Origin of the sequence: Paraburkholderia sp. BR10872 (assembly GCF_040965835.1) — a bacterium.
Taxonomy (GTDB): Bacteria; Pseudomonadota; Gammaproteobacteria; order Burkholderiales; family Burkholderiaceae; genus Paraburkholderia; species Paraburkholderia nodosa_A.
This window is the reverse complement of record NZ_JBFRCN010000034.1, coordinates 1-57,359: the sequence shown is the minus strand read 5'-3', so window position 1 is coordinate 57,359 and position 57,359 is coordinate 1. Positions and strand designations below refer to the sequence as shown.

Genomic DNA, 57,359 nt, shown 5'->3' with positions numbered 1-57,359 from the left:
ACCTGTCGGCGGCGGATAGCGCCAGCGAACTTAAGCATGCTACCGGCGCACTCACCGACCCCAAAAAAGGAAACGAAGGCCGTCGTGGGGGCCTTCGCCTGTTCGCATCGAGGAGCAAGAAACCGCGGTATCACGGGACGATCAGGAGATGCGGGTCGATCGGGTTCTCCGGTTCGCCGTGGTCATTAACGAAGGTGAGGATTTTCTCCAGGACCACCGAAAGACACTGCACGGGACGGTAGAAGCCGGGCATGGTTTGGGTTGTGCGCTTGAACAGGCCGGTTTCGACGAGGGCGTCGACCACGGCCGTAGTCGCCTGCATCGTGTCACGATAGGGCGAGCCCTCCGGAAGGCAGCAACGCCGCAACATGGCGTCAAGGCCGTTGATCGGGCCTACCGTTTTGTTGTTGTCGTCACGCTTGGCCTCGAAGTCGGTCAGCTTCTGCGTTTTTTTCGCGATCGGCACGACCGGGAGCACCGTATCCGTCGTGCCGCGACGGCAGAACGCGTGAGCGAACGCGTGAACGTCGATCTTCGCGTCCGGGCCGCCGTGGGGCAGCTTGATGAACAGCTTGTCCGCGCTCAGCAGCGACTCGGGCACGAAATCGGACACGGGCGCCGCGTTAGTCGTGCCGACGCGCACGTAGTCGCGCTCGAATTCATCGACGGGAATAATGACGTGCGTGCGGGTACCATCGCTGGCATTGGCATATTGAATTGGGGGCATCATTGCTCCGTTTCAGCTTTAATTACCCTCAAGATACCCTAAAAATACCCCGAAACACCAGTGCGATTGGCTTATCGGCATCACAATCCCGATAGCCAATGCCTCGACGCAGCCCGATCGGCCAGACATGGCCGCCAAGCGGCGGCGCAAACATCACGCGGGTGCGCGATAACGAGGCATCAGGGATAGCGGTCAACGCCGTCGCGCTTGACGGATTAATGTTCATCCCCTCCACGATGCCGGACAGCGGAATTATGGCGCGGCTCGTTACAAACTTTGGAATGGGATGGTTATCGGGTAGCGTGCAGCGAAGCTGAAGAACGCACCAGCGATCAGCAACGATGTGTAGGCCACTCTTTGAGATTCCGCGAGCCCGACAGATAGTTGTGCGAAATCGGTTCGGGATGAACTATCAGGCCCTATTGCATGCCTATGGCGCGGATGATAATCTTTGCCTACTAGGAATTTATGGCTTGTCTTCGTGCAAGCCCATGTAAAGCCCGCGCTCGGGCGCGGTGGCGTTGCACGCCACTGTTTGAACTCAAAGTTGGGCCCAAAGCCCAAGTTGCGCCTTGAATTTTTGAAGGCATGAGCGCTCTACGACCAGGTAGAGCGACCGTCGCCGTGTTCTACGGTTGACTGGAATTCTGAATTCGTAACGAGTTGCGTCCAGGCAATCCCCGTTGTCGTGCTTGTTGTATTTGCACTGCGGGTGGCCCAGCGGGACATAACTCCCTGAAACGCTGAAGCAAACGCTTCGGCCCGTTCAATCCGTTTTAGTCACGAAAGCGACGGAAAAAACAGCTCCTGCATTCGGCTGGGCGAGCTGCCGGCCGCTTTTTCCCATCCACTCATACCCGAGGATCTCGGCCATGAGCAGGCTTCTCTGTATCTGCGTGCTGGTCTTGCTGCTGATCTTGTTCAGCCAGCCGGCGTTATAAAAGTAGTGGGCGGCGCGCACCCCTTCATAGAAAAGGGGGCGCGCCGCCCACTACCACCGCAGCGAAACAGAAGCCGCACTTTCGATAGCGATACAACAGTGACTTTGAGCCCCGATGCGTGCGAATCGCCAGGCCGGCGTGCACGAGGCTGCCATTGCGACGACAGATCACTTCCGACGCAAACCCCAAAGGTTCGCACTAAAGAAGTCGCCGGTGCGCAGCACGATCGATATCAGCTATTCAATCCTCGACGCAAACTCATTCGATGCCGGCACGAAATACGTGACTATCGGGCAATCGCAGTAACCTCTCGGCAGCTTATGCTGCGTCGTTCCAATCGGGGCGGCGGCGTTTTCCTCGGCGCGGAGGCTGGTCCTTCCCGCCTGCTGCGCCTTTTTACATCTGGCGATAGCTGCCCTTCGCAGCCTATACGCCGATCTCGACGAAGCATATTCCGTTCATGAACATGAAATCCATGACCGATGTTCATGCTGTAGGGGGCCGACTCGATAGGCTCGAGCCAGTGGTTGCTGTCCATCAGAATGGAGACATGGAGCTGGCATAAATCCGTCTGCGGCCGGCGGTTAGGCTGGCCGCAAGTCGATTGCTCCAACCGGCTCAAGATGAAGCGAGTACAACATCCCGCAGCGCACTCAGCAAGGGTAAGAAAAAGTACCCGCCTCCGCTGGGTGACACGAACTGCTTGTGAGCCTGCACCTCTCCTGATTGGAGTTGAGCCCCGAAGAGATGGCAGCGTCTGATGCTGTCCAGCGTCGCGGCATTTTGGCCAACGATCATATCGTTGCCGCCAGGACCGCGTGGACGCGATAGACAAGAAAGCTGCCGTTTCTCATCCATGGTTCGCAGGACAGGGTTGGTCCTGGTATTAGCGGGTCGACGCCGGAGACAGGATAGCCGAGGACGAATTCGCCCGGCCAGACGAGGTCTTGACCCGGATAGCCGTAGAGCCAGAAATCAGGAAGATCGCCGGGATCGATCAATGCCTGAGCGTCGCTCGGCAAGTCTCCTAGCAAGGAGACTACACGTCATTGCGTTCGACATGACCTAGAGTCGATGCCCTGCGCTTGCACGTTGCATAGCGTCGCGAACGACTGATGGTTCCTTGATGCCTGCCTCCTCCTTCGCTCTCATCTCTGCCATCCACTTGACGTATGTGTTACGTGATCGCAGGACGCCTTGCTCTGACAGCGTCTTGATGATGTCTGTTTCTTTGATGCCCTCCGCCAGCTTGCTCAGAATACGAGGATAGGCCTTCTCGAAGGCGCGCTTTTGTGCGTCCTGCCGGCTGGGCTGCAAGGCATCAAGGGCATTGAACAGCGCCTGTTCGTCAATGACACGCCTGGTTTCTGTCTTCGCCTCCATCAATGTTGCTCCAATTTTTTTGCCTAAAAACACATATCCAAAATGGTTCCCGGCTGGCGAACCATTTCGGATGCGGCACCTCCTACGCGGCCTTGGCCTCAACGTCATCATCGTCATCTGGGAAAACGTCATCTGGTAGTTCGGGCAACCCCTTTGTACGCGGCCGACCTGTGCGCCCCACGAGCGGTTCTGGCAAATGCCCCGTCATGAAGGTCTTGCTCTTCGGAGAAGCCTTCACACGCACGAACTGATCTTTTTTTGCCAGGTACATTAGCGTACGCATCAGGTTATCGCGCTTCTCGACATCGTGATGGTCGATCAGGCCAGTGCCTGGGTACTTGTAGGTGCCGCGATTGCAGTTATGGTAGTAACCGCGCCCGCCCGTCACATCCACCCAGTATTGCCCGATCAGGTCGCCCAGCCACTCGTGCTGCTTGACATGGGAACCGTCGAAGATCAGCGCCACGTGTAGGTGATGTCCGCCCGTGCTGGAGAACTCGATTGAACAAACATAACCCACCATGTGGCGGAACAACGATTTCTTGCCCCGCATGTTGTCCTTGAAATGGCGCCAATCCTCTGTCACGGTGAAGATATCTACCCGCGGCAGATCGTGACGACAATCACAATCGTCAATGAGGTCACCGTTGACCAGGGCCATGCGTTCTATGAAATTGCGTTCCTGAAGCCGCTCGTCCCATTGCATCGCCTGAGCAAGGTCGAGGCATGCAGCCTGGCGATACATCAGGTCAAGGCGCACCACCATCAGGCGCGCATAGCGCTCATGCAAGGCGTTGATATACACCGTCAAGCGCTTTGCGTTCTCGTCAGCGTTGCGCTTCCAGTTCTTGATCATCCGTACGACACCGATACGCACGCCTTCGGCACGCAGCGTCATCACGAAGTCATTGCAGATTTCCGCGTAATGTTCATCCGCAATGGCACCGAATACGGCATGACATTGACGGATACCGTGCGCGGGGTATACGCGATGGAATAAGGCCAGGTCAGGGGACAAGGCCAGCCCATCGAAGATCAACCGATCGAATGAGGGCAGCAGCTCCATAAACCCCGCCATCCTCAAAGCGACAACGCTTACTGTGTCGTCATCGTTGCGCTTGATGGTGTAAGGCAGTTGGTCCGTCTCGATCACTTGTCGCATGAATTCGATCTGGGCACTGAGCCCCTTCACGCTGATGCCTATCCGATAGGCTTTCCCATCAAGGCCATAGGCCATGCCCATGTTGCGTTCAAGATTCTCGACTATCCCCAGCACGTCGAACCGTTCATCACGGATGACGTCAGCCTGGGTATCGATACCGTCACTGCTTTGCAGTGCTGCATCATCAGGTGACTGATCTTCGTCAGGAGCATTGGTCATGCTCCAGTCGTCAACATGGTCTGTGTCAATGAAGTCTTTCATTTCTAATTTTCCTGTTGATACGTTATATTGATTAATAATCCTAATAAAAACCAGAAGTCCATCTCTACCGCTCTCATGGCAAAGACCGGAAGGTTTTCGACGGAACGAATGTAACGAATGAGGATTGATGCGCTGTGCCGGTATGCGCAAACGTCCGCAAATCCACGGCATAACGCTTCAGAGCACTACATGCCGACGTAGCCCAGGACGTTATCCAGCCTATCGGCTGGTGGTAGTACCTCGATATAGTGCTTCCCCTTCAGCGTCACGATGCGTGCGCGGCCCTGGTTAAATAGCTCCCCAACCGCGCTACGCAAGCGAGTAGTCGTCATGCCGATAACCATGGCAACCTTGCTAGCGTGGTGGTACGCAAACTGACGCATTCCCTGGTCATTCAACCACTGAGCCAGTGTTGCCGCATCACGCACCCGTTGCGGCTCGTGGTCCAGCGGGTCGTGCATCCACTGGTAGGCTTCGAAGTGGTACCAGCAGACCTGTTCCGCCATCTCGACCAGATCCCTCGACACATCCCCTTCTCGCCCCAAAAACACGTGGTTCTTGGCGGCCATGCGGGCAATGTGGCCGGCCAGTTTGGCCAGAAAATCGCGACAGTGCGCAAAGCCAGGCTGCGCCATCAGGTCAAGGTTCCTCTCTTGCAAATCGCGCAGCAGCGCCTTGGCTTGCCTGCCAAAGGCCACGGATGGGAGGTCCTTCCTGCCGGAACGGATGCGGGCATGGAGTTCGTCCAGCATCACGGTCATTCGCTCGCCATGCTGCTCGTGGGCGCGGCCAACAATGGCGTGGCCGGCATCTTCCGAGCCGATCCACTCATCCAGCACGGCGTGATAAAGAAAGCGGGCAGCAAGGCCGCTCGCCTTCAACTCCTCGCCGCGCTTCTTGCAAAACGTCTTGAAGAGCCCGGGCTGGACCATGAACAGCGTCGTCAGGAAACCCCTGATTTCCTTTCGCGGCTCACCCACGCGGCTGTGCTGGATCACCTTGCCGCCGGAGAGATTGGCCAGGGTGGGAAAGTCCTTGGCTCGCAGCATATTGAGCGCCACCGCGCCCTCGTCAACGATCCAGCCCGAAACGAACCAATGCTCCAGGGACCGCAGCACAGCCTGCATGGATGCATCATCTTGCAGCAGCGTCTGGTTGGCGACGGGAAGTGGCTCCTGCGACAGAACATTTGCCAGCAACGCCTCGATGGCTTCCATGTCCTCGCCGTTCGCCACGCATTCCTGGATGACCTTCTCGATATGCGATACCTGCTTTTTCCACACCCGATGCGCGGCCTGTTGCTGATACTGATTCATCGTCGTTTGCGTAGCATGCTTCGCGCACCACCGCGTGATAGCCTCGGTAAGCGGCGCATAGTGGAAGCTCTTGCCGGCGCCCGATGACGCCAGCAAGACTCCAAACGACGAAAGCGGTGCGGTTCCGCCCCCGGGCTTTTCGTACACCGCAAGCCCCGATGCAACGAGAGAACTGACTGCTTCCAACACGGAAGCACCGATGGCGTCGTCCTTGGGAGTCTTTGAGCGCTCTTGCAGCACATCACCCAACAGGCTGGGCAACGCGTCGTAGGGATAGTGTGGAATTTTCATTGCACGCCCCCTCGTTTAACTGCATCACGCATACGCGGGCGCGACTCGATCCAACAAAGCACATCACCCACGAGGGCCACACCTTTCGGGGTATTGCGGCACCGGCGACGCACCTGACCAGGCACGTTGGACATCTCTCCATCCGGATAGATAGGCGTGCCGTTCATGCAACACCGCCCTCGCAGTCGATAGCGGCCTCATTCGCGGCGACGGCGCCATCACGCATGGTCACGATCACGTCGGGCCACAACAAGCGACCATTGGCAAGCTTGGTGGGTACGATCCCTAGGTACGCCCCATTGATGCTGTAGCCTTTGCGAACCGTTTGTGGCTTGACAAGGTTGTTGCTAGCGAAAATTTTCGTATCAACGCAGTGCGCCAACGGCGATTTGTCTTGAACTAAAAAAACCATGATGAACTCCGATCGAACTGACCAATGCGTGGTCGCTACGCGTCACCTACGCAGAACCGCGTGGCTCTGCGTGGATGACGAATCGGATCATGGGGGTGGGGACTAGTGGGGATGCAACAACGAAATGTCGGGGATTTTTCCCCTACTTCCTGTTGGCGTAGGTGTCACGGTGCTTACTGATGATGCGGTCTTGGAGGCTTGCCTTTTTCCAAGCCTCCATGAATTTGGAGTCACCGCGCTCGGAGTTAGACTCGAATAGTTCGTGATGGTGTTCAAGACACCAGTACAGGAGCGTCTTCTTTTCCTCCCGTTTAATTGCCTTGCGATTCAAATTCAGCGAATCGGCACCGGCTTCTATGGCGCGAATCTGCCGCTCCAGTATCGTCAGACCTGAATTGTTATCGGATGAGTTTGCGATCCCGTCGATTTTTTGTGATGGCTGGCCCTGATCATCATGCGCAGCGTCGGGGAGCGCTTCAGCAGCGGCGAATTTCGCGAGCTGCTCTTTCAATCTCGGTAGATCGCCGCCGTCCATTCGCAGCATCTCGAGCCTGATAGCGCCCACATCTGTTGCGGGGGGATGCGCTAGAACCCATGCAACACCCTTGGCACGACGCCTCATCCGATCTGCCACCATCTCAGATTGCTGCTGTTCCGGTTGCCACTCGGCAATGTGATGCAACACCAGTTCCGGGCAGATGTAGCCACTGGGTTTGACTGACTGCTCGGTTTTGATCTTCTCGATGTCAGTAGAGGGCAGAACCGCATACTCGCCGTATCGCAGCCTTGTCTGGAACACGGGCGCGACCCCGTCGGTACTACCCACTAGGTTCGCATGTGGGATGCCGCGGTCGGTCACCGGCCATAAATACAGCCCTTCGTGCAAAACAGGCGTGTAGAGGTCAAGCTTTCCGGCTATCCCTTCGTCCAGCAGATAGTCCGGCTCACAGCTCAGCCGCGCGGCGGCATTAGCCAGTGCCAAGTATTCACGCTTGGGCTGGTCGTCTTTTAGCAGGGTTTCAAGCCAGAACCCGCTCGGTCCCATCAATTCTGTTTTCATCACCGCTGCCTAGGCCCCGTTCATGGCGTATGTCAGCGGCTTAGCTTACCGTGGAACGATGATGGAGATGGATCAGGGCGGATTGAATCCGGTTACACAGCGGTTACACGGCCCGCAGAAACACAAAAGGGTTACAGGAAAATCACCTGTAACCCTTTGATTTTATTGGTGGAGCGGATGAGGATCGAACTCACGACCTTCGCATTGCGAACGCGACGCTCTCCCAGCTGAGCTACCGCCCCAACGAATCACCGATTCTACACACACAAAATCCGTTTTGCCAAGCGTCAAATTTGACCCCAAGCAAACTACTTTGAAGGCGCTCCGGCGAGCACCCAGGCCACAACAGAATGGATATCGCCGGCGCTCATCCCGGGGTGAGAAGGCATAGGAATAGCTCCCCAAACCCCTGCCCCACCGTCCCGAACCTTCTTCTCCAGCTTGGCCTGAGCCCCAGCATCGCCCTTGTACTTCGCGGCGACGTCTAGAAAAGAAGGCCCAACAAGCTTGCGATCCACCGCATGGCACCCCATGCAAGCATTCGCCTGAGCGACCTTCAACCCATCCGGCACAGCAGCAAAAGCGGGCGAAGCGAGACCAAGACCAACCGCAGCAACCACAACCCCACCAACAAACCGCCGCATCACAAAGCCCCCGTATTTCCCGCCTTCGTAGCGGACGAATTCGTCACGGGCGCGGGCGCCTGGTGCTCAATAGGCTGCGAGGTCACGCCCGAATCAGGCACCGCCCCCACCGTCGGCGCATCGGCAGCAGGCGCCGCCGCCGGCGCACTGGGCGCAGCCGCCGTCGCCACCGTCGCCTGTTGCGGGTCGATGTACTGGTAGCACTTCACCACCTGCGTCACGCCCATCACCCCGGCCGTCGCGTTGGCGGCGATATTGCCTTCCTGCGGCGTAACCAGCCCCATGAGATAGATCGTGCCGCGCTCGCTCACCACCTTGAAGTTGTTCGCGGAGATGTCCTTATAGGCAATCAGCTCCCCCTTCACGCGTCCTTCGAGGTACGAGTCGTTCGCGCGCGAAGAGAACGAGCTGGCCGGCTGTACCGCCAGCTCGTTGACGATCGATGCAACGTTCGTCACGGCTCGCACAATGCTCTCGGCCTTCTGCTTCGAGGCGTCGTCGGGCACTTCACCCGTGATCAGCACGCGCTGGTTGAACACCGCCACGTTCACGTGCGCCGTATCGGGCAGTTGCTTGCCGAGATCGGCCAGCGCCTTCACCTGGATCTCGCGGTCTTCCGTTTGCGATCCCACCGTGCGGCGGTCGGTTGCCACCAGTGCTGTGCCGCCCGCCGCGCCCGCCAGCGCCAGGAAGCAGCCCTGCAGGCTTGCGCAGAGCGAGGCTGCGAAGCCGATCGTCAGCGTGGTCCGTGCCAGCGCGCGCGTCATGCCGTATCTGCTCATCAACTTCCCCTCTCTTCGTCTTACGGTGTCAGTCTTCGCCCAGCAGCATCGCGTCGATGCCGTCGCACAGGCAGTGAATAGTTAACAGATGCACTTCCTGAACACGCGCCGTTCGGTCGCTCGGCACGCACAGCTGAATGTCGGTATCGGCGAGCACGCTGTTCACGTCGCCGCCGCCCTTGCCGGTCAGCGCGATCACGACCATTTCGCGTTCGTGCGCTTCCTGAATGGCGGCCAGCACGTTCACGGAGTTGCCCGAGGTCGTGATGGCAAGCAGCACGTCGCCGGGCTGGCCGAGCGCGCGCACCTGCTTCGCAAATACCTGCTCGTACGCGTAATCGTTGGCAACGGCGGTGAGCACCGAGGCGTCGGTGGTCAGCGCGAGCGCAGGCAGGCCCGGGCGTTCGCGCTCGAACCGGCCGATCAGTTCGGCGGCGAGTTGCTGGGCGGTGGCGGCGGATCCGCCATTGCCACACGCGAGAATCTTGTTGCTGTTCGCGAGCGCGGCGAACATCGTATCGACCGCGGCGGCTATCGGGACCGCCAGGGTTTCCATGGCCGCGAGCGTAGTGGCTGCGCTATCGCGGAAGTGCTGTTGAATGCGTTCGACGGACATCGACTCTCTAATCTGTACTGCGGGTATCGCAAAATTTCCGCGCGGTGCGGCGTGCCGCAAGTTTAGCGCACTCGAGGGCGTTCATTTTCACCCTTCTTTCTATTGCGTAAGTTTTAGCTCTCGTGCGCTTCCGGTTGAAACGCGTCGCGCAGCCACACGAGCCGGCCGCTCTCGAACGCGATCACGTCGAAGCGGCACGCGGGCGGCGTTCGCGCTTGCGTGTGCGCTTTCCCATTCGCGTCGGCGGCGCGCCACGTCGCGAGAAAGTAGCGCGCCGCGCGCAGCACGCGCTGCTGTTTGCGCCACCCCACGCTCGCCGCCGCCCCGCCGAATTCCGGCCGCGCGCGGGCGCGCACTTCCACGAAAACCAGCGTGCCGTCGCGCTCACGCATCACAAGATCGAGTTCGCCGCCGCGGCAATTCACGTTGCGCGCGACCAGCTCCAGGCGCTCGCGACGCAAAAACGCCAGTGCGTGCGCCTCGAAACGCGCGCCTGTCGCGCGGCGTTGGGCATTCGACTGCGCCCGCGCGCAAAAGTTGTCGACGCGTGCACTTTCGTTCGCGCCGCTTCCCTCGGGTGTACTCGCGCCCGCGTGGCACAATGTCGGCCTCTTTTCCTGCTTTCGCGCGTTGCGTGTCATGACGTCCCTCTCGTCCCCCTTCGAACTCGCACAGGCCCAGCAATATCCGGCCGCCACGCTGTACGTCGTGGCCACGCCCATCGGCAATGTCGCCGACATCACGCTGCGCGCCCTGCACGTGCTCGGCCTCGTCGATCGCATCGCCGCCGAAGACACGCGCAACACCGGCCAGCTCCTCGCGCGCTACGGTATTTCGAAGCCGCTCGTCGCCGTGCACGAACACAACGAGCGCGAGGCCGCGCAGCGCGTGATCGAATTTCTGCGCGCGGGCGAGCGCGTGGCCTGCGTTTCGGACGCGGGCACGCCCGGCATTTCCGATCCGGGCGCGAAACTCGTGGACGCCGTGCGCGCCGCCGGCCTGAACGTCATGCCGCTACCTGGCGCGAGCGCACTCGCAACGGCGCTTTCCTCTGCCGGCGACTGGGTCTCGACCTTCACGTTCCTCGGTTTTCTGCCGCCCAAGCCCAAGCAGCGCGCAGCCGCATTGCAGCCGTTCGCCTCGCATACGCACGCGATGGTGTTCTACGAAGCCCCGCATCGCATCGTCGAAACCGTGCAGTCGCTCGCCGATGCGTTCGGTCCCGCGCGCCGCATCCTCATCGCCCGCGAATTGACGAAGCTACACGAGTCGCTCTGGAGCGGCACCCTGGCCGAAGCGCCAACGTGGCTCGCAGCGGATGCGAACCGTCAGCGCGGCGAGTTCGTGCTGGTGGTGGAAGGTGCGAGCGAGCAGGCGGAAGGCGAAGCCGATCACGACGCGCTCTTGCGCGTGTTGCTTCAGGAAGTACCGGTAAAGGGCGCGGCGAAGATCGCGGCGGCGCTCACGGGCGCGTCGCGCAATGCGCTCTACGCGCGGGCGCTGGAATTGAAGGGAGAAGGCGAGGAAGAAGCGGACGACTGAACCGCGAGCCGACAACAATCAAAAGCACGAGCCAGAAAAACCGAAAGGCCGCCTGAGTCAATCAGGCGGCCCTTCGCGTATACATCCAACTCTGCCAGGCGGTTCAGTCTCAGGCGCGTCGCGGCGCACTCAGCGCCACGCCCAAACGAGATCGCTTAGTGATCGATGTTCGAGTTCGCGGCAAGCATATCCGCTTGCGCGGCCTTCGCTTCCTGGCGCGTGAGGCCTTCGATGTCCACCTTCGCCGTACCCGCGTGCTGCACGCCAAGGAGCTTGGCGGCGGCATACGAGAGGTCAAGCACACGGCCACGTGCGTACGGGCCACGGTCGTTGATCTTCACCACTACCCACTTCGACGTGCCGGGCACGCTCACGCGCACATACGAGCCGAGCGGCAGCGTGCGGTGCGCAGCAGTGAGCGCCTTCATGTTGAAGCGCTCGCCGCTTGCGGTGCGGCGGCCGTGGAACGCGCGGCCGTACCACGAGGCGCGGCCGGTCTGGTGGAACGAGTGGACGTCCGGGCCGTTCTCGTCGATCGCCTCGGCGTTCGCGAGCGAGTTGTCCTTCGCGGTGCCCGATGCGGGCAGCGCAGCGAGCGCGGAGCCGTAGCCCTGCGGCGCAGTGAAAGCGGCGTCCTTCGTGCGAAGGGCGTCGCTGGATGCCTGGTCCTGCTGGGCAGGCGGCACGGCGCAACCGGCCAGAATGGACACGGCTGCGAGACTCCCGAGTCGTCGTCGAGTCAGTCTAAGGTTCATAACATTGCCATCACGTTCTCGAAGCCTGTCCCGCGCCATGTGTGCGCGTTGTCGGAAGGGCTTCGGCGGTCGCGGGCAAAGCTTCGCCATCGCTCGCCTGGAATGAAAAAGGCGAACGCGTGCCAATGCCCGGATGCAGCCCTAATAAGCCGCTAACCGCTAGTTATCTTTCACGTCTGGCGCAACCTGTCCCCGGCAGCCTGACCAGACCCCACATGCCGCCATCGAACGATGAAGCTCGTTCAGGCGCGCCGGAAACTCTCGGCGCACAGGAACGGCGGCGTAGGCCCCACCCAGCGTCACGGCATGTAGGCCGTTGCAGGCGCGTGGCACCTGGCTGGGCAAGACGTGCGGCGTCGAACGGATCGACACCTGATTTGCTATCTTGTAAGGCAGCCTGTTTCGGCCCGCCTAGAACGACAGCACTGCTTGACGGCGATGTATGCGACCTCTTTTTTTACGAAGGTCACACCGCCCTTTGAAAGCACGAATTCCGTGCGTGATGGGTCGCATTATACCCAAAAGTTATTCCTGTCACGCCGGTGCCTCACAAATCTCCATGATTTTTCACTATTGATGTAACAAAGCCGTTCGCCTTGCGCCGCCGCATCCCTTGTCAGACAAGAGATTGAGGCTGTCGCGAGCGGCGTCGGCGGCGCTTCCTGCACCCCGGTACAATCGATCTTTTGGCTGGGGCCGTCGGCACGCGACGTCGATTTCGACGCGTCGCTGTACCCGCCCCGCGAGACCTGAACCCCACGATCCCCGCATGAAAGTCACGCTGATTCCCGTCACGCCGTTCCAGCAAAACTGCTCGCTGCTCGTCGACGAAACGACGAACCGCGCCGCCGTCGTCGATCCGGGCGGCGACCTCGAACGCATCGAGGGCGAGATCGAACGTCAGGGCGTGCAGCTGGAAAAGGTGCTGCTCACCCATGGCCACCTCGACCACTGCGCCGGCGCGAAGGCGCTCGCCACGAAGTTCGGCGTGCCGATCGAAGGCCCGCAGGAAGACGAGCGCTTCTGGATCGACCAGTTGCCGCAGCAGAGCGTGCGCTTCGGCTTCGGTCACGCCGAGGCGTTCGAGCCCACGCGCTGGCTTCAAGACGGCGACACGGTGCGCTTCGGCGGCGAGGAACTCGAGGTGTATCACTGCCCCGGGCACACGCCGGGTCACGTGATCTTCTTCAGCCGCAAGCACCGGGTCGCCACGGTCGGCGACGTGCTGTTCGCGGGTTCGATCGGCCGCACGGATTTCCCGCGCGGCAATCATGCGGACCTGATCCGTTCGATCCGCGAAAAGCTCTGGCCGCTGGGCGACGACGTCACGTTCGTGCCAGGCCATGGCCCCGTTTCGACATTCGGCGAGGAGCGCCGCTCCAACCCCTACGTCGCAGATGGCGTACCTGGATGAGAGTGAAAAGTAAGATGAACCAAGCCGCAATTGAGGAGATTTACGTCAGCACTGACGTCGAGGCCGATGGTCCCATTCCCGGCCCGCATTCGATGCTGAGTTTCGCTTCGGCGGCGTACACCGCCGACAAGCGTTTGATCGCCACGTTCTCGGCCAATCTCGAGATGCTCGGAGGCGCGGCGCCGCATCCGGTGCAGGCCGCCTGGTGGGAGACGCAGCCCGAGGCCTGGGCCGCATGCCGCAAGGATCTGCAAGACCCGGCGGCGGCGCTCGTGGCCTACGTCGAATGGGTGGAGGCGCTGCCCGGCAAGCCCGTGTTCGTGGCGATGCCGGCGGGCTTCGATTTCACCTTCATGTTTTGGTACATGATGCGTTTTGCCGGGCGTTGCCCGTTCTCGTGGTCGGCGCTCGACATCAAGACGCTCGCCTTCGCGATGACGGGCCTGCCGTACCGCAAGTGCATCAAGCCGCGCTTTCCGAAGCACTGGTTCGACGATCACCCTCATACGCACGTCGCGCTCGACGACGCGATCGAGCAAGGCGCCCTCTTCTGCAACATGCTGGCCGACTTGCGCGCACAGCAAGCCGCGCTCGCCGCTGATGGGGACGACTCAGGACAAAACGCCGCGAGCACTCCGGCAAATTAGGTAATCTCCCTCATCATCTGCGCTTTGCATTGCGTTCTGTTCTCCTGGCCTCTAACATTCAGGAATACAGCGACGCAATGGAGGCGCAGTTGACACTCGATACGTTCTCTCAGAAGATCCTGCGCCTGCTGCAGCTCGACGCGCGCCGCTCGGTCCAGGAAATCTCCGACCAGGTGGGGCTCTCCAGCACCCCTTGCTGGCGCCGTATCAAGGACATGGAACAGTCGGGCGTGATCCAGCGCTACACAGCGCTGCTCGATCGCGAAAAGCTTGGCCTGCACGTCTGCGCGCTCGCGCATATCCATCTCACGCGCCACACCGAAGGCGGCGTCGAAGCCTTCGAACGCGAGATCGCCACCTGCCCCGAAGTCACCGAGTGTTACAGCACCACGGGCGAGTCGGACTACATCCTCAAGATCGTCGCGCCCGACATCAAGGCCTACGACGCCTTCCTGCACGAACGCATCTTCCGCATTCCCGCGGTGGCGCAGGTGCGCACGAGCGTCGTGCTGCGGGAAATCAAGTTCGATACGCAGTTGCCGCTGTGAAGCCACATAGCGCGGCGGCTTCTCTGCCGCGCAATGTGTGCCTGCTGCGTGGCGCGATTCAATGTGCCTCGCGCGGTTTGTCATGCACGGCCAGCGCGCCATGCGCATCGAGCGGCTGCATGACGACGAGCTTGCTCGCGCCGAGGCGCGCGCGCAGCGCTTCCAGATCCATGGCGGCCACGCGGCGCGCGTCGTCCGCCGCGGCCAGCACCACCTGAATCTCCAGCCCCGTGCTCAAGTAGTGCAGCGTGATGCCTTCGAGATGCACGTCATGCTCCGCCAGCTCGCTTCGCAGGCGCCTGGCCACGTCGTCGCGCGCAGGCAGGTTGGCCACGGAGCGCACGTGCATGTCGTCTTCGGGATCGACGTGAATCAGTGCATCTAGTACGCGTGCATCGGTGAGCAGGCGAGCGCGCGCCGTCTCCGCGATGTAGTGCCCTTCCGAAACCGAAATCAGCGGATCGACGAGGATGTGCGCATCCACTAGCGCGAGGTCGCCGGTCTTGCGTGTGCGCATCTCGTGCACGTCGAGCACGCCCGGCGTGCCCATCAGCAGCGCGCGCAGGTCCGCGGCGGCGGCTTCGTCGAGCGCGCGGTCGGAGAGGTCCTGCAGCGCATCCCAGCCGAACACCCAGCCCATGCGCGCGACCATGAAGCCGACGATGGCCGCCGCGATCGGATCGAGCAGCCGCACGCCGGCGAGGCTGCCCACAATGCCGATCGCCACGACCAGCGACGAAGCCGCGTCGGAGCGCGCATGCCAGGCATTGGCGATCAGCATGGCCGAGCGCACGCGCTGCGCCTCGCGCAGCATGTAGCGAAAGAGCCCTTCCTTGGAAACCAGCACGAGGAGCGCCACGACCAGCGCGCTCACGCGCAGCGCCGGAATATCGCCGAGATTCATGATGCGCGTGCCGGCGCGCACCAGCATGCCGACGCCCACCGCAATCAATAATGCGCCAAGGAATAACGACGCGACCGTCTCGTAACGGCTGTGGCCGTAGTTATGATCGGCGTCCGGCTTGGCGCCGCTATGCCGGTTGGCCAGCAGCACGACGAAGTCGGAAACGATATCGGCGAGTGAATGCACGCCATCGGCAATCAGCGCCTGCGAATGCGCAAACACACCGATGACGATTTGCAGCACCACCAGAACAGAATTGACGCCAACGCTGACCCACGTCGTACGGCGTGCGACCTCGTGTTTATCTGAGAACGGGGGGGCGGCGGAAGAAGTCATGCGCGGCGAGAGAGCAAATTAGGGGAATAACCGCGATTGTAGCGACTGCATGCGACGATTTTATGGATAGCCCTAAAAATCTCTTTTAAATCAGATGCCTACAAGACCAGGAAGCATTCTCATTCAAGCCGTGGATACGGTTCGAACCAAACCGCACATGGTGCAGAAAATCAAAAAGCCGCGCGTCCCCGGACTGCGCGGCTTCTTGTTTTCGAGAATCAGGAGATACCTCGCCCGACTCCGCTCCTGCTTTCACTCATGCGCAGCGCGTTCAAACGCGCCGCTGACAAGTTGATTTACTTCTGGATCAGAAAACGATCGCGGTCTTGACCGGCGATCCAGCGCGGCGGCTTGCCACGGCCCGACCACGTGCTGCCGCTGTCGGGATCGCGGTATTTCGGCGCAACGCTCGCACGCGAACGGCTGGCCGCCTTCGCGGCTTTGGCGCTGGCGCGGCCGCCACCGAGTTCTGCCAGGGTAATGCCGTAGTCGGCCATTTTCTGCTTGATTTCATCGAGGACCTCGGCATATTCGCGAGCCTTCGCCTCTTCAATCTGCTTTTCCAGCTTCTCTCGCTGAGCGAGAAGTTCCTTGTAGGAAGACATAGGTGCCCTTGTGGTTTGATCTTAATGGCTACTGATCTCGCGTCAGTATGCCGATTGATAGATGCGTGCCTCGGAAATCGGTGGCGAGATTAACACAGATTTGAATGGCGGGTTGCGTGTAAGCAATAAAAATAATTAAAGCCAGATTTCCAATCCCGCGCCTTCCAGCAAGCCTCTAACTCATTGTCATTTCGTGCAAATCGGTATTTTTACTAAATCCCGCTTTTGCCAGATAAATCCACATCTCATAATTAGCAGCGGATGAACATTAAATGCGTTGAAATACGTCAAACATTTCATCGCATGACAACTTTGAGCCAATCAACGGGGATAGAAACCGGTTGCTGCTAAGCAGCATGAGGCGACGCGCTATATAGGACGGCGGACAACGCCCGCATGGGCGGAATAAACCGTCATTGCGTATGGCGCTCAATGCAGTCGGCTAGCACCGCATGCAAGGATTGCAAATCAAACTGTGGCGCATCGAAAACAAAGCGCGTGCGGGCGCCGTCGATCACGAGATCGGCGCCGTAGCGATCCACGCCTGCGAGATGCAGTCCGGCTCGGCGGGCGGGGTGCGTTTCGAAAAAGCGGATCAGCGTGGTTTCGTCGGCGGGAGCGAGCGGGGGGAGCGCGTCGAGGTCGGCGCCGTCCATCCAGCCCATTGCGCCAAACCCGCCGATATAACGCAGCCGCTCGACGTGCATGACCCAGAAGGTGAAGTCGCCGAGTGCGAGATAGCGCTCGGCGTCCGGGTGATAGCGCACGTAGCGCCGCGCCAAGGCCTCGCTCGCTTCGTGGGCGGCTGAATCGACCGGCGCGACCGGTTCGAAGCGGCCGAGCAGCGTGGCGCGCGGGGCGTTCAGCACGTCGGCGTCGGGTGCGTGCGCGACGAGAAAGCCCGCGCGCGGGTCGTCGAGCAAATTGCGCGTGTGCTCGGCCAGACGGCTCACCAGGATCACCGGACGGTGCTGCGCGTCGGGCGCGAACGGCAGCAGCGTCGGATACGGAAAACCGCGCGGCTCGCGCGAGTGCGTGGCGAGCGTGCCGACAGGCGCCTGGTGCAGCAGATGCAGCGGGGCGTGAGCGGGAATCTTCAAGGGCGCGTCCTCGAGTCGAACGATGGATGCTCCTGATATTAGAGCAGCCGGCCCGGCCAACGCGCTGCGACAGGCCAGTCGCACCTTCGTTAGAATCATCGTTTGCTTTCAGGCGCCTTCCTGGTCCCTTCCCTTCCTTCTGCCCGGAATCCCCGTGTCCGACCGACCGACCGACCCCGCCCTCGCCGTTGCGAGCCCAGCCGCCCACCATCGGGCGCTGCCCGCCGCCACGCGTCATCGCGCGCGCATCGCGACCATGGCGCTCTTTTTCGTCGCCGGCATGATGTACGCGTCGTGGGGCGTGCACGTGCCGACCGTGCGCGACAAGTTTCATCTGAGCCCGGCACTTCTCTCTTACGCGCTCTTCGCGGTCGCGGGCGGCTCTATTGCCGCGATGACGACGATCGGCGGCTGGATCGCGCGCGTGGGCTCGCGCCGCGCCTGTCTCACCGGCGGCCTGACGATGTCCGTGTGCGGCGCGCTGATCCTGGTGGTCCCGTATTACTGGATGCTGATCGTGGTGCTCGCCTTTTTTGGCGTGGGCATGGCCACGCTCGACGTCGCCATGAACGCCGAAGCGAGCGCCGTGGAAGAAGCCGTCGCCAAGCCGATCATGTCGGGGCTGCACGGCATGTTCAGCCTGGGCGGCATGGCGGGCGCGGCGATTGGCGGCGCTCTGCTCGCGCGCGGCATGGCGCCGGCGCTGCATCTCTTTCTCGCTTCGGCGCTGGCGGCGCTCGTGCTGTTCGTCTCGTGCCCGGCTGTCCTGCCGCACGTGCCGCACGCTACGCACGGCGAGCACGCGAAAACCGGCAACCGCTGGCGCACGCCCGCGCTCTGGGCGCTAGGCGCCATCGCGCTCATCGCCCTGATCGCCGAAGGCGCGATGTACGACTGGGCCACGGTCTACATGCGCGACGTGGTGCTCTCCACGCCTGCGCTAGCCAGCGCGGCCTACGCGGCGTTTTCGGGCGGCATGGCCGCGGCGCGCTTCGCCGGCGACGCCGTGCGCGCGCGCTTTGGCGCGCCGCAGCTCGTGATGGCGAGCGCCTCGCTCGCGTGCGCGGGCATGATCGGCGCGCTGTTGCTGCCGTTCTCGTTCACCGCGCTCACGGGCTTCACGCTGATGGGGCTCGGCCTCGCCAACATGATGCCGGTGCTGTTCGCGGCCGCTGCGCGCGTGAAAGGTATCCACGCGGCCGAAGGGCTCGCGCACGTCGCGGGCATCGCCTATTTCGGCTTGCTGTTCGGGCCGGTGGTGATCGGCGGCATCGCGCAGGTGACCAACCTCACGGTCGGGCTCGCCGTGGTGGCGTTGTGCGCGGCGCTCGTGGCGTTTGCGGGGCCGAAGGTGCTGCGGCGGCTGGGGATCTGAAAGCGCATCGATAACTGCGTCACGCGCAGCCCCAAACGAAAAAAAGCCCGCAGGCCGAAACCTGCGGGCTTTTCCAATCGCGTGAGCGAAATGGGTAAGTACGCGCTAAGCGCGAATTACATCTTCACGACGTCGAGCAGCGACTTCTTGCCCGACTTGTAGTTGTACAGCGAGATCACACCGTGCTTGAGGTCGCCCTTCGAATCGAAGGTCGTCTCGCCAATCACGCCCTTGTAGTCCGTCGTCGGCATTTCGGCGAGGATCTTTGCCGGATCCGTCGAGTTCGCACGCTTCATGGCGTCGACGATGATGTACACAGCGTCATACGTGAACGGTGCGTAGATCTGGATCGGCTGGCCGAAGCGCTTCTCGAACTTGGCTTCGAATTCCTTGCCGCCCGGCATCTTTTCGAGCGCCATGCCGGCTTCCGAACACACGATGTTGTCGGTCGCGTCGCCGGCGAGGTCGGCCAGCTTGTCGGTACAGACGCCGTCACCCGCGAGCACCTTCGCGCGCAGGCCAAGCTGCTTGGCTTGCTTGGCGAACGGGCCGCCGGTGGCATCCATGCCGCCGTACATGATCGCGTCGGGGTTTTCGCCCTTGATCTTCGTCAGAATGGCGCGGAAGTCCACGGCCTTGTCGTTCGTCGCGTCATGCGACAGCACGTTCATGCCGAGCGACTTGGCGGTCTTCTCGAACTCGTTCGCGAGACCCTGGCCATAAGCCGTCGAGTCGTCGACCACGGCAACGGTCTTGACCTTCAGGTTCTTCGCCGCGTAGTTCGCGAGCGCCGGGCCCTGCTGGGCGTCGGTCGCCACGACACGGTAGGTCGTCTTGAAGCCTTGTTGCGTGTAGGCCGGGTTCGTGGCCGACGGCGAGATCTGAACGATGCCTGCATCGCTGTAGATCTTCGATGCCGGGATCGACGTGCCCGAGTTCAGGTGGCCGACGATGGCAACGACTTTATCGTCGACGAGCTTCTGCGCGACCTGGGTGGCCGTGCGCGGGTCAGCTGCGTCGTCTTGTGCGTCGAGCACGAGCGTGACCTTCTGGCCGCCGACCATGAGGCCCTTCGCGTTGATCTCTTCGACTGCGAGACGTGCGCCGTTTTCGTTGTCTTTACCGAGGTGCGCAATCCCACCCGTAAGCGGCGCGACGTGGCCAATCTTGACCGTAACGTCTGCGCTCGCTGCCGTTGCGAACGACGCGAACATAATGGCCGCAGCGCTGATCGGCAACAGCTTGTGAAGCTTGATAGTCATGTAAGTCTCCAGTTTCGAACCCAAAAGCTACGTAATCGCCCAGTGCTCCCGCGCCCCGAACGTGTCGCTCCCCGTGCGGACGACCACGCAGGATGCATCCTTGATGCACCTGGCCAGCATGGCGAATGGTCCGTTCATGGCGGGCCGCCCATCCATACTTGCGCGCAAGTGTAGGTGATCAAATTAATTTGGGGGACTTTTTTCAGATATTGGTGCGAGTACCAATATGCGTACTGCAAGAACAGTTCGAAACCCTGATCAATCGACCGCAAGCCTTATGTAATAAGGCATCCGGACTTTGGATCCAATTATTGGGAGATTCCCTGAGGGGTCCCGCGCGAATCGTTTTTTGGATTATTTGACGGGAGTTATTGGTGTGTTAGTGCACGCGTTCCGGGAATACACCAGGGTGCCGTGCGACCATATGAAAACCCCTCCCATTCGCGATAACGTTTGCGAGTCGCACGGACGCCCGGAACGCACTTTTTTGCGCGTGCCGGTTCAAGTAAGCATTCGATTAATTTTGCACGCCGATGCGTTGCGGACTCGCCTCTCATGCGGCTACCTGCCTCACGCGTCGTGACTCAGTTTGCCGGGTAGTTTGCCTGACACAGCACGCCATTCGGCATCGAGCGCAGCGACGATTTGCGCGGCGCCGAGACCGGCCTCGCGCGTGCGAGAAAGCGGTGCGCCCTGCCCCGACCACAGCGACAGATAATCGCCGTCGTTCTCGCGCGCCGCGCGTTGCCGCAACGGCTGCGTGAGCGCGTTTTGCACGGGGTACGGCGCGACCGTCTCGGGCCGAGCCTCGAGCTGCTGCATGAGCGGATTGCGAATGCCGCGCGCGTGGCGTCCGGTGATCGCGCGCGTGACCGAGGTCGCGGTATCCGTCGACGCACGCAGCCGCGCCTTCCAGTCGGCGGGAATCGCACTTTCCGCGCAGCCGAGAAACGCGGTGCCCATCTGCACGCCTTGCGCGCCCAGCGCGAGCGCCGCGACGATGCCGCGCCCGTCCATGATGCCGCCCGCCGCCAGGACCGGGAGGCCGACCGCACCTGGTGCATCGACCGCATCGACGAGTTGCGGCACCAGTGCCATCGTGCCGATGAGCGCGTGCGGCGCCTCGCCGATGAACGTGCCGCGGTGCCCGCCCGCTTCGGCGCCTTGCGCGACGATCGCATCCGCACCCGCGTCGCGCCACGCGAGGGCTTCGGCCACATGGGTGGCCGTGCCCATCACGTAGCTGCCAGCCGCATGCAGGCGGGCGACGTCGGACTTGGGCAACAGGCCGAACGTGAAGCTCACCACCGGCACGCGCAGCTCGATCACCATGTCCAGTTGCGCGCGAAAGTCGGGCGCGTAACGTGCGAGCGCCTCACCGGGCGGCAAACCGTGCCGGGCCGCCACCGGATCGATCGCCTCGAGTGCGCGGCGCACGGTGGCTTCGTCGGGATTCGCAGGGTCGAGCACGAACAGGTTCACGCCGAAGGGCTTGTCGGTAAGCGCGCGAATCGCGGCGACTTCACTGGCGATCTTTTCGGGTACGAGCGCCGCCCCGGCGAGAAAACCGAGCCCGCCCGCGTTCGACACCGCCGCGACGAGCGCGGGCGTGGTCGGGCCGCCCGCCATCGGCCCCTGCACGAGCGGCAGGCGCAAACCGAAGCGGCGGCTGAACGGCGTGGAAAAGTCGGGCGACGTGCGCAACGCGGGAGTAGAACTCATGAGGCGATCCTTGTATGGCTGAATGAGCGATGACGATGCAATCGCTACCGACTCTAGCCAAAGCCCTCCTGCCCGAAAAATGAATAATCGAGATCATTACGATCCGCTTGCGAGAACGCGTTTACCGTGGCGTGCGCTGCAGAGGTTCAAGGGCCTATGGCAAACTGGCTCCCCGATTTCGCGACGCGCCGCGGGCAGTGTGCGAGCCGCCTGCCTGAGCGCTGCGGCGCGTCGCATGTCTCATTATGAAGACGGAGAAACAACATGAGCGTTTCGACCAAATGGATCGACATTCCCGCCGGCAATGACAGCTTCGGCGCGTACCTCGCGCTGCCCAGGGGCGGCAAGGGTCCGGGCATCGTCATCCTGCAGGAGATCTTCGGCGTGAACGGGCACATCCGCGACGTCGTCGAGCAATATGCGCTCGACGGCTACGTGGCGATCGCCCCCGACGTGTTCTGGCGCGCGGCCCCTCGCGTCGAGCTCGACTACGTGGGCGCGGACCGCGATCGCGGCATCGCGCTGATGCAGAAGACGGACGTCAACCTCGTGGTCGAGGACATCGCCGCGACGGCGGCTGCGCTGCGCGCGCTGCCCGAGTGCACGGGCAAGGTCGCGGCGATCGGCTACTGCTTCGGCGGCCGTCTTGCCTACCTCGCGGCCGCCAGCGGTTCGGTGGATGCGGCGGTGTCCTACTACGGCGGCGGCATCCAGAATCAGCTCGATCTCGCCGACAAGGTCACCAAGCCGATCCTCTTCCACTACGCCGAACTCGATCACGGCATTCCGCTTTCGGCGGTGGGCCAGGTGAAGGAGCGCTTCGCGGGCCGCCCGAACGCCGAGTTCCACCTGTACCCGAACGCCGATCACGGCTTCAACTGCTCGGTGCGCGCCTCGTACAACCAGCACGCTGCGGCGCTCGCGCACGGCCGCACGTTGAGCTTCCTGGCCGAGCATCTGTAATACCCTTCGGGCGGCAACGACGGTTGTCGCCCGGCCGTCGTTGCGCACGCGTCGCTGCATCGATGCGCGCGCAACGACAAACCCCGCAGGCGCGCCGCCCGCTTACACTCCTTGCGTAGCCGTATCGCTCAAGCCCGGCCCCAACCCGACGACGAGGAGTGCGCGCCTTGCAATCCGACTATCTGGAATACGACGCCATCGGCCTCGCCGATCTCGTGCGCCGCCGCGAGGTGAGCGCGCGCGAGCTGCTCGACACCGCCATCGCCCGTGCGGAAGCCGCCAATCCCGCGATCAACGCCATCGTCCTCAAGGACTATGAAGCGGCGCGCGAGCGCGCGCGGCGCATCGAGGCGTCCGGCAACGGCGTGAGCGCGCTGAGCGAAGGACCGCTCGCCGGCGTGCCGTTTCTCGTCAAGGACCTCGGCGCGGCCGTGGCCGGGCTGCGGATGACGCTTGGCAGCCGTCATTACCGCCACTACATTCCCACCGCCGACGCGCCCGTGGTTGCGCGGTTTCGCGCCGCGGGCCTGAATATCTTCGGCAAGACCAGCGCCTCGGAACTCGGGCAGATGCCCTATACCGAACCCGAGCTGTTCGGCCCCTGCCGCAACCCGTGGAACCTCGATCACACGCCCGGCGGCTCGAGCGGCGGCGCGGCCGCCTCGGTCGCGGCAGGCATCGTACCGCTCGCGCACGCGTCCGACGGTGGCGGTTCGATCCGCATTCCAGCGTCGTGCTGCGGGCTCTTCGGCTTCAAGCCGTCGCGCGCGTTCCAGCCGGCGTCCGACGTGCCGCCCCCGCCCGGCGCACTCGGCGTCGATCTCGCGGTGTCGCGCAGCGTGCGTGACAGCGCGCTGATGCTCGACCTGATCGCCGGCGACCCCGCGTTGCCTGCCGGCGCGCCCGGCACCTTCCTCGCCGCCGCGCGCGCCCCGCTCGACGGCTCGAAGCCGCTCGCCATCGCGCTGTTGACCGAGCCGATGTTCGCGGACACACTCGCGCCCGAAGTGCGCAGCGCGCTCGACGATGCCGCCGAACTGCTCACGTCGCTCGGCCATCGCGTGGAGCCGTTTTCGCTGCCCGTGGATTACGCACAGGCGCGCGAGGCGTTCCTGATGCTGTGGTCGGTGGTGGCCGAGCAGTACGTGCTGCACGCGGACGACATCACGGGCACGAAGCCGCACCGCCGGGAGTTCGAGATCGCAACCTGGGCCATGGCGCACATCGGCCAGAAGCTCGGCGAGCGCGAGCTGCCCGCGGCGCTCGACGTACAGCAGCGCATCACGGCGCAGCTCGCCGACCTGATGAAGCGCTACGACGTGCTGCTGTGCCCGACGCTCGCGGCACCGCCGGTGAAAATCGGCGAACTGAAGCCAAGCCAGAGCGAGCGCATCCAGATGCGCGCGGTCACGGCCATGCCGGTGGAAGTGCTGATGAGAAAGCTGCTGACCGAAGCCTCGAACAAGGCATTCGCGTGGGCCGGCTGCACGGAGCTTTTCAACCTGACCGGCCAGCCGTCGATGTCGGTGCCGCTCGCGTGGAACGCTCGCGGGCTGCCGATCGGCGTTCAGTTCGCCGCACGCGAGGGCAACGACGCATTGTTGCTGCGCCTCGCGGCGCAACTGGAGGCGGCGCGCCCGTGGTTCAACCGTCGGCCGCCGTTGCTGCAGGCGCGGCGCTAGCGCGCCTGCGCTTTCATGAACGACGTGCGCGGGCAGTGAAGCGTGTGGGGTCTACGCATTGCAGTGCCCGCACCGTTCCATCACGCCTTCTTGTTATAAGCGCTGCACCAGCCCTTGCCCGCGACCTGCTTGCCGCCGAACATCGGGCACGGCGCGAACGCGTCGGTGGCCTTGCCCTGGTAGAACGTGCAGTTGCTGCAGTCCTGGCCGGCGGCGTACTTTGCGAACTTCGCTCGGTCGACCTTGGTCGCGTCGAGCTTGTAGCCGAGCGCCTGGGAGGTGGGATCGGATTCGGCAGCCTTGGGCGCGTCGGCGAAGGCCTGGCGCGAAAGCGCGAGCGTCGAAGCGACGCCGATGCTCGTAATCAGAAAGCTGCGGCGGGACGATTTCATATGACTCACTCCAGTATTGTGGCGATTCGTTCGCTGGGTTTTCGCGCGGCGCCAGGGTGTGGCGCGTGCCGCGCATGCCTCTGAGCCGCTCTGGTGGCGGCGTCGCGAAGAAGCTTAACAACGAAGCAAGCCCCGGTGACGCTGCAATGCTGGAGATAAGTGAGCGGCATGATGCCGCTCGGCGGAAGAAGGGCGCAAAGCCCGATCAATCGAACGAAGCCATCTCGCACACGCGCTGTGCGATCGCCAGTGAAGCCGTGAGCCCCGGCGACTCGATGCCGAACAGGTTCACGAGGCCGCGCACGCCGTGCGACGCCGCGCCCTGGATCATGAAATCGGCGGCGGGTTCGCCCGGCCCGGAGAGCTTCGGGCGGATGCCCGCGTAAGCGGGCTGCAGTGCGCCATCGGGCAGCGCCGGCCAGTAGGTGCGGATCTGCGCGTAGAAGGAATCGGCGCGGCGGGGATCGACGTCGTAATCGACCGCATCGATCCATTCGACGTCGGGGCCGAAGCGCGCCTGGCCGCCCAGATCGAGCGTGAGATGCACGCCGAGGCCCGCGTCGTTGGGCATCGGATAGATGAGGCGCGAGAACGGCACCCGACCCGAAACGCTGAAGTAATTGCCGCGCGCCAGATAGAACGGCGGCACATGGCGCGCGTCGAGCCCGCGAATGCGTTTGGCGAGCTTCGTCGCATAGAGGCCTGCGCTATTGATGACGCAGGTGGCTCGAATGTCGATCGGCGCGTCGCCGCCGGTTCGCACCGTGAAGCCGCCGCCCAGCGCATCGATCGACTCGACCGGCGACTTCAGCGCGATCACGGCGCCGTCGCGCTCCGCGTCGCCTTGCAGCGCGAGCATGAGCTGATGGCTGTCGACGATACCGGTTTGCGGCGAGTACACGGCCGCGACGCATTCGAGCGCCGGTTCGAGCGCGAGCGCCTCGCTGCCGCTGATACGCGTGAGGTCGAACACGCCGTTTTCCTTGCCGCGCGCCCGAATCGCCTCGAGTTGCGGAATCTGGTTCGCCGCCGTGGCGACGAGCAGCTTGCCGCAGCGCGCGTGCGTGACATTGTGAGACGCGCAGTACTCGTAGAGCATTTCGCGCCCGCGCACGCACAACGTGGCCTTGAGCGAGCCGCGCGGGTAGTAGAGCCCGGCGTGAATCACCTCGCTATTGCGCGAACTGGTGCTGGTGCCGATGGCCTCGGCGGCTTCGAGCACGATCACCTCGCGCCCGCGCGCGGCAAGCGCACGCGCAACGGCGAGGCCGACCACGCCCGCGCCGATCACCACGCATTCGATCTGGTCCATGTCCCTGCATCCCGCCTTCGCAGCGCCGGCAGGCAAGCCGGCCGCACCGCGATCCTCTCTGCCATGGGGTGGGCAGCGCACTACGCACGCCGCCGCCTGACAAAAATTGTACGCCGCCCGGCGGGGAGGCTACGCCAGACTCTCGCAAGGAAAGAGCGGAAGGGAACAGAGCAGGGCTGTCGGCGCGCATGCGCCGAAGCGTCAGTTGGCGACGTTGTGTGCGCGGAAAAAGCCCGCGGCCTGCTCGCGAGGCGCGGTATAGCCGCCCATCGCGTATTGCTGCGGATAAGCCGGCGAATTCGGGTCCAGACTCAGTTCACCGTGAGCACGGGCGCTGGCCAGCTCGGCCTTCACCTCGGCACGCGTCTTCGGGGCGTTCGTGGCGACCGCCGCGACGGGAAGCGATTGAACCGCCGGCGTCGCCGCATCGCCGCCAGCGAATGCGGGCGCAGTGGCAAGAGCGGTGGCGGCGCTGACCAGCAGGACAGCAAGCGTAACGGACTGCTTCATGGCGATGCTCCTTCGAGACGATGCCCGGCAAGCTTTGCAACCGATGCTGGCCAGCCGGCGGAATCCGAACAACGCGTTGGGCGCGTGGAAGCCAGTGTAAACACGGGCTATCGAAAAGCCATCCCGATAAGGAACAAGTCAGCGTTGCAGCCACGACAACAATTTTCGCCAAAACACCCCAACATATTTATGTTTGTTGCGCTTCAATAATCAATCACTCGGCGCGCGATGGTTGAAGCGCGCCTGCCGCGCCCCCATCTCTGATGAACCGCTGCGGTCCGGCGTTTGCGAACCCGGTATAGGATCGATGGTCAGAACGTACCCGCCCCGCCGTAGCGTTGCCGACACTGTCGCCTCGCGCGGCGCCGTGCACGGAGCCACCTATATGAAGTTGTGGAAACATTGCCTTGCCCTGCTGCTCCTAGCCGCCCTCGCCGGAACGAGCGTGTGCGCGCTGGCGCAAACAACGGCGCAGCCGGCCTATACGACGCCTTCGGAGCCGCCCATCCTGCCGGGCACGCAAGCGCCGGCGGAGCCACCTCCGCCTCCCCCGCCGCCGACCTCACGCGCCGTGACGCCACCGCCCCCGCCGCCGCCCACTGCACCCGCCGGGACCGCCGGTGCGCCCGCTCCTGTCACGCAGGGCGCTGTCCAGTGGGAGCTGCAGGTGATGCGCGACGGCCAGCAAATCGACGCGTTCAATGGCACGACCTCGATCGGCCAGGCGCACACGGACACGCATCACAAGGTCGTCTCGCACCGCGTGGGCTGCAAGGATCAGCCGGCCGGCAGCATCGATCTGTCGCGCACGATCACCGTTTCGCCGCTGCAGGTTCGTGCGAACCTGGTCGTCCTGTCGGTCGACGCGCAGGAAACCCTCGAGAACGACACCGTGCCGACTACGCCCGAAGGCTGCCGGCTGCCACCGCAGCCGCGCCAGGTGAACGCGAGCCACCCGGGCCTGATCGTGCCCGATGGGCAGTGGGTGACCTGGCAGATCGTCGACCAGAACCCCTCGCTTGCGTACCGGGTACGCGCAACGCTCGCGCCGCCGTCCGCATCCGCACAGTGACCGCACCGATTCAATGCACGACCCGGCGTGACCCAATCCGTTAGAAAAAAACGCATGCGAAATCCCGAACAACCGCTCATCGACACCTCACTGAGCAAAGACTTCGTCGCCGTGAGCTGGAATCTGCACAAGGGCCGCTCGCCGCTGGGCTTCGAGGCCTGGGAGGCGATGCGGCGCTGGGTGCAGTCCACCCATGCCGACGCCTGGTTTCTCCAGGAAGCGATGGCCCGCCGCTTGCCGCAGCCGGTGCTCGCCTCGGCCTTCGGCGCGCAGCTGGGCGACCCGCTCGACGACGTCTGGCACTGCCAGGCCACCGAAATCGCCACCGCGCTCGAATTGCAGATCGCCCTCGGGCCCAACGTGTTCAAGCCTTCATGGCGGCACGGCAATGCGATTCTTTCGCCGCATCCGCTCGATCTGGGCGGACGCTGGGACATTTCTGCGCACCGCTTCGAGCGGCGCGGGTTGCTCGTTGCGCGCGCAAACATAGCCGGCCAGTCCGTCACGCTGCTGTGCGCGCACCTCGCGCTCACCCGCAGCGCGCGGCTGCGGCAGATGAACTGGATCGCGCACTGGATCGTGAAGGAGGCGCCGCAGGGGCCGCTCGTGCTGGCGGGCGACTTCAACGACTGGCGCAACGATTCCGTGCCGCTTTTCGCGGAGCATGGGCTGCAGGAAGTCGCGACGCTGCTCGGCGAGCCGGCGCGCACCTTTCCGGCCTTTTCGCCGGCGCTCGCGCTCGACAAGATGTTCGTCCGGGGCCTCAAGCCCGTCGAGCTGATCCAGCCCGCGCAGGAGACCGCCTGGCTCTCCGATCATCTGCCGTATATGGCGCGCCTGCGGCTCGAAGACTGACGCACCAGGCAGCAATGGCGGCGCGCGGTTCCACCGAAGCATCCGCGCGCCACTCCCCCGATCGCGGCCCACGGCGCGTGCAAGCCCGCGCTAATATGTCGCGTCGCGCGCGCCGCGCGTTTCGTCAGGTCTCCTCAGATGCATTACTTCGCCACGCTGTCTCGCGCGCCGCGGCGCACCGTCGCAGCACCGCTGCAGCGTCGAAAATGGCGCCATTGCGCGCGCATCGGCGCCTAAAACCCGCGCCGAAACAGCCCCGCCAGCAGGGTCAATGCTGCGGGCTGTCAGACCTTCCGGTATCATTTAGCGGAAAATTCGCACAAGCCGATCGCGTTTTCGCAATCCGGCGCGTGCCGCCAGCAGCAGGAGAACCCGCTCTCGCGGGTCCTGGCAAGCTCCGCTCCGGCCCGCGAGGCCGGGTGAAGTTTGACCCGCCGCCCCCTTTTGCCGTCGCCAGCCGTCCCCGCGAAAGCGTGTTGCGCCCGCGCGCGGACGCCAGCACACCGCCGCAGCGAGCCACCCTCCCTTGCCGCGCAGCGGACCCAACCCGGTCCAGGCAGATCGACAAGCAGGATCGACCGGGTCCTTGCGGCGCGAGCGCGGTAAAATAGCGGATTGCGCCCCGTTCGCAGCGGGGCAAACTGGCAAAACAACAGGGACTTGCCTGCCGTGGCGTAAAGCCAGGCCGACGGGTCCCGGGCATATCGTCAAAGCTACGCTGTACTGGACAGCAGGCCGGCAGGATCGCCGCAGTCAGGCGGCGCTTGTTTCGCACTTCAGGAACCATGAGCAAATTCACCGAAGAAACCGTTCTGAGCGTCCATCACTGGACCGACACGCTTTTCAGCTTCACCTGCACGCGCGACCAGGCCCTGCGTTTCGATAACGGCCAGTTCACCATGGTCGGCCTCGAAGTGGACGGCAAGCCGCTGATGCGCGCGTACTCGCTCGCGAGCGCGAACTACGAAGAGCATCTGGAGTTTCTGAGCATCAAGGTGCCGGACGGCCCGCTCACGTCGCGCCTGCAGCACCTGAAGATCGGCGACAAGGTGCTGATCGGCAAGAAGCCCGTCGGCACGCTGGTGGCCGACAACCTGCTGCCCGGCAAGGTGCTGTGGCTGCTCTCGACCGGCACGGGCCTCGCCCCGTTCATGTCGATCATCAAAGACCCGGACATCTACGACCGCTTCGACAAGATCGTGCTCACGCACACCTGCCGTTTCGTCGACGAACTCGCGTACAAGGACTTCATCACCGAAGAACTGCGCGAGCATGAATACCTCGGCGAGATCGTGCGCGAGAAGCTGGTGTACTACCCGACCGTCACGCGCGAAGTGTTCGACAACCGCGGTCGGATCACCGAGCTGATCGACACGAAGAAGCTGTTCGAAGACCTCGATCTGCCGTCGTTCTCGCCCGAGCGCGACCGCATCATGCTCTGCGGCAGCACGCACATGCTGCGCGACACCGTCGATCTGCTGGAAAAGGCCGGCCTCACGGAAGGCAGCAACAACCAGCCGGGTCACTACGTGGTGGAAAAGGCGTTCGTCGGTTAAGCGCCCACCTCAGGTCGCTCGCGGCAAGAAGAACCGGAGCCTCGTGCTCCGGTTTTTTTTCGCCTGCGCATTTTTAATTGGCCCTGTATTTTGTCGTTGACGCAGTTACAGTTGTCACACAAATGCGATACCTTTCCTGTCAGTATTTTTCCTACATGACAAAGCGCTGCGACCTCATGCTACACCTGAAGTTTGGCCGCTAACCCTTGCCCAGCCTGAAGTTTTTCTTTTTTTAAGATATTATCGCAACGCAACATTGGACACACTCATACGTGTCCAGGGGCAGAGCCAGGTTGTTACTGGTTGTAAATTTCGTTACGCTGCGCCGTGCTGTTCGCCGTCACGCGGGGAAGCCAAATCCCGACGGACGTCTGACAGCAGGAACCGGTTCCTGAACGGGGGAATGATGGATACGTCGAGATACGCCGCGCCGAACGCGCGCACGCCCGCCGGCGATGCGCCGCGCGCCGCTCATGGCGTCGACGGCCTCGCCCTCCTCGCCTGGTCCGCTGCCGCCGACCAGGCGGCCACGGTGGCCGCGCTCGAAGGCCTCGAGCGCGCACATCGGCAGATTGCCGCGCCAGCGCGCGGCGCACGCCGCCGCGCGAGCCGCACGCTTGCCCACGGCAGCGCCGCCCAGTCCATTCACGCCGACGAAGCCGTGCGCCACCAGCTCGCGCGCGACCTGCACGACAGCGTCGGCGCGGAACTCGCCGCCACGCACTTCGCGCTCGCCAACGTCCACACCTGGCTGCCCGCCAATGCCCCGCCGCAATGCGCCGAGGCGCTCGCGCTCGTCGCCCGCTCGCTCGAAGCCGCCACCGGCGCAATGCGCCAGGTGCTCGACGGCCTGCACGCGCCGCACCTCGACGCGGGCCTGGCACCGGCGCTCTCGTCGTGGGTGCACAGCTTCGCAGCGCGCACGGGCCTCGCCGCAAGCGTAGCCGGCGCCGGCGACGACGCGCGCCTTGCCCGCCTGCCCGCCGAGGCCGCTCTCGCCGTGTTCCGCGTCGCCCAGGAGGCGCTCGCCAATGTGGCGCGCCACGCGCAGGCCACGTGCGCCGAGGTGCGGCTCGAAAGCACGGCGCGCCACCTCACGCTCACCATCGCCGACGACGGCATCGGCCTCGCGCACGCCGCGGGCCGCACGCGCCGCAGCCTGACGAACGGTCATGGCGACGACAGCACAGCCAAAGGCGCGAGCCGCTCCGGCCACTACGGCCTCGCCGGCATGCGCGAGCGCTGCGCCGCCTTCGGCGGCTCGCTGCGCGCCGTCAAGGGCGGCATCACGCACGCGCACCACGACGACGCACCACAGGAAGCCGCCCCGCGCGGCACGACCGTGCGCGCGCGCTTCGCCTGGGACGCGCTGCTCGGCGCCGCCCATTCCGCCTCGCCCCTCCTCATGAAACAAGGCGCCCGCTCATGACCCATCGCATCCTGCTCGTCGATGACCATGCCGTCGTGCGCCAGGGCGTTCGCCAGTTGCTGCTCGACCGTGGCATTGCCACCGAGGTGATCGAAGCGCAAACGGGCGCCGAGGCGCTGGCCGCGATCGCGAAGCATGTGTGCGACGTGGTCCTGCTCGACATCTCGCTGCCGGACATGAATGGCGTGGAGGTGCTCAAGCGCGCCAAGAAAAAGGCGCCGCGCGTGCCAGTGCTGATGTTCTCGATGTATCGCGAGGATCAATACGCGGTGCGCGCGCTGAAGGCGGGCGCGGCCGGCTATCTGTCGAAGACGGTGGACGCCGCGCAGATGATCTCCGCGATCCAGCAGGTCGCCGCGGGCCGCAAGTACGTCAGCCCGGCCATGGCCGAAGCACTCGCCGACTACGTGCTGGTGGACGGCGAGCAACTGCCGCACGAGAAGCTCTCCGACCGCGAATACCAGACGCTGTGCATGCTCGCCTCGGGCAAGCGTCTCACCGACATCGCGCACGCGCTCTCGCTATCGGTGAAGACGGTGAGCGTCTACCGCACGCGCCTGCTCGAAAAGATGAAGCTCACCAATAACGCCGAGCTGACCTTCTATGTGATGAGCAACCGGCTCGTCGACCTTTCGCCTACCGTCAACGCCTGACGTTGCGGCGCCCCTGCGGCATCAAGGCGGCCTTTCGCCACAACCCGTTGATCCGGAAATGAATCTCGCCGTTTGCGCGGGTCCCCGCAAGGATCGCGCGCGGGCGTCGCGGATTGCGGCGGAATCGTCCGCGTCAAACGAACGTTTCCGACCCTGCTCGACCGGTCTCGCGCGCGAGTTCCGCTAAAATTTAGGGTTTCCCCCAAAGGCATCCGGCACGCGAAGCCGGCGCAGGCGGGCGTAGGTCAATCATGGGTCAACCACGGGTCAACCACCGCTCCAGCTCCTCGCCTTCGCGCGTTTTACGTGGAGTTCCCCGCCAAATGTCCCTCTTTCGCAAGAAGAACGTCGAGCACATGTTGCAGGCAAGCGCCCAGGGCGCCGGCCTGAAAAAAGCACTCGGCGCACTCGACCTCACCTTTCTCGGCATCGGCGCGATCATCGGCACCGGCATTTTCGTGCTGACCGGCACCGGCGCCGTGCAGGCCGGCCCGGCGCTCATGATCGCGTTCCTGATCGCGGCCGTGGCCTGCTGCTTCGCCGCGCTCGCCTACGCCGAGTTCGCCTCCACCATTCCCGTGGCCGGCTCGATCTACACCTATTCGTACGCCACGCTCGGCGAGCTGGCCGCGTGGGTGATCGGCTGGGACCTGATGCTCGAGTACGGGCTCGCCACTTCCGCAGTCTCGGTGGGCTGGTCGGGCTACCTGCAGTCGCTGCTTTCGGGCTTCGGCCTCACGCTGCCGGCCGCGCTCTCGGCCGCGCCCGGCGCCGTGCCCGGCGTGCACACGCTCTTCAATCTGCCCGCCTTCCTCGTGATGATGGCGATCACGGGGCTGCTTTCCGTGGGCGTGCGTGAATCCACGCGCATCAACAACATCATGGTGGCGATCAAGGTGACCGTGGTGCTGCTCGTGATCGCCGTGGGCGTGTTCCACGTGACCCCCGCGAACTGGCATCCGTTCATGCCCAACGGCTGGCGCGGCGTGTTCGGCGCCGCGGCCGTGATGTTCTTCGCGTTCATCGGCTTCGACTCGGTGTCGTCCGCCGCCGAGGAAGTAAAGAACCCCAAGCGCGATCTGCCCATCGGTATCATCGCCTCGCTCGCCGTGTGTGCGGTGCTCTACGTCGCCGTGGCGGCGGTCGTGACCGGCATCGTGCCCTCGCCGCGCTTCGCCCATGTCGGCCACCCGGTCTCGTTCGCGCTGCAGGTGGCGGGCGAAAACTGGGTCGCGGGCTTCATCGATCTGGGCGCCGTGCTCGGCATGCTCACCGTGATCCTCGTGATGAGCTACGGCCAGACCCGCATCATCTTTGCGATGTCGCGCGACGGTCTCTTGCCCGCGAAGCTCTCGAAGGTGCATCCGCGCTTCGCCACGCCGTTCTTCACGACCTGGCTCGTCGGCATTTTCTTTGGTCTGATCGGCGCGCTCGTGCCCCTGAACGTGCTCGCCGAACTCATCAACATCGGCACGCTCGCCGCCTTCTCGATGGTGTCGATCGCCGTGCTCGTCCTGCGCCGTACGCACCCGCACCTGCCGCGCGCGTTCCGCTGCCCGGGTGTGCCCGTGGTGCCGATTCTCGCGGTCGCTTCGTGCCTGTTCCTCATGATCAATCTCCAGCCGCTCACGTGGGTCGCGTTCCTGGTCTGGACCGCGTTCGGCCTCATCGTCTACTTCGGCTACTCGCGTCGCCATTCGCGTCTCGCGCACGCACCGCACGAGCACGTGCATCACGACTGATGCGCGTGATCTCGCGGTGACTCATCGCTGCACTGCAACGCAACGGGCCGCCCGAGTCATCGAGGCGGGCCGTTTTTTTTGCTGGCCGCAAGCATTCTGGAGGGTAAAACTCCGCGCAGCGAAATTCGGCAAATTGTGCTTTACTGTCCGGGCGTCACCCCAGGCTTCACTGAACAGCAAGGCACCAGCCGGACCCAGATTCCGCTCCACCCGCAATGGTTCGATCCGCCCGAAGCGCCCCGCGTGGTTTGCGTGGCGCCGTGCGTTGCGCGCGCGTTGAGGCGCAACGCGTTAAACGGGCGAGTTTTCCCACGGGCGGTTATGGCGGTCGATTCAGTGTAAAAAAGCGGGCCCAGGCAGGTCTCTATCCCATCATCTGGCATGGGACCGGAGCCACACGCAGCGCCGTGCTCCGGTCGACATTGGAGACAATCAATGGCGATCAGTATTAGCCTCACGGTCAACGGCGCGCCCGTGACCGCCGAGGTCGAACCTCACACGCTCCTGGTCCAGTTCCTGCGCGAACAGCAGCGTCTCACCGGCACGCACGTCGGCTGCGATACTGCCCAATGCGGGGCCTGCACCGTCCACCTGAACGGCCGCGCGATCAAGTCGTGCAACCAGCTCGCGGTGCAGTGCGACGGCATGGAGGTGACGACGATCGAAGGCCTCGCGAAAAATGGCGAGCTGCATCCCATGCAGACCGCGTTCCGCGAATGCCACGGCCTGCAATGCGGTTTCTGCACGCCCGGCATGGTGATGTGCGCGACCGCGCTCGCCGCCGCCAATCCCGACCTCACGGAAAGCGACATACGCGAAGGACTCGACGGCAACTTCTGCCGCTGTACGGGCTATCACAACATCGTGAAGGCCGTGGCCGCGGGCGCGCAGGCAATGCGCACCGGCGCCCCCGCTGCCGCCACGACGGCGTGACTCGGGAGGCCACCATGAACGCACCCGAACCCAATCGCATGATCGGCGCACCCGTCAAGCGCAAGGAAGACTTCCGCTTCCTCACCGGCGTCGGCCAGTACACCGACGACGTCGTGCTGCCCGCACAGACCTACGCCGTGTTCGTGCGCTCGCCGCACGCCCATGCGCGCATCAAGCGCATCGACGTCAATGCCGCGAAGGCCTCGCCCGGCGTCGTGGCGGTCTTCACCGGCGCGGACCTCGCCGCGGAAAACGTGGGCGGCCTGCCGTGCGGCTGGCTCATCCACAGCATCGACGGCACGCCCATGAACGAGCCGCCGCATCCCGTGATCGCGCACGAGAAAGCGCGCCACGTCGGCGACCAGGTCGCACTCGTGATCGCCGATTCGGTCAAGGCCGCGAAGGATGCCGCCGAACTGGTCGAGGTCGATTACGAAGAGCTGCCTGCCGCCGTCGACACGGCGCATGCCGCCGACGCCGGCCAGCCTCTCGTACACGACGGCGTGCCGAACAACACCTGCTACACGTGGGGCCACGGCGACAAGGCCGCGACCGACGCCGCTTTCGCACAGGCCGCGCACGTGACGACGCTCGACATCGTCAACAACCGGCTGATACCGAACGCCATCGAGCCGCGCGCCGTGAACGCGAGCTACTCGCAGCACGACGACAGCTACATCGTGTACGTGGCGAACCAGAACCCGCACGTCGAGCGCCTGCTGATGGCCGCGTTCGTGCTCGGGCTGCCGGAAACGAAGCTGCGCATCGTCGCGCCCGACGTGGGCGGCGGCTTCGGCTCGAAGATCTTTCTGTATGCCGAAGATGTCGCGCTCACGTGGGCCGCGAAGAAAATTCGCCGGCCGGTGAAGTGGACCGCCGAACGATCGGAGTCCTTCGTTTCCGATGCGCACGGCCGCGACCACGTGACCAAGGCCGAACTCGCCCTCGACAAGGACGGCAAGTTCCTCGCCATGCGCGTGCACACCACGGCGAACATGGGCGCGTATCTCTCGACGTTCGCTTCGAGCGTGCCGACCATCCTCTACGCCACGCTGCTCGCGGGCCAGTACACCACGCCCGCGATCTACGCCGAGGTGAAGGCCGTGTTCACGAACACGGTGCCCGTGGATGCGTATCGCGGCGCAGGGCGTCCGGAAGCGACCTACGTGGTCGAACGTCTCGTGGAGACGGCCGCGCGCGAGATGAACATCGACCCGGCCGAAATCCGCCGCCGCAACTTCATCAAGAGCTTCCCGTATGCCACGCCCGTTGGCCTCACCTACGACACGGGCGACTACGAAGCCTGTCTCGGGCGCGCACTGGAGCTCGCCGACGTGAAGGGCTTCGCCGCGCGCCGCGACGCATCGAAGGCGCAGGGAAAACTGCGCGGTCTCGGCTACTCGTGCTACATCGAGGCATGCGGGCTCGCGCCGTCGAACATCGCGGGTGCGCTCGGCGCGCGTGCGGGCCTCTTCGAAGCCGGCGAGGTCCGCGTGAACCCGACCGGTTCCGTCACCGTGTTCACGGGCTCGCACAGTCACGGCCAGGGCCACGAGACGACGTTCGCGCAAGTCGTGGCCGATCGCCTCGGCGTGCCGATCGAACAGGTCGAGATCGTGCACGGCGACACCGGCCGCATTCCGTTCGGCATGGGCACCTATGGCTCGCGCTCGATCTCGGTGGGCGGCTCGGCCATCATGAAGGCGCTCGACAAGATCGAGGCGAAGGCGAAGAAGATCGCCGCGCACATGCTCGAAGCGGGCGCGGAGGACATCGAGTTCGCCGACGGCGTGTTCCGCGTCGCGGGCACCGACCGCACGAAGACCTTCGCGGAAATCTCGCTCGCCGCCTACGTGCCGCACAACTATCCGCTGGAGACGCTGGAACCCGGCCTCGACGAAAGCGCGTTCTACGATCCGACCAACTTCACCTATCCGTCGGGCGCGTATCTCTGCGAAGTCGAAGTCGATCCCGAGACGGGCGAGACGCGTATCGAACGCTTCACCGCGGTGGACGATTTCGGCAACGTCATCAACCCGATGATCGTCGAAGGCCAGGTGCATGGCGGTCTCGGCCAGGGGATCGGCCAGGCGATGCTCGAGCAGTGCGTGTACGACAACGAGAGTGGCCAGTTGCTCTCCGGCTCGTACATGGACTATGCGATGCCGCACGCGTCGGATGTGCCTTCGTATACGGTCGAAACCGCGAAAGGCACGCCGTGCACGCACAATCCGCTCGGCGTGAAGGGCTGCGGCGAAGCCGGCGCGATCGGCTCGCCACCCGCCGTGATCAACGCGATTCTTGACGCACTCGCGCCGCTAGGCGTGAAGGACCTGCAGATGCCGGCCACGCCGCATCGTGTATGGCAAGCGATCCAGGCCGCGCAGGCCACTTCACAACCTTGAGCGGAGGCGCTCCATGTACGCATTCGACTATCAGCGCGCCAGCGACGCGCAAGGCGCCGTGAAAGCCCTCGCCGCCGACGCCGACGCCAAATTCCTCGGCGGCGGTCAGAGCCTGCTCGCGGCGATGAAGCTGCGGCTCGCCCAGCCCACCACGCTCGTGGACGTCACGCGCATTCCCGAGCTGAAAGCCGTGCAGGTGGACGGCAAGGTGGTGAAAGTGGGCGCGGCCGTGTGCCATGCCGACGTCGCCGAGAACGCTCAGATCCGCAACACGCTGCCGGCGCTCGCGGACCTCGCGGGCATGATCGGCGACCGCCAGGTGCGCGCGCTCGGCACGCTCGGCGGCTCGCTCGCGAACGACGATCCGGCCGCCGACTATCCCGCGGCGGTGCTCGCGCTGAACGCGACGGTGGTGACGGACCGGCGGCGCATCGCAGCGGACGACTTCTTCCTCGGCATGTACGAAACGGCGCTGGAACCCGACGAGCTGATCGTGTCCGTCGAATTCCAGGTGCCCGAACGCGCGGCCTACGAGAAGTTTCGCAATCCGGCCTCGCACTTCGCGCTCGCGGGCGTGTTCGTCGCAAAGTACGCCGGGGAGGTGCGCGTGGCGGTCACGGGCGCCGGGCCTTCGGTATTTCGCGCGGGTGCGCTGGAGAGCGCACTGAAGACGAACTTCGCGCCCGAAGCCGCACGCGCGGTGAAGATGCCCGCCGACGACCTCAACACCGACCTGCACGCGAGCGCGGCCTATCGCGCGCACCTCATCCCGGTGCTCGCGGCGCGCGCGGTCGCGAAGGCCAACGGCTAGGCTGGTCCCGAGGGCGAGCGCTTCCAGGTGAACATGGGAGCGCTCGCCGCCTTTGATTCGCGTTGCCAGATTCCCGCATGCAATCCGCCTCGATCGACGACACCCTCGCACAACTCGAAGCGCGCGGCTATTTCGCGAGCCGCGAACTCGCCACGGCGCTCTTTCTTGCGCTGCGCATGGAACGCCCGCTGTTTCTCGAAGGCGAGCCAGGTGTGGGCAAGACCGAACTCGCGAAGGCCGCGGCGGCGATGCTCGGCACGACGGTCTTGCGCCTGCAATGCTACGAAGGGCTCGACACGGCGAGCGCGCTTTACGAGTGGGACTATCCGCGCCAGATCATGGCGCTGCGACTGGCCGAAGCCGCCGGCGAAAAGCCCCGCAACGACACGCTCTATCGCGACGAATTTCTGCTCAAGCGCCCGCTGCTGCAGGCGCTGCAGCCCGACCCGCAAAACCCGGGCGCGCGCCGCGTGCTGCTGATCGACGAAATCGACCGCGCGGACGAGCCGTTCGAAGCCTTCCTGCTCGAGCTCCTTTCGGACTTCCAGGTATCGATTCCCGAATACGGCACCGTGCGCGCGAGCACGCCGCCGCTCGTCGTGATCACGTCGAACCGCACGCGCGAAGTGCACGATGCGCTCAAGCGGCGCTGCCTTTATCAATGGCTCGGCTACCCGGACCGTGCACGCGAACTCGCGATCGTGGCCGCGCGCGCGCCTGAAACCGCCGCGGATTTGCAGCAACGCGCCGTGGCGTTCGTGCACCAGTTGCGCACGATGGATCTCTTCAAGGCGCCCGGCATTGCGGAAACGATCGACTGGTGCCGCGCGCTTAGCGCGCTCGCCGTGACGGAACTCGATCCGCAGTCGGTGCAGGATACGCTGGGCGTGCTGCTGAAGTACCAGGACGACCTCGCGCAGCTCGACGCGCAACGCATCGCGCAAACGCTCGCGCTCGCGGAGTGAGGACGATGCCCGGCGCCACATCGCCCGCCGCCATGCCCACGCTCGCGCCCGTGTTCGCGCGCAACGTCGTGCATTTCGTGCGCGTGCTGCGCGGCGCGGGCCTGCCGATGTCGCCTTCGCGCGCCGTCGACGCGATCGACGCGCTGCGCCACATCGACCTCGGCCGCCGCGACGACGTGCACGCAGCGCTCGCCGCGCTCCTCACGAGCGCGCCCGACGAGCGCGAGATCTTCGACGCGGCGTTCGCGCTGTTCTGGCGCGATCCGGATTTCGAAGGCAAGCTGCGCGCGCTGCTGCTGCCGAAGGTGCAAGGCGGCGTGCCGCCGCCGCGCCGCAACAACCGCCTCGCCGACGCGCTCGCGGCGCGCCCTGCCCATCGCCCGGGCGCGAAGCCACCGCCCTCGCACGAAGAACACGAGTTGCGCGCACACGCCACGTTCAGCGCCGAAGAGCGCTTGCGCCAGCGCGACTTCGATACGCTCACCGCCGACGAATGGCGCACGCTGCGCCACCTGATCCGCGCGCGCCGCCTGCCGCTCGCCACCGTTCGCACGCGGCGCCTGAAGGCATCGTCGCGCGGCACCCACGCCGACCTGCGCGCGAGCGCGCGCCATGCGGTACGCGCGGGCGGCGACTGGACCGTGTGGAAATATCGCGCGCCGGTGGAACGCAAGCTGCCGCTCGTGCTGCTGCTCGACATTTCCGGCTCGATGAGCAGCTACTCGCGCGCGGTGCTCTACTTCTGCCATGCGTTGCTGCAATCGCGCGAACGCCTGCAGGTGTTCCTGTTCGGCACGCGCCTGACCCACGCCACGCGCGCGCTGCGCGAACGCGACCCCGACGTCGCGCTCGCCCAGCTCGCCACCCAGGTCGCGGACTGGTCCGGCGGCACGCGCATCGGCGCCACGCTTGCGGAATTCAACCGCCGCTGGGCGCGCCGCATGCTCGGAGGGCGCGCGACAGTGCTGATCGTCACCGACGGGCTCGATCACGATGAATGCGGTCTGCTCAGCGAAGAGATGGCGCGCCTGCACCGCTTCGCGCATCGCGTGATCTGGCTCAATCCGCTCTTGCGTTACCGCGATTTCGCGCCCAAGGCGCGCGGCGTGCAGGCGATGCTGCCCCACGTCGACGCGCATTACCCCGTCCACAATCTCGACAGCCTCGAAGCGTTTGCGCGCAGCCTGTGCGAAGCCGCGCCGATCGGGCCCGCGCCTCGTGCAGCAACGCATCTGGCGACTCATCTGCCAAAACCGGCACGCGCATTGCATACTCTGGCGGCGCGCCCGGCACAAGGAGACACACGATGGAGCTGACTGAAAGCCACACGCTGCCCGTGCCGCAACAGCGCGCCTGGGAAGCGCTCAACGACACGGCGATCCTCAAGGCGTGCATACCGGGCTGCGAAAGCATCGAAGCCGACGGTGAGAACGCCTACGCCGTCGCGCTGACCGCCGCGGTGGGCCCGGTGAAGGCGCGCTTCAAAGGCCGCATGCAGCTCGCCGATATCGACGCGCCGAACAGCTACACGATCGTCTTCGAGGGCCAGGGCGGCGCCGCAGGCTTCGGCAAGGGCGACGCGCACGTGAAGCTCGAATCCGCCGGCGACGAATCGACCACGCTCACCTACACCGCGAACGCCCAGGTGGGCGGCAAGCTCGCGCAGATCGGCTCGCGGCTCGTGGATGGCGCGGCGCGCAAGATCGCCGGCGAGTTTTTCAAGCGTTTCGGGGAACAGCTGGGCGGCGGCGCGCAGGAAAATACCGACGAGACGGCGGAACCCGCCGCGAGCGACGCAGAAGGCCAGCCGCAAGGCGAAGGCGCAGAGGAAACACCGAAGAGGAAACGATCATGGACAGCGTGGATCTCGAAGTCCTGAAATCCAGCGTGCGCTGGCTCGACGCAGGGCACCGCGCGCTGCTGGTGACAGTGGTGAAAACGTGGGGCTCGTCGCCGCGTCCCGAGGGCGCGATGCTCGTGGTGCGCGGCGACGGCCTCGTGGTCGGCTCCGTGTCGGGCGGCTGCATCGAGGACGATCTGATCGACCGCGTGCGCCGCGAAGGCGTGACGATCGTGAAGCCCGAAGCCGTCAAATACGGCATCACGGCGGAAGAGGCGCATCGTTTCGGACTGCCGTGCGGCGGCACGATCCAGCTCGTGCTCGAACCGCTCTCCGATGCCTCGGGCATTCGCGAACTGCTCGAAACCGTCGAGCGCGGCGAACTCGTTGCGCGCACACTCGACATGGCGACCGGCCGCGCCACGCTCGGCCCCGCGAAAGCGACCGATGGCGTGGACTTCGACGACGTGCGCCTGCTCACGATCCACGGGCCGCGCTACCGCATGCTGGTGATCGGCGCGGGGCAGCTCTCGCGCTATCTCTGCCAGATCGCGGTGGGGCTCGATTACCAGGTGACGGTGTGCGACCCGCGCGAGGAATACACCGACACCTGGGACGTGCCCGGCACGGCGCTCGTGCGCACGATGCCCGACGACACGGTGCTCGACATGAAGCTCGACGAACGCTGCGCCGTGATCGCGCTCACGCACGACCCCAAGCTCGACGACCTCGCACTGATGGAGGCGCTCAAGACGCCCGCGTTCTACGTCGGCGCGCTGGGCTCGCGGCGCAACAACGCGGCGCGGCGCGAGCGACTCAAGGAGTTCGACCTGAGCGAGGCGGAACTCGCGCGGCTGCATGGGCCGGTGGGCATTTACATCGGCAGCCGCACGCCGCCGGAAATCGCGGTGTCGATCCTCGCGGAGGTCACGGCGGCGAAGAATGGCGTCTCGCTGCCGACCATTCTCCAGGTGGAAGGCGCAAAGGCCGCGCGCGAACACGCGGCAGGCGCGGGATCGACGTGCGACGTGTGAGGCCGCTGCGCGGCCGCCTTCACGCGTGAGGTGAGCGCCCGTCGTCGTCTGTCTCGCGCTCGTGTCACTACTATGCCCCCCAAAAAACTGCGGGCCGCGACTTTCGTCGGCGGCCCGCAATAGGGTGTTTCTGGCGGGCGGCTTGCGCCGCCTCGCTTCACCTGAGCGTCACGGCATCAGCCGAACAGCTTCATCGCCTGCGTGAGCGTGTTGGTCACGCCCCACACGAGCGGCACCAGCACGTAGAGCCAGAAGATCGCCATCAGCGTCTTGTTCGACGATTTCGGGGCAGCTTGGGTAGACATTGCGCGTTCCTCCTTATTTACCGGCGGCGAGTTGCGTCTCGCTCATGTGATGCTTCGCGTCCACGCGGCGCACGAGCAGGTTGCAGATGAAGCCGACCACGAGCAGCGAGGCCATGATGTGCACGGTCATCGTGTACGCATCGGCCTTCGCCACGCCGTGTGCGACCTGATACGCACGCACGTAGTTCACGAGCACCGGGCCCGCCACGCCTGCCGCGGCCCACGCGGTGAGCAGACGGCCGTGAATGCCGCCGACGAACGCCGTGCCGAACATATCCGCGAGATACGCGGGCACGGTCGAAAAGCCGCCGCCGTACATCGAGAGAATCAGGCAGAACGCGAGCACGAAGAACACGATGTTGCCGCTCTGCGCGAACTGCGGCACCGCGTAATAGAGCACCGCACCGAACACGAAGAAGATGAAGTAGGTGTTCTTGCGGCCCACCCAGTCGGAGGCCGACGCCCACACGAAGCGCCCGCCCATGTTGAAGAGCGAGAGCAGGCCGACGAAGCCCGCCGCCGCGCCGGCGCTCACGGTGTCCTTGAAGCTTTCCTGGATCATGACCGAGGCCTGACCCAGAATGCCGATGCCGGCCGTCACGTTGAGGAACAGCACGAGCCAGATCAGATAGAACTGCGGCGTCTTGAGCGCCTGGTCGATATGCACGTGCTGGTTCGACACGAGTTTCTTCGCCACGACGGGCGGGGTCCAGCCCGCCGGCTTCCAGTCCGGCGCGGGCACGCGGATGGTGATGGCGCCGATCGTCATCGAGATGAAGTAGGCCACGCCGAGCACCACGAAGGTCTGGGCGACGCCCACGCTCGTGTCGCTCGCGAAATGCTTCATCAGCATGACGGAGAGCGGTGCGGCGATCATCGCGCCGCCGCCGAAGCCCATGATCGCGAGGCCCGTTGCCATGCCGCGGCGGTCGGGGAACCAGCGGATCAGCGTCGAAACCGGAGAGACATAGCCGAGCCCGAGGCCGATGCCGCCGATCACGCCGTAGCCGAGATAGAGCAGCGCGATCTGATGCAGATACACGCCGAGCGCGGAAACGAGGAAACCGCCGCCAAAGCAGCACGCCGCGGTAAACATCGTGCGGCGCGGGCCCACGCGTTCGAGCCACTTGCCGCCGAACGCGGCGGAAAGGCCAAGAAACACGATGGCCAGCGAGAAAATCCAGCCCAGCGTGGTGAGCGACCAGTCATCGGCCGCGGACTGCGTAATGCCGATCACCTTCGTGAGCGGCGCGTTGAACACGGAAAACGCGTAGGCCTGGCCGATACACAGATGCACGGCCAGCGCCGCGGGCGGCACCATCCAGCGCGAAAAGCCCGGCGGGGCGATGGTCGCCTCTTTGGAAAAGAAAGGTGCGCTTTGCGCACCGCGCGTCGAATCTGCAACGCTGCTCATGGGATCTCCCGAATCGACCAGAGGTTGAGAGCGCGGGGTAAGCGCTCGCTCTGGTCCCATCCAAAATGGCTGTTGGTAGGCGTGGTCTTTCGTGCTCTTTACATGCGCAAACGCATAGAACACTTAATTGCCGCTTGACGGCTGCACGAACCTTAGTCCCCAACCGCCTCCTTGGCAATATGAGGTAAACATACATATGCCCTACAACGGCCCGCGCGCCGCCGTGTTTCCTCGATTGTTGCGTGCGCAGCAAATCGGTGGGGGGACCTATGACGCCGCGGAGAACGTTGCAGGCGGGCATGTCGTTGCGCGGCCCAGCATTTAGACTCAACACTCGATTCAGGGCCCCCTGCGGGCGGTGTGCGGGCCATCCGCTTGACAAGCGGGTTGCATGACTTTTAAGTGGCAGAAGTAGCGCCTATCTGCGACCCGCCACCTGCCGAGCCCCCCATGCGCCTCGCTCTCGCTCTTTGCCTAGCCGTGCTCGGCCCCGTCACGGGAACCTTCGCCGCCGACCTGCGCCCGGGCGTGGCGCAGCTCACGCCGGTGCCCCTCGAAGCGGGCACGCTGAATCCGGCAGGCAGCGCCGCGCAGGCGCCCTACACCAACGAAGCGGAAACGCAGACCTTCACCGTCAACGCGGACGGCTCGTACACCAAGCTCGACTCGCTCACGCTGCGCGTGAACACGGAGGCCGGCATCGCGCGCGCGGGCCAGTATTACGTGTGGTTCAACCGCGAGATGGCCCACGTGGAGGTGCTCGAAGCGTGGACCGAGGACGCCCAGGGCGGGCGTCACGACGTGCGCCCCGAGCAGATCCGCGACGTGCAGGAAGTGCGCTCGTTCGACGCCCCGATGTTCCAGGACGTGCAGGACAAGGTGATCGTGTTCCCCGCCGTGGAGCCGGGCGCGCGTGTGCATCTCACGTGGCGCAAGATCCAGCGCGTGCCGCTCGTGCCGGGCTGGTTCAGCGACTTCACGCCGCCCGACCTCGCGCCCACGCACCGCTTTCGCGTGATCTACGACCTGCCCGCGAAAGTGCCGCTCTACGCCGACGCGCGCGGCTTCACCGTGCTGCCGCCCGCCACCGTGAACGGCCGCACGCGCTACGAGTACCGCTACGACAAGTCGAACTTCGAGCGCCTCGAATATGGCTCGGTCGCCTACGTGAGCTACGGCGACCGGCTGATGGTGTCCACCTTTCCCGATTACGCGGCCTTCGCGACGGTCTATCGCGAGGCGGCGGCGGATCCGACCGTGCGCGACCCGGCCATCGTGCGCCTTGCGCAGACGCTCACGGCGCACGACGATACGCCGCGCGCCAAAGCGCAAACGCTCTATGACTGGGTGCGCCGCAACATCCGCTACGTGGCGATGAATATCGGGCGCGGCGAGATCGTGCCGCACCACGTAACCGACGTGCTCGCGAACCGCTACGGCGATTGCAAGGACCACGTCGCACTCTACGGCGCGCTGCTCGGGGCCGTTGGCATCCGCAGCACGCCGGCGCTCGTGAACAGCGGCACGGTCTACACGCTGCCGAGCGTGCCGGGCTTCGGCGTGATCAATCACGTCATCACCTGGCTGCCCGATCTGCAGATGTTCGCGGACTCCACGGCGAGCAACATCGAGTTCGGCTATTTGCCGTCGACGGACATGGACCGCGAGGCCGTGCTCGCCGGCGACGGCACGCAGGTCCGCACGCCCGCCACGGCCACGACCACGCGCGAGAGCGATCTCGACATCACGGTCGCGCCCGACGGCTCGGCGCGCTTCATCTATCGCTTGCAGTCGGAGGGCTGGTCCGCCGAACAGACGCGCAGCGTGCTGCGCCTGCAAACGCCCGCGCAGCGCGAGGAGTCGCTGCAATGGGAGCTGCGCAACGCCAACCTGCGCGGCAACGCCACGCTCGCCTCCAGCCCGCTCGACGCCACGGCGGGTCCGCTCGTGCTCACGCTCACGGGCACCTTCGACGGTTTCGTCGACCCGGAAATGACCACGCCCGTGCCCACGCTCACGAGCTTCGTGGGCGGGCTCGACGCGAATCTGCGCTACTGGCTCGGCGAATCGCGGCGCACGCAGCCCTTCATGTGCCGCAACGTGGTGGTGACCGAGCGCACGCGCATCGTGCTGCCGCCGGGCATGCGCGTACTCGACGTCCCCATGCCGCAGCACGCCGACAACCGTTTCATCGATTTCAGTTCGCACTACGCGCTCGACCCGCAGGCGAATGTGCTGCGCGTCACGCGTACGGGTCAAACGCATTTCGCGAGCGACGTATGCAGCGCCGACGATTTCGCGCAGATGCGCCCCGCGTTCGAGACGATGGCGCGCGACCTTCGCGCGCAGTTGATCGTCAAGCCGTCGGCCCAGGGCGGCGCGCCGGATAGTCCGGCGAGCGCGCAGTGAGCCGGCGCACGACGTTCACACGGGCCAGAGCGGTCCTTCCTGCATCGCGCCGATCTGCTCGCGCAGTTCGAGAATGCGCTCTTCCCAGTAGCGCTGCGTGTTGAACCACGGGAAGGCGGCCGGAAACGCGGGATCGTGCCAGCGGCGCGCGAGCCAGGCCGAGTAGTGGATGAGGCGCAGCGTGCGCAGCGCTTCGACGAGATGCAGCTCGCGCGGCTCGAATTCGCAGAAGTCCTCGTAACCCGCGAGCAAATCGGCCATTGCACGCGAAGCGCCCGCGCGATCGCCGGGCAAAAGCAGCCACAAATCCTGGATAGCGGGACCCATGCGGCTGTCGTCGAAGTCCACGAAATGCGGGCCGGCGTCGGTCCAGAGCACATTGCTCGGATGGCAGTCGCCGTGCAGGCGCAACGACCGCACGTCGCCCGCGCGCTCGAAGGCCGCCTCCACGCCTTCGAGCGCGAGCGTCACCGCGGCCTGCCATGCTTCGCGCACGTCCTCGGGCACGAAGCCGTGTTCGAGCAGATACGTGCGCGGCTCGTAGCCGTAGGACTGAATGTCGAGCGTGGGGCGTGCCTCGTACGGCCTCGTTGCGCCCACGGCATGAATGCGCCCGATGAAACGGCCGAGCCATTCGAGCGTGTCGCTGCGGTCGAGATCCGGCGCGCGGCCGCCGCGCCGCTCGAACAGCGAGAAGCGATACCCGTCGAACTCGTGCAGCGTGCGCCCATCGAAGGCGAGCGCAGGCACGGCCGGAATCTCGCGCGCGGCGAGTTCGGCGACGAATGCGTGCTCCTCGAGTATCGCCTCGTCGCTCCAGCGCTCAGGGCGATAGAACTTGGCGATGAGCGGCGGCCCGTCTTCCACGCCCACCTGGTACACGCGATTCTCGTAGCTGTTGAGCGCGAGCATGCGGCCATCCGTGCGGCGCTCGGCCGGGATCAGCACGCCATCGACGGCGTCGAGCACGCATTCGGGCGTGAGGCGCGCGTACGGCGCGGCTTGCTGGTCGCCGGGACCGGAGGGGCCGCCCGGGACAGGAGAAGGATCGTAATTCATACCCGCAATTGTGCCTCTTGCGGGCAGTGCCGGCGAGCAATCGCTGCGCACGGCAGACATGATGAACACAAACGCGGCGCACAACCCTGCGACGAGACGCAGGGCGCCTCGTCAACGTGTCACACGGCCCAGACTCAGTGGATCTGCGCGCCGGCGGGCATGACGTGCTCGCCCGTATCGATCAGATCTTCGAGAAAAAAGGGCTCGGTATTGAGCTGCGCCGACGTGCCGGGCTCCCCGGCATACCACGTCACCATCGCCATGTCGCCGAGAATGCGCATCACGATGCCGCGCGCACCCTGTGGCACCGCGATATGAACGGAACGGACAATAGAACCGATTTGCATGATGTTTCCCCGTTACCTCGCTACCTTCGCCGGCTCCCTCGAAGGAAGTCCGGTCGGCATGCTGACAAAAAAACCGATGCGCACGATCAGTTGCGCGCGCATCCAAACCCGCCTCGGGCGACCCGCTCTCGCCGCGCGCTTAAGCACGGCCGGACCCTTGGCAACCCCATTGTTGCCTGTTTGAGCGCGCGAGCAAAGCGAAAAAATAGGGGGGTGTATCAACGGCGGCATGCATTTGGCGCCTCGTGCCGCCACAGCCCCGCGCCGCTTCGCTCCCGCATCTTACGAAAACCTGACTGTAACAGATGGTAAACCCCATTCTTCGCGACCTTGCTAGGGCAGTCCCTGAAAAAGTACGCTGATGCAAGGTGAGTGGCGCTATAGTCCTGTCCCAACCGTGCACCACAAAGGCCCGGCGCAGCACAGGCAAAGACCGCACGCGCGCCACAACAGCCGGCCACGATACCGATAACCTGAACGCTCGCCACCGCGGCCAGACCAGCCGCGCGAGCCAGACTCCGCCACCAGCGAAGGAACCCGCCGTTCCATGTGGATCGTTCGACTCGCGCTCAAGCGCCCGTACACGTTCGTCGTGCTCGCGTTGCTGCTTTTGATTGTCGGGCCGCTGACGATCCTGCGCACGCCCACGGACATCTTCCCGAACATCGACATTCCGGTGCTCTCGGTGATCTGGACCTACACGGGTCTGCCCGCCGACGAGATGGAAAAGCGCATCGTGCTCAACTACGAGCGCGGCCTTTCCGTGGCGGTGAACGATATCGAGCACACCGAATCGACGTCGCTGAATGGCATTGCGGTCGTGAAGATCTTCTTCCAGCCGCATGCCAATATCCAAGAAGCGCTCGCCGAAGTCACGGCGCTGTCACAGGCGCAGTTGCGCTCGCTGCCGCCCGGCATCCAGCCGCCGTTCATCCTGCGCTACAACGCCTCGACGGTGCCGATCCTGCGCCTGTCGCTGTCTTCGCCGCAGCTGACCGAGCAGGAACTGTTCGACTACGGTAACAACTTCCTGAAGACGCAGCTGGCGACCGTGCCGGGCGCCTCCGCGCCGCTGCCCTATGGCGGCAAGCAGCGGCAGATCATGGTCGACATCAACCAGCGCGCGCTGCAGCAGCACAATCTCTCGCCCATGGACGTGGTGAACGCGATCAGCGCGCAAAACCTCATCCTGCCTTCGGGCACAGCCAAAATCGGTGCAACCGAATATTCGGTGACGATGAATGCAAGCCCCGAGAGCTTAGCGGGCCTGAACGACATTCCCGTGAAAACCACGGAGAGCGGCACGATCTACATCCGCGACGTGGCGCACGTGCGCGACGGCTATGTGCCGCAAACCAATATCGTGCGCGTGGACGGACAGCGCGCCTCACTTCTCACCATCAACAAGAGCGGCAACACGTCGACGCTGGAGATCGTCGATCGCATCAAGGAAATGATGCCGACGCTGCGCAATCTCGTGCCACCGTCGCTCAATATCGATCCGGTCGCCGACCAGTCGCTGTTCGTGCGCGCCTCCGTGCAGGGCGTGCTGCGCGAAGCGCTCATCGCCGCCGCGCTCACGGCGCTCATGATCCTGCTGTTTCTCGGCAACTGGCGCGCCACGCTCATCATCGCGATCTCGATTCCGCTGTCGATGATCACCTCGGTCATCGTGCTCGCGGCGCTCGGCGAGACCATCAATATCATGACGCTGGGCGGGCTCGCACTCGCGGTCGGCATTCTGGTTGACGACGCAACGGTCGCGATCGAGAACATCAGCCAGCAACTGGAGCAAGGCAAGACGCTGGAACAGGCGATTCTCGACGGCGCGCATCAGATCGCGATCCCCACGCTCGTCTCCACGCTCTCCATCTGCATCGTGTTCGTGCCGATGTTCCTGCTCACGGGCGTGGCGCATTACCTCTTCATTCCCCTCGCGGAAGCCGTCGTGTTTGCGATGCTGGCGTCGTACTTCTTCTCGCGTACGCTCGTGCCCACGCTCGCGAAGTACCTGATGCGCCACCATCGCAAGCCCGCCGACCTGCATCACACGCATGGCGCGACGCGCAATCCGTTCATGCGCGTGCACCTCGCGTTCGAGCGCGGCTTCGAGGGGCTGCGCGAGCGCTATCGCGGGTTTCTCACGGCGCGCGTGAAGCATCCCGTGTGGTTCGTGGTGGCGTTTCTCGCCTGCTGTGGCGCGTCGTTGCTGCTCATGCCGTTCCTCGGGCGCGACTTCTTTCCGCAGGTCGATGCGGGCACCATCGCGCTGCACGTGCGCGCGAAAACCGGCATGCGTGTGGAAGAAACCGCCGTGCTCGTCGACCGTATCGACAAGCGCGTGCGCACGCTGATTCCGCCGGGTGAGCTGCATTCGATCATCGACAACATCGGCCTGCCGGTCTCGGGCATCAACCTCTCGTACAGCAATACGGGCACCATCGGCACGTCCGACGCGGACGTGCTGATCTCGCTGAACGAGGACCATCACCCGACCGCCGGCTACGTGCGCCTCCTGAGGCACACGCTCAACGACGAGTTTCCGGGCGTGCAATTCGCCTTCCTGCCCGCCGATATCGTGAGCCAGACGCTGAACTTCGGCATGCCCTCGCCCATCGATGTGCAGATCGTCGGGCGCGACGTGGCCGGCAACCGCGCGTTCGCGGCGAAGCTGCTCGCTCGGCTGCGCGGCGTGCCCGGTTTCGTCGACGCGCGCATCCAGCAGCCCGCGGACCTGCCGCGCATCTTCATCGACGTGGACCGCACGCGCGCGCAGCAGGCGGGCTTCACGCAGAAGGACGTGGCGAGCGACCTGCTCATCACACTCTCGGGCAGCCAGCAGACCACCCCCACGTTCTGGCTCAACCCGATCAACGGCGTGAGCTACAACGTCGTCACCGAAGCCCCGCAATACACGATCGATTCGCTGCAATCGCTCGCCAACATTCCACTCACCGCGAACGGGCGCAGCAACATACTCGGCTCGCTCGCGAGCATGCAGCGCATCTCGGGCGACGCGGTGGTCACGCACTACAACGCGCAGACCACCATCGACATTTACGGCACCGCCGACGGGCGCGACCTGGGCGCCGTTTCCGACGACATCGCGAAGATCGTCGACCAGACGCGCGGCGAGCTGCCGAAGACGTCGAGCATCAAGCTGCGCGGCCAGGTGCAGACGATGAACGATTCGTTCTCCGGACTGTTCGGCGGGCTCGTCTTCGCGATCGTGCTCGTGTATCTGCTGATCGTCGTGAACTTCCAGTCGTGGCTCGATCCGTTCATCATCATCACGGCGCTGCCGGGCGCGCTCGCGGGCATCGTCTGGATGCTGTTCCTCACGCACACCACGCTGTCCATTCCCGCGCTCACGGGCGCGATCATGTGTATCGGCATCGCCACGGCGAACTCCATTCTCGTCATCAGCTTCGCGCGCGAGCAGTTGCGCCTGCACGGCGATGCGGCGCGCGCCGCGATCGAAGCGGGCTACACGCGCTTTCGCCCCGTGCTCATGACCGCGCTCGCCATGGTGATCGGCATGGTGCCGATGGCCATCGGCCTGGGCGAAGGCGGCGAGCAGAACGCACCGCTCGGGCGCGCCGTGATCGGCGGCCTCGCGGTGGGCACGCTCGCCACGCTGATCTTCGTCCCCGTGGTGTTCTCGCTCATCTACCGCAAGCTCGGCGAGCGCCGCCAGCGCGCCAGTGAAAACGTGGTGCCCAAATCATGAATACCCTGTCATGACGAATCATTCGCAAACGCCTTCGCCGCAAGAGCCGTCGCTTCATCGATCGCGGCGCTGGCCCCTTGTGCTCGCCGCGCTCATCGTGCTCGGCCTCGCGGCGCAGGGTATCTGGTCGCGCCATAGCGCGCATGCGGCGCTCGAACGCGAGGCAAAGAGCGCGAGCACGCTGACCGTGCAGGTCGTCACGCCGCAGCGCTCGACGCGCGCGCTCGACCTCGTGCTGCCCGGCAACGTGCAGGCCTTTCTCGACACGCCGATCTACGCGCGCACGAGCGGCTATCTGCGCAAGTGGTACTTCGACATCGGCGCGCACGTGAAGGCGGGCCAGTTGCTCGCCGAAATCGACGCGCCCGAAGTGGACGACCAGTTGCGCGCCGCGCGCGCCGATCTCGCCAACGCCGAAGCGAACTACGCGCTCGCGAAAACCACGGCCGACCGCTGGACGCAGATGCTGCAAACGCGCTCGGTGGCAAAACAGGACACCGACGAGAAAGTCGGCGACATGCTCGCGAAAAAGGCCACGCTCGACTCCGCGCGCTTCAACGTCTCACGGCTCTCGCAGCTGCAGTCGTACGAACGCGTGACGGCGCCCTTCGACGGCATCGTCACGGCGCGCAACGTGGACGTGGGCGCACTCATCGACGCGGGCAACGGCGGCACCTCGCAAAAGGAGCTGTTCCATCTTGCGCAGGCCGACCGTCTGCGCGTGTACGCGAACGTGCCGCAGGCTTACGCGCAGCAGATCCGCGTGCAGCAGCATGCGTATCTCACGCTCAACGAAGAGCAGGGCAAGCACTTTCCCGGCATCGTCGCGCGCACGGCGGGTGCCGTCGATGCGCAGCAGCGCACGATGCTGGTCGAAGTCGATGTGGACAACCGTAGCGGCGAACTGTTGCCCGGCGCCTACGCGCAGGTCCACTTCGCGCTCGACGGTTCGGCCACGCCGATCACGCTGCCCGGCAACGCGTTCCTGTTCCGCCCCGACGGCGTGAAGGTGGCGACTGTCGATGCGCAAGATCGCGTGAAGCTCGTGAATGTGACGCTCGGCACCGACTTCGGCACGCGGGTGGCGGTAGCGGCGGGGCTCTCCGGCGACGAGCGCGTGATCGTCAATCCGCAGGACGCGATTGTCGACGGCACGCCGGTGCGCATCGTGCAGCCGCACGACGAGCACGAGGCCGGCGCGGCGCATGGCGCGAGCGGTGCGAGTGGCGCGGGCAGGAACACGGGCAACAGCGCGCAGGCGCAGGGCGAATGATGAAGCACGCGCGGATTCGACTGTGCGCGTTGGCCATGCTTGCGGCGCTCGGCGGCTGCAAGGTGGGCCCCGACTACGTGCGCCCCACCATGCCCGTGGCCGCGACGTTCAAGGAACTCGAAGGCACGGGCTGGACGATTGCGCAGCCCGCCGATAGCGCCTCGCGTGGCGCGTGGTGGACGATCTACGAGGACGCCACGCTCGACGCGCTCGAAGCCCAGGTCGAAGGCGCGAACCAGAACGTGCAGGCCGCGCAGGCGCACTTTCGCGCGGCGCGCGCGAACGTCGCGCAGCAGCGCTCCAGCTTTTTCCCGCTCGTGACGGCGAGCGGCGACTTCTCGCGCTACCGCACCTCGCAGAATCTCCTGTACACGTCGAAGGCCGGTCAAACGATCAACGACTACTCCGTGGGCATCGACGCCACATGGGAGCCCGATATCTGGGGCCGCGTCGCGCGCAACGTCGAGGCCGCCAGGGCGAACGCACAGGCGAGCGCCGCCGATATGCAGGCCGTGCTGCTCTCCATGCAGGCCGAACTCGCGACCGACTACTTCGAGCTGCGCGGCATCGACCGCGAACGGCAATTGCTCGACGACACGATCAAGGCCTACCGCGAATCGCTCGAACTCACGCAGAACCGCTACGCGGGCGGCATCGCCACCGACGCCGACGTGGGCCAGGCGCAAACGCAGCTGCAGACCACCGAGGCACAGGCGATCGATCTCGGCGTGCAGCGCGCTCAGCTCGAGCACGCCATCGCCATCCTGACCGGACAGTCGCCTTCCACGTTCACACTCGCTGCCGCGCCGAAGGAAGCCTACGCGGTGCGCGCGATCGCGAGCCCGCCGGGCGTGCCGTCGACGCTGCTCGAACGGCGCCCCGACATCGCGGCCGCAGAGCGCCGTGTGGCCGCCGCGAACGCGCAGGTGGGCGTGGCGACGGCGGCGTTCTTCCCGAACCTCATGCTCGCGGTCACGGGCGGCCTGGAGGCGACCAACTTCAGCCAGTGGCTCGTCGCGCCCGCGCGCTTCTGGTCGCTCGGGCCGACGCTCGCGGGCACGCTGATCGACTTCGGCGGGCGCGAGGCGGTGCGCAACGAAGCGCGCGCGCAGTACGACGAGAACGTCGCGCAATATCGCCAGACCGTGCTCGACGCCTTCGGCGAGGTCGAGGACAACCTCGCGGCGCTGCGGGTGCTGGAGCAGGAGGCGAACGCCCAGGACCGCGCGGTGGATGCCGCGCAGCGCACGCTCGTCACCATCAACAATCGCTATCTGGGCGGTGCGATCACCTATCTCGACGTGGTGGTCGCGCAAACCACGGCGCTCACCAACGAACGCCAGGCCGTGGCGATCTCGCGCCGGCGCATGGCGGCGAGCGTCGCGCTCGTGAAGGCGCTCGGCGGCGGCTGGAACGCGGCGGACTTGCCGAGCGACGCGGCGCTGGTCCACCCGGACGATGCGCACAAAGCGCAGCCCGCCAGCGGGCCGCAAGGCGCTGCGCCGGCCGCCGCTCGCAGCGCGCAGCCAGGCGCCTCGCGCGCTCCGGGCTAAACGGCCGCGCGGTCACGCCAGGCACCCGGCCTGCGGCGCTCGACAACGCCATTTGCCCAACAGGCGTATCGTTGCGCCTTTGCCATATTGCTGGAGATCCTGTCGTGACTGCATCACCGGGCGCCCCGCGCACTTCCGCGCCCTCCGCCGTTCCGTACATCGAACGCGGCACCCCCGCATTCTGGCGCGCAAGCCTCGCGCTGCTGTTCGCCGGCTACGCCACCTTTTCGCTTCTCTACTGCGTGCAGCCGCTCCTGCCCGCGTTCTCCCAGACCTTCGGCGTGAGCCCCGCGCAGAGCAGCCTCTCGCTCTCGTTCACCACGGCCGCGCTTGCCGTTGCGATCTTCGTCGCGGGCTTCGTCTCCGAAGGCTGGAGCCGGCGCGGCATGATGACCGCATCGCTGTGCGCCTCGTCGCTGCTCACGCTCGCCACCGCCTTCGTGCCGCACTGGCATGAGCTGCTCGTGCTGCGCACGCTGCTGGGCATCGCGCTCGGCGGCGTGCCCGCGGTGGCCATGGCCTGGCTCGCCGAGGAAATGCACCCGGACGGCCTCGGTCTCTCGATGGGCCTCTACGTCGGCGGCACGGCTATCGGCGGCATGGCGGGGCGCGTGATCACGGGCATCGTCACCGATCTGTTCGGCTGGCGTGCGGCCGTGGCCGTGATCGGGGTGCTCGGGCTCGCCTCCATGTTCGCGTTCCGCTCGCTGCTGCCGCCCTCGCGCCACTTCGCGCCGAAGAGCGGCCTCGGTTTCGCGCATCATCGCGCGGCGCTGCTGCGCCATTTCGCGCGGCCGGGTCTGCCCATGCTGTTCGTGATGGGCTTCGTGCTGATGGGCAGCTTCGTCACGCTCTACAACTACATCGGCTACCGGTTGATCGCGGCGCCTTATCACATGAGCCAGGCGGCCATCGGCGCGATCTTCCTCGTCTACCTGACGGGCGTGGTCGCCTCGCCGTGGTCGGGCCGTATGGCCGACACGTTCGGGCGCGGCCGCGTGCTGATCGCCAGTCTCGCGCTGATGCTCACGGGCGTCGTGCTTACGCTGTTCGCGCCGCTCACGGCGATTGCCGCGGGCATCGCCTGCCTGACCATCGGCTTCTTCGCGGGGCACGCAGTAGCGAGCGGCTGGGTTGGGCGCCTCGCGCGCGAAGCGAAGGGCCAGGCGGCTGCGCTTTACCTGCTCGCCTATTACCTCGGTTCGAGCGTGATGGGTTCGATCGGCGGACACTTCTGGGCCGGTGCAGGCTGGGGCGGCGTGGCCGGCCTCGTGATCGTGCTGCTGGTCGTGGGCCTAGCATTCGCGCTCACCTTGCGCGCGCGCGAGCGCGCCGGAGCGGCCTGAGCCCGCGCGGCACGCAACGTTCGCACCCGCGCCTCTGTGTGCCGCGCGCCACCGCAATCGAAAGGCGTCCGTAATATTCAGACGACTGGCGATTTGCACGTCCGCGCGCATCGCACAGCAGCGGAACTCCGCCTCTGGCGGGCTTTTGCGGCGCGACAGGAGATTCACGGAAAGCCTCGCGGCGCTCACGCGCGCCGCCGCGCTCGCCGGCCTCACCTATACTCGATTTCAGGCCCGGGGCCGCAGCGCCATGCCATTGGCATGGCGACGAGAACGACAACCATTGCGAGCCTTCGTCGCCCATACGATACGCAACCCCTGCATGGGACCGGAGTCAGTGCTGAAGCACTCACTCCGGATCGACAGGAGACAAGCATGGAAGGTTATTTCACGATCGGCGATTTCGTGATGATCATCCCGATGGCCCTCGCTGGCGCGCTCTTTCTTGGCGCAGTGCCGTGCGCAACGGAATTCAGACACAACACGCTGCGCGTGATCGGCGCGCTGATCGGCGTACTCGCGGCCGTTGCACTCGTCGAGACACTGCCGGCGCTGATGTAGCGGACGTCTGCCGTACGCTTCCTACGCACGGCGGCTCGCGATGCGCAGCAGCGCGAACCGACGAAGCGACGAAGCGGAATCCTCGCGGCTCGAAGCGCCGCGGCTTGCGCACACGCGCGGCATTCGCTTGCCCCCTCCTCAGCCGGGATCGACGCCCGGCTGCAAGCCCTTGAACTGACGCAACGCAGCGGCCAGATAGCCCGTTCGCGCAGACGCGCCTGCGGCCTCTTCGGCGTGTGCTAGCGCGGGCAGCGCCGTCCACGGCAGCGTCGGACGCAGATGATGCTGGCGATGCAGATGGTGATTCATCAGCAGCACGCCCAGCGCACGCGGCACGCGAAAATCCCGCGCGCGACCCGGTTCGTCGAGCGCGACGCCGTAGTGCGGCAGGTTGTCGGCGAGCGAGAGCCACAGTCCGCGCAGATACATCACCGCGAGCAGCACGGGCCAGGCCTTGCCGTAGAGCGCGAACGAAGCCGCATAGAGGGCGAGCGACGCAAGCCAGTCGCGCCGCGCACGGCGGCGCCTCACGGGATCGGTGGCGTGGTTCGCGAAGAGCCGCTGCACCTGCACGCCTTCGCGGCCATGCGCGCCCACCCCGCGCTCGATGATCGTGCGCGCGAGCCGCCCCGGCATGAACGCCAGAAGCGGCAGCAGCAATTCGGCGAGGTAGAGACCACCCATCAGCCGCCCGTAGTACGCCACGCGACGACGCCAGCGCGGGCCGCTCGCCCCATGCGTGTCGTGCACATCGGGGCGGTCGAACGGCTCGCGCGTGAAGCGGTGATGCATCAGGTGTCCGAAACGCACGGCGTCGAACGGCATCGCCAGACCGATCGCGAGCGCGCGGGCGAGCCATTCGTTCACGCGGCGGTCGCGCGCCAGCTGTCCGTGGATACCTTCGTGAATGAGGCCCCAGTGGATCGGCGTGGCGAGCACGACGGGGGCGAGCGTCGCCAGCAAGCCGAGCATCGGGCCGCCCGTTGCGTCCAGCAAGAGCGGCAATCCGACGAGTTCGTAGCAGAGCGCGGTGAACGCGAATGCGATCAGCGCGGCGTTGGTGCGAGCCGCCGTCGCGGGCTGGGGCGAGTGGGTTGGCCGCCTGACGGGTTCAGCGCGGGTGGCGGACGGGGAAAGCGCTTCAGTTTCGGCGCTCGAGAACTCCATGGTGATTCCTCGCGGCAAAGGCTGCCGCGACGTTAGCAGGGCCACATGACAAAGCGAAGAACGGCGCGCCGCGCGGCCACGGCCGATGTAAGGCCTATCGTTCGCGCATAAAAAATCTATGGTCACCCCCGTTTTTGCAACCTTGATCGTTGACGTTGTGGTTGGCTTGCCTAAATCTATCCGGCGTCGTTGTGGGGATCACTCCCCGCGCCACGATGAGAGTCGCGCCTGATGGT

General features: G+C 65.0%; 50 protein-coding genes, 1 tRNA gene and 1 pseudogene. 26 read left to right on the top strand and 26 right to left on the bottom strand.

Translation table 11 applies throughout. The annotated features are described in order from the left end of the window. Nucleotides 1-130: 130 nt before the first annotated feature. The 12 genes from AB4Y43_RS24610 to AB4Y43_RS24555 form a co-directional block, all read right to left on the bottom strand. Nucleotides 131-730: a hypothetical protein gene (locus AB4Y43_RS24610; protein WP_368728978.1), complete on the bottom strand. Its 600-nt coding sequence runs from the start codon at nt 728-730 to the stop codon at nt 131-133. Between the two features lie 1,732 nt (nt 731-2,462). Next, nucleotides 2,463-2,690 carry a hypothetical protein gene (locus AB4Y43_RS24605; protein ID WP_368728977.1) on the bottom strand — a complete coding sequence of 76 codons (228 nt, stop codon included), beginning with the start codon at nt 2,688-2,690 and terminating at the stop codon, nt 2,463-2,465. Between the two features lie 43 nt (nt 2,691-2,733). After that, a complete protein-coding gene (locus tag AB4Y43_RS24600; RefSeq protein WP_368728976.1) occupies nt 2,734-3,051 on the bottom strand; it encodes a hypothetical protein in 318 nt (105 codons plus the stop codon). 82 nt (nt 3,052-3,133) lie between these two features. Further along, nucleotides 3,134-4,474: an inovirus-type Gp2 protein gene (locus AB4Y43_RS24595; protein ID WP_368728975.1), complete on the bottom strand. Its 1,341-nt coding sequence runs from the start codon at nt 4,472-4,474 to the stop codon at nt 3,134-3,136. A gap of 185 nt (nt 4,475-4,659) precedes the next feature. Further along, the gene (locus tag AB4Y43_RS24590) at nt 4,660-6,081 is read right to left on the bottom strand and encodes a DUF3987 domain-containing protein (protein ID WP_368728974.1); all 1,422 of its coding nucleotides are present in this window, start codon (nt 6,079-6,081) and stop codon (nt 4,660-4,662) included. A gap of 163 nt (nt 6,082-6,244) precedes the next feature. Continuing rightward, entirely contained in the window at nt 6,245-6,493 is a 249-nt protein-coding gene (locus tag AB4Y43_RS24585) for a hypothetical protein (RefSeq protein ID WP_368728973.1), read from the bottom strand. Nucleotides 6,494-6,635: 142 nt separating this feature from the next. Next, on the bottom strand, nt 6,636-7,553 hold the full coding sequence (locus tag AB4Y43_RS24580) for a hypothetical protein (protein ID WP_368728972.1): 918 nt from the start codon (nt 7,551-7,553) through the stop codon (nt 6,636-6,638). 166 nt (nt 7,554-7,719) lie between these two features. Next, nucleotides 7,720-7,795: transfer RNA gene (locus tag AB4Y43_RS24575), tRNA-Ala, on the bottom strand. Between the two features lie 66 nt (nt 7,796-7,861). Beyond that, nucleotides 7,862-8,197 carry a c-type cytochrome gene (locus tag AB4Y43_RS24570; RefSeq protein ID WP_368728971.1) on the bottom strand — a complete coding sequence of 112 codons (336 nt, stop codon included), beginning with the start codon at nt 8,195-8,197 and terminating at the stop codon, nt 7,862-7,864. Beyond that, nucleotides 8,197-8,979 carry a BON domain-containing protein gene (locus AB4Y43_RS24565; RefSeq protein WP_368618036.1) on the bottom strand — a complete coding sequence of 261 codons (783 nt, stop codon included), beginning with the start codon at nt 8,977-8,979 and terminating at the stop codon, nt 8,197-8,199. The genes AB4Y43_RS24570 and AB4Y43_RS24565 overlap by 1 nt, the downstream gene beginning before the upstream one ends. 28 nt (nt 8,980-9,007) lie before the next feature. Beyond that, nucleotides 9,008-9,595: a phosphoheptose isomerase gene (locus AB4Y43_RS24560; protein ID WP_069265196.1), complete on the bottom strand. Its 588-nt coding sequence runs from the start codon at nt 9,593-9,595 to the stop codon at nt 9,008-9,010. 113 nt (nt 9,596-9,708) lie between these two features. Then, entirely contained in the window at nt 9,709-10,236 is a 528-nt protein-coding gene (locus AB4Y43_RS24555) for a YraN family protein (protein WP_368728970.1), read from the bottom strand. Here AB4Y43_RS24555 and rsmI point away from each other — a divergent pair. Then, nucleotides 10,235-11,137 (top strand): 16S rRNA (cytidine(1402)-2'-O)-methyltransferase, encoded by a 903-nt coding sequence (gene rsmI, locus AB4Y43_RS24550; protein WP_368728969.1) that lies wholly within the window; start codon nt 10,235-10,237, stop codon nt 11,135-11,137. The two genes, AB4Y43_RS24555 and rsmI, sit on opposite strands and share 2 nt — an antisense overlap. Before the next feature lie 155 nt (nt 11,138-11,292). Here rsmI and AB4Y43_RS24545 read toward each other — a convergent pair whose 3' ends face one another. Next, entirely contained in the window at nt 11,293-11,892 is a 600-nt protein-coding gene (locus AB4Y43_RS24545; RefSeq protein ID WP_069265199.1) for a septal ring lytic transglycosylase RlpA family protein, read from the bottom strand. Nucleotides 11,893-12,661: 769 nt separating this feature from the next. On the opposite strand from AB4Y43_RS24545, the gene AB4Y43_RS24540 reads away from it, so the two are divergent. From AB4Y43_RS24540 to AB4Y43_RS24530, 3 genes are all read left to right on the top strand, one after another. After that, nucleotides 12,662-13,306, top strand: a complete 645-nt coding sequence (locus AB4Y43_RS24540) for an MBL fold metallo-hydrolase (protein ID WP_368728968.1) — start codon at nt 12,662-12,664, stop codon at nt 13,304-13,306. Nucleotides 13,307-13,320: 14 nt separating this feature from the next. Then, complete coding sequence (locus AB4Y43_RS24535) at nt 13,321-13,953, top strand: exonuclease (RefSeq protein WP_368618033.1); 633 nt, start codon at nt 13,321-13,323, stop codon at nt 13,951-13,953. A gap of 77 nt (nt 13,954-14,030) precedes the next feature. Further along, nucleotides 14,031-14,501: an Lrp/AsnC family transcriptional regulator gene (locus AB4Y43_RS24530; RefSeq protein WP_174479506.1), complete on the top strand. Its 471-nt coding sequence runs from the start codon at nt 14,031-14,033 to the stop codon at nt 14,499-14,501. A gap of 58 nt (nt 14,502-14,559) precedes the next feature. Here the strand turns inward: AB4Y43_RS24530 and AB4Y43_RS24525 are convergent, their stop codons facing one another. The 3 genes from AB4Y43_RS24525 to AB4Y43_RS24515 form a co-directional block, all read right to left on the bottom strand. After that, nucleotides 14,560-15,741: a cation diffusion facilitator family transporter gene (locus AB4Y43_RS24525; protein WP_368728967.1), complete on the bottom strand. Its 1,182-nt coding sequence runs from the start codon at nt 15,739-15,741 to the stop codon at nt 14,560-14,562. 296 nt (nt 15,742-16,037) lie between these two features. Then, nucleotides 16,038-16,346, bottom strand: coding sequence for an H-NS family nucleoid-associated regulatory protein (locus AB4Y43_RS24520; protein ID WP_069265202.1), 309 nt, complete (start codon nt 16,344-16,346; stop codon nt 16,038-16,040). A 413-nt stretch (nt 16,347-16,759) separates the two neighbouring features. Then, complete coding sequence (locus tag AB4Y43_RS24515; protein WP_368728966.1) at nt 16,760-17,446, bottom strand: HugZ family protein; 687 nt, start codon at nt 17,444-17,446, stop codon at nt 16,760-16,762. A gap of 154 nt (nt 17,447-17,600) precedes the next feature. Here AB4Y43_RS24515 and AB4Y43_RS24510 point away from each other — a divergent pair, with 154 nt between their 5' ends. Next, nucleotides 17,601-18,821 (top strand): MFS transporter, encoded by a 1,221-nt coding sequence (locus tag AB4Y43_RS24510; RefSeq protein WP_368728965.1) that lies wholly within the window; start codon nt 17,601-17,603, stop codon nt 18,819-18,821. A 116-nt stretch (nt 18,822-18,937) separates the two neighbouring features. Here the strand turns inward: AB4Y43_RS24510 and AB4Y43_RS24505 are convergent, their stop codons facing one another. Together AB4Y43_RS24505 and AB4Y43_RS24500 are read right to left on the bottom strand one after the other, a co-directional pair. Next, on the bottom strand, nt 18,938-20,083 hold the full coding sequence (locus tag AB4Y43_RS24505; RefSeq protein ID WP_342949610.1) for a branched-chain amino acid ABC transporter substrate-binding protein: 1,146 nt from the start codon (nt 20,081-20,083) through the stop codon (nt 18,938-18,940). 570 nt (nt 20,084-20,653) lie between these two features. Next, complete coding sequence (locus tag AB4Y43_RS24500; protein WP_368728964.1) at nt 20,654-21,805, bottom strand: NAD(P)H-dependent flavin oxidoreductase; 1,152 nt, start codon at nt 21,803-21,805, stop codon at nt 20,654-20,656. Between the two features lie 264 nt (nt 21,806-22,069). Here AB4Y43_RS24500 and AB4Y43_RS24495 point away from each other — a divergent pair, with 264 nt between their 5' ends. Then, nucleotides 22,070-22,768 carry a dienelactone hydrolase family protein gene (locus AB4Y43_RS24495; RefSeq protein ID WP_069265207.1) on the top strand — a complete coding sequence of 233 codons (699 nt, stop codon included), beginning with the start codon at nt 22,070-22,072 and terminating at the stop codon, nt 22,766-22,768. Nucleotides 22,769-22,935: 167 nt separating this feature from the next. Beyond that, nucleotides 22,936-24,450, top strand: a complete 1,515-nt coding sequence (locus tag AB4Y43_RS24490) for an amidase (protein WP_069265208.1) — start codon at nt 22,936-22,938, stop codon at nt 24,448-24,450. A gap of 80 nt (nt 24,451-24,530) precedes the next feature. On the opposite strand, the gene AB4Y43_RS24485 is transcribed toward AB4Y43_RS24490, so the two are convergent. From AB4Y43_RS24485 to AB4Y43_RS24475, 3 genes are all read right to left on the bottom strand, one after another. Then, a complete protein-coding gene (locus tag AB4Y43_RS24485; RefSeq protein WP_069265209.1) occupies nt 24,531-24,842 on the bottom strand; it encodes a high-potential iron-sulfur protein in 312 nt (103 codons plus the stop codon). A gap of 205 nt (nt 24,843-25,047) precedes the next feature. Then, nucleotides 25,048-26,154 carry an NAD(P)/FAD-dependent oxidoreductase gene (locus AB4Y43_RS24480; protein WP_069265210.1) on the bottom strand — a complete coding sequence of 369 codons (1,107 nt, stop codon included), beginning with the start codon at nt 26,152-26,154 and terminating at the stop codon, nt 25,048-25,050. 201 nt (nt 26,155-26,355) lie between these two features. Next, the gene (locus AB4Y43_RS24475) at nt 26,356-26,664 is read right to left on the bottom strand and encodes a DUF4148 domain-containing protein (protein WP_069265211.1); all 309 of its coding nucleotides are present in this window, start codon (nt 26,662-26,664) and stop codon (nt 26,356-26,358) included. A gap of 649 nt (nt 26,665-27,313) precedes the next feature. On the opposite strand from AB4Y43_RS24475, the pseudogene AB4Y43_RS24470 reads away from it, so the two are divergent. The 13 genes and pseudogenes from AB4Y43_RS24470 to AB4Y43_RS24410 all read left to right on the top strand — a co-directional run. After that, a pseudogene (locus AB4Y43_RS24470) lies at nt 27,314-27,736 on the top strand (hypothetical protein); the annotation flags it as partial. A 54-nt stretch (nt 27,737-27,790) separates the two neighbouring features. Further along, nucleotides 27,791-28,591 carry an endonuclease/exonuclease/phosphatase family protein gene (locus AB4Y43_RS24465; RefSeq protein ID WP_069265212.1) on the top strand — a complete coding sequence of 267 codons (801 nt, stop codon included), beginning with the start codon at nt 27,791-27,793 and terminating at the stop codon, nt 28,589-28,591. A gap of 785 nt (nt 28,592-29,376) precedes the next feature. After that, complete coding sequence (locus AB4Y43_RS24460; RefSeq protein ID WP_069265213.1) at nt 29,377-30,147, top strand: ferredoxin--NADP reductase; 771 nt, start codon at nt 29,377-29,379, stop codon at nt 30,145-30,147. 406 nt (nt 30,148-30,553) lie between these two features. Continuing rightward, on the top strand, nt 30,554-31,576 hold the full coding sequence (locus AB4Y43_RS24455) for a sensor histidine kinase (protein ID WP_368728963.1): 1,023 nt from the start codon (nt 30,554-30,556) through the stop codon (nt 31,574-31,576). Continuing rightward, entirely contained in the window at nt 31,573-32,229 is a 657-nt protein-coding gene (gene rqpR, locus AB4Y43_RS24450; RefSeq protein WP_069265214.1) for a response regulator transcription factor RqpR, read from the top strand. Before AB4Y43_RS24455 ends, rqpR begins: the two co-directional genes overlap by 4 nt. Nucleotides 32,230-32,552: 323 nt before the next feature. After that, a complete protein-coding gene (locus AB4Y43_RS24445; protein WP_069265215.1) occupies nt 32,553-33,971 on the top strand; it encodes an amino acid permease in 1,419 nt (472 codons plus the stop codon). Nucleotides 33,972-34,406: 435 nt separating this feature from the next. Next, nucleotides 34,407-34,904 (top strand): (2Fe-2S)-binding protein, encoded by a 498-nt coding sequence (locus AB4Y43_RS24440; protein WP_069265216.1) that lies wholly within the window; start codon nt 34,407-34,409, stop codon nt 34,902-34,904. Nucleotides 34,905-34,918: 14 nt separating this feature from the next. Continuing rightward, the gene (locus AB4Y43_RS24435; RefSeq protein WP_368728962.1) at nt 34,919-37,309 is read left to right on the top strand and encodes a xanthine dehydrogenase family protein molybdopterin-binding subunit; all 2,391 of its coding nucleotides are present in this window, start codon (nt 34,919-34,921) and stop codon (nt 37,307-37,309) included. Between the two features lie 13 nt (nt 37,310-37,322). Further along, nucleotides 37,323-38,120, top strand: coding sequence for a xanthine dehydrogenase family protein subunit M (locus AB4Y43_RS24430; RefSeq protein ID WP_069265218.1), 798 nt, complete (start codon nt 37,323-37,325; stop codon nt 38,118-38,120). A 77-nt stretch (nt 38,121-38,197) separates the two neighbouring features. Then, nucleotides 38,198-39,085 (top strand): AAA family ATPase, encoded by an 888-nt coding sequence (locus tag AB4Y43_RS24425; protein ID WP_368618024.1) that lies wholly within the window; start codon nt 38,198-38,200, stop codon nt 39,083-39,085. Nucleotides 39,086-39,090: 5 nt separating this feature from the next. Then, entirely contained in the window at nt 39,091-40,401 is a 1,311-nt protein-coding gene (locus AB4Y43_RS24420) for a VWA domain-containing protein (protein WP_368728961.1), read from the top strand. Beyond that, nucleotides 40,392-40,964, top strand: a complete 573-nt coding sequence (locus AB4Y43_RS24415) for a carbon monoxide dehydrogenase subunit G (protein ID WP_342949619.1) — start codon at nt 40,392-40,394, stop codon at nt 40,962-40,964. Before AB4Y43_RS24420 ends, AB4Y43_RS24415 begins: the two co-directional genes overlap by 10 nt. After that, nucleotides 40,937-41,959 carry an XdhC family protein gene (locus AB4Y43_RS24410; RefSeq protein WP_368728960.1) on the top strand — a complete coding sequence of 341 codons (1,023 nt, stop codon included), beginning with the start codon at nt 40,937-40,939 and terminating at the stop codon, nt 41,957-41,959. The genes AB4Y43_RS24415 and AB4Y43_RS24410 overlap by 28 nt, the downstream gene beginning before the upstream one ends. Nucleotides 41,960-42,135: 176 nt before the next feature. Here the strand turns inward: AB4Y43_RS24410 and AB4Y43_RS24405 are convergent, their stop codons facing one another. Further along, nucleotides 42,136-42,264 carry an oxalate:formate antiporter gene (locus tag AB4Y43_RS24405; protein ID WP_069265222.1) on the bottom strand — a complete coding sequence of 43 codons (129 nt, stop codon included), beginning with the start codon at nt 42,262-42,264 and terminating at the stop codon, nt 42,136-42,138. A 13-nt stretch (nt 42,265-42,277) separates the two neighbouring features. Beyond that, nucleotides 42,278-43,678, bottom strand: a complete 1,401-nt coding sequence (locus AB4Y43_RS24400; protein WP_069265223.1) for an OFA family MFS transporter — start codon at nt 43,676-43,678, stop codon at nt 42,278-42,280. Nucleotides 43,679-44,128: 450 nt separating this feature from the next. On the opposite strand from AB4Y43_RS24400, the gene AB4Y43_RS24395 reads away from it, so the two are divergent. Next, entirely contained in the window at nt 44,129-46,087 is a 1,959-nt protein-coding gene (locus tag AB4Y43_RS24395) for a DUF3857 domain-containing transglutaminase family protein (protein ID WP_368618023.1), read from the top strand. Between the two features lie 15 nt (nt 46,088-46,102). Here AB4Y43_RS24395 and AB4Y43_RS24390 read toward each other — a convergent pair whose 3' ends face one another. Further along, entirely contained in the window at nt 46,103-47,146 is a 1,044-nt protein-coding gene (locus AB4Y43_RS24390; protein WP_368682687.1) for a serine/threonine protein kinase, read from the bottom strand. 134 nt (nt 47,147-47,280) lie between these two features. Continuing rightward, nucleotides 47,281-47,493, bottom strand: a complete 213-nt coding sequence (locus tag AB4Y43_RS24385; protein WP_069265225.1) for a hypothetical protein — start codon at nt 47,491-47,493, stop codon at nt 47,281-47,283. 547 nt (nt 47,494-48,040) lie between these two features. Between AB4Y43_RS24385 and AB4Y43_RS24380 the strand changes: the two genes are divergently transcribed. The 5 genes from AB4Y43_RS24380 (at nt 48,041) to AB4Y43_RS24360 (ending at nt 55,956) form a co-directional block, all read left to right on the top strand. Beyond that, entirely contained in the window at nt 48,041-51,223 is a 3,183-nt protein-coding gene (locus tag AB4Y43_RS24380; RefSeq protein ID WP_342949621.1) for an efflux RND transporter permease subunit, read from the top strand. A 10-nt stretch (nt 51,224-51,233) separates the two neighbouring features. Continuing rightward, on the top strand, nt 51,234-52,496 hold the full coding sequence (locus AB4Y43_RS24375) for an efflux RND transporter periplasmic adaptor subunit (RefSeq protein ID WP_368728959.1): 1,263 nt from the start codon (nt 51,234-51,236) through the stop codon (nt 52,494-52,496). Beyond that, nucleotides 52,493-54,049, top strand: a complete 1,557-nt coding sequence (locus AB4Y43_RS24370; RefSeq protein ID WP_368728958.1) for an efflux transporter outer membrane subunit — start codon at nt 52,493-52,495, stop codon at nt 54,047-54,049. Before AB4Y43_RS24375 ends, AB4Y43_RS24370 begins: the two co-directional genes overlap by 4 nt. A 104-nt stretch (nt 54,050-54,153) precedes the next feature. Next, nucleotides 54,154-55,395 (top strand): MFS transporter, encoded by a 1,242-nt coding sequence (locus AB4Y43_RS24365; RefSeq protein WP_368728957.1) that lies wholly within the window; start codon nt 54,154-54,156, stop codon nt 55,393-55,395. A gap of 375 nt (nt 55,396-55,770) precedes the next feature. Beyond that, nucleotides 55,771-55,956: a hypothetical protein gene (locus tag AB4Y43_RS24360; RefSeq protein WP_028203177.1), complete on the top strand. Its 186-nt coding sequence runs from the start codon at nt 55,771-55,773 to the stop codon at nt 55,954-55,956. 138 nt (nt 55,957-56,094) lie between these two features. Here the strand turns inward: AB4Y43_RS24360 and AB4Y43_RS24355 are convergent, their stop codons facing one another. Next, nucleotides 56,095-57,123, bottom strand: coding sequence for a fatty acid desaturase (locus AB4Y43_RS24355; RefSeq protein ID WP_368728956.1), 1,029 nt, complete (start codon nt 57,121-57,123; stop codon nt 56,095-56,097). Between the last annotated feature and the right edge of the window lie 236 nt (nt 57,124-57,359).

Bases quoted from the DNA above. Each gene is read 5' to 3' on its own strand.
- AB4Y43_RS24410 (WP_368728960.1), top strand. From the start codon at position 40,937: ATGGACAGCGTGGATCTCGAAGTCCTGAAATCCAGCGTGCGCTGGCTC.
- AB4Y43_RS24370 (WP_368728958.1), top strand. From the start codon at position 52,493: ATGATGAAGCACGCGCGGATTCGACTGTGCGCGTTGGCCATGCTTGCG.
- AB4Y43_RS24525 (WP_368728967.1), bottom strand. From the start codon at position 15,741: ATGACTTCTTCCGCCGCCCCCCCGTTCTCAGATAAACACGAGGTCGCA.
- AB4Y43_RS24405 (WP_069265222.1), bottom strand. From the start codon at position 42,264: ATGTCTACCCAAGCTGCCCCGAAATCGTCGAACAAGACGCTGATGGCG.
- AB4Y43_RS24610 (WP_368728978.1), bottom strand. From the start codon at position 730: ATGATGCCCCCAATTCAATATGCCAATGCCAGCGATGGTACCCGCACG.
- AB4Y43_RS24475 (WP_069265211.1), bottom strand. From the start codon at position 26,664: ATGAAGCAGTCCGTTACGCTTGCTGTCCTGCTGGTCAGCGCCGCCACC.
- AB4Y43_RS24570 (WP_368728971.1), bottom strand. From the start codon at position 8,197: ATGCGGCGGTTTGTTGGTGGGGTTGTGGTTGCTGCGGTTGGTCTTGGT.
- rqpR (WP_069265214.1), top strand. From the start codon at position 31,573: ATGACCCATCGCATCCTGCTCGTCGATGACCATGCCGTCGTGCGCCAG.
- AB4Y43_RS24440 (WP_069265216.1), top strand. From the start codon at position 34,407: ATGGCGATCAGTATTAGCCTCACGGTCAACGGCGCGCCCGTGACCGCC.
- AB4Y43_RS24385 (WP_069265225.1), bottom strand. From the start codon at position 47,493: ATGCAAATCGGTTCTATTGTCCGTTCCGTTCATATCGCGGTGCCACAG.
- AB4Y43_RS24595 (WP_368728975.1), bottom strand. From the start codon at position 4,474: ATGAAAGACTTCATTGACACAGACCATGTTGACGACTGGAGCATGACC.
- AB4Y43_RS24580 (WP_368728972.1), bottom strand. From the start codon at position 7,553: ATGAAAACAGAATTGATGGGACCGAGCGGGTTCTGGCTTGAAACCCTG.
- AB4Y43_RS24415 (WP_342949619.1), top strand. From the start codon at position 40,392: ATGGAGCTGACTGAAAGCCACACGCTGCCCGTGCCGCAACAGCGCGCC.
- AB4Y43_RS24390 (WP_368682687.1), bottom strand. From the start codon at position 47,146: ATGAATTACGATCCTTCTCCTGTCCCGGGCGGCCCCTCCGGTCCCGGC.
- AB4Y43_RS24445 (WP_069265215.1), top strand. From the start codon at position 32,553: ATGTCCCTCTTTCGCAAGAAGAACGTCGAGCACATGTTGCAGGCAAGC.
- AB4Y43_RS24455 (WP_368728963.1), top strand. From the start codon at position 30,554: ATGGATACGTCGAGATACGCCGCGCCGAACGCGCGCACGCCCGCCGGC.
- AB4Y43_RS24600 (WP_368728976.1), bottom strand. From the start codon at position 3,051: ATGGAGGCGAAGACAGAAACCAGGCGTGTCATTGACGAACAGGCGCTG.
- AB4Y43_RS24420 (WP_368728961.1), top strand. From the start codon at position 39,091: ATGCCCGGCGCCACATCGCCCGCCGCCATGCCCACGCTCGCGCCCGTG.
- AB4Y43_RS24375 (WP_368728959.1), top strand. From the start codon at position 51,234: ATGACGAATCATTCGCAAACGCCTTCGCCGCAAGAGCCGTCGCTTCAT.
- AB4Y43_RS24555 (WP_368728970.1), bottom strand. From the start codon at position 10,236: ATGACACGCAACGCGCGAAAGCAGGAAAAGAGGCCGACATTGTGCCAC.
- AB4Y43_RS24545 (WP_069265199.1), bottom strand. From the start codon at position 11,892: ATGAACCTTAGACTGACTCGACGACGACTCGGGAGTCTCGCAGCCGTG.
- AB4Y43_RS24535 (WP_368618033.1), top strand. From the start codon at position 13,321: ATGAACCAAGCCGCAATTGAGGAGATTTACGTCAGCACTGACGTCGAG.
- AB4Y43_RS24460 (WP_069265213.1), top strand. From the start codon at position 29,377: ATGAGCAAATTCACCGAAGAAACCGTTCTGAGCGTCCATCACTGGACC.
- AB4Y43_RS24395 (WP_368618023.1), top strand. From the start codon at position 44,129: ATGCGCCTCGCTCTCGCTCTTTGCCTAGCCGTGCTCGGCCCCGTCACG.
- AB4Y43_RS24360 (WP_028203177.1), top strand. From the start codon at position 55,771: ATGGAAGGTTATTTCACGATCGGCGATTTCGTGATGATCATCCCGATG.
- AB4Y43_RS24495 (WP_069265207.1), top strand. From the start codon at position 22,070: ATGAGCGTTTCGACCAAATGGATCGACATTCCCGCCGGCAATGACAGC.
- AB4Y43_RS24505 (WP_342949610.1), bottom strand. From the start codon at position 20,083: ATGACTATCAAGCTTCACAAGCTGTTGCCGATCAGCGCTGCGGCCATT.
- AB4Y43_RS24520 (WP_069265202.1), bottom strand. From the start codon at position 16,346: ATGTCTTCCTACAAGGAACTTCTCGCTCAGCGAGAGAAGCTGGAAAAG.
- AB4Y43_RS24435 (WP_368728962.1), top strand. From the start codon at position 34,919: ATGAACGCACCCGAACCCAATCGCATGATCGGCGCACCCGTCAAGCGC.
- AB4Y43_RS24425 (WP_368618024.1), top strand. From the start codon at position 38,198: ATGCAATCCGCCTCGATCGACGACACCCTCGCACAACTCGAAGCGCGC.
- AB4Y43_RS24355 (WP_368728956.1), bottom strand. From the start codon at position 57,123: ATGGAGTTCTCGAGCGCCGAAACTGAAGCGCTTTCCCCGTCCGCCACC.
- AB4Y43_RS24465 (WP_069265212.1), top strand. From the start codon at position 27,791: ATGCGAAATCCCGAACAACCGCTCATCGACACCTCACTGAGCAAAGAC.
- AB4Y43_RS24590 (WP_368728974.1), bottom strand. From the start codon at position 6,081: ATGAAAATTCCACACTATCCCTACGACGCGTTGCCCAGCCTGTTGGGT.
- AB4Y43_RS24530 (WP_174479506.1), top strand. From the start codon at position 14,031: ATGGAGGCGCAGTTGACACTCGATACGTTCTCTCAGAAGATCCTGCGC.
- AB4Y43_RS24560 (WP_069265196.1), bottom strand. From the start codon at position 9,595: ATGTCCGTCGAACGCATTCAACAGCACTTCCGCGATAGCGCAGCCACT.
- rsmI (WP_368728969.1), top strand. From the start codon at position 10,235: ATGACGTCCCTCTCGTCCCCCTTCGAACTCGCACAGGCCCAGCAATAT.
- AB4Y43_RS24585 (WP_368728973.1), bottom strand. From the start codon at position 6,493: ATGGTTTTTTTAGTTCAAGACAAATCGCCGTTGGCGCACTGCGTTGAT.
- AB4Y43_RS24485 (WP_069265209.1), bottom strand. From the start codon at position 24,842: ATGAAATCGTCCCGCCGCAGCTTTCTGATTACGAGCATCGGCGTCGCT.
- AB4Y43_RS24500 (WP_368728964.1), bottom strand. From the start codon at position 21,805: ATGAGTTCTACTCCCGCGTTGCGCACGTCGCCCGACTTTTCCACGCCG.
- AB4Y43_RS24380 (WP_342949621.1), top strand. From the start codon at position 48,041: ATGTGGATCGTTCGACTCGCGCTCAAGCGCCCGTACACGTTCGTCGTG.
- AB4Y43_RS24565 (WP_368618036.1), bottom strand. From the start codon at position 8,979: ATGAGCAGATACGGCATGACGCGCGCGCTGGCACGGACCACGCTGACG.
- AB4Y43_RS24540 (WP_368728968.1), top strand. From the start codon at position 12,662: ATGAAAGTCACGCTGATTCCCGTCACGCCGTTCCAGCAAAACTGCTCG.
- AB4Y43_RS24400 (WP_069265223.1), bottom strand. From the start codon at position 43,678: ATGAGCAGCGTTGCAGATTCGACGCGCGGTGCGCAAAGCGCACCTTTC.
- AB4Y43_RS24480 (WP_069265210.1), bottom strand. From the start codon at position 26,154: ATGGACCAGATCGAATGCGTGGTGATCGGCGCGGGCGTGGTCGGCCTC.
- AB4Y43_RS24430 (WP_069265218.1), top strand. From the start codon at position 37,323: ATGTACGCATTCGACTATCAGCGCGCCAGCGACGCGCAAGGCGCCGTG.